The 54,933-nt window shown below is 72.4% G+C and carries 54 protein-coding genes (2 of these 54 only partly in view); 25 read left to right on the forward strand and 29 right to left on the reverse strand.

The genetic code is table 11. From position 1 onward, the window contains the following. Both AC54T1_RS01845 and AC54T1_RS01850 read left to right on the forward strand, forming a co-directional pair. Positions 1 to 259 carry the 3' portion of a hypothetical protein gene (locus AC54T1_RS01845; RefSeq protein WP_496910816.1) on the forward strand. 170 nt of this gene lie to the left of the window's left edge, so the window shows 259 of its 429 coding nt (coding positions 171–429); its start codon lies off the left edge, out of view; its stop codon occupies positions 257 to 259. Further along, a complete protein-coding gene (locus AC54T1_RS01850; protein WP_496910817.1) occupies positions 256 to 567 on the forward strand; it encodes a transcriptional regulator in 312 nt (103 codons plus the stop codon). Before AC54T1_RS01845 ends, AC54T1_RS01850 begins: the two co-directional genes overlap by 4 nt. 21 nt (positions 568 to 588) lie before the next feature. Here AC54T1_RS01850 and AC54T1_RS01855 read toward each other — a convergent pair whose 3' ends face one another. Both AC54T1_RS01855 and AC54T1_RS01860 read right to left on the reverse strand, forming a co-directional pair. Continuing rightward, a complete protein-coding gene (locus AC54T1_RS01855; RefSeq protein WP_496910818.1) occupies positions 589 to 1,131 on the reverse strand; it encodes a TetR/AcrR family transcriptional regulator in 543 nt (180 codons plus the stop codon). 72 nt (positions 1,132 to 1,203) lie between these two features. Further along, complete coding sequence (locus AC54T1_RS01860; protein WP_496910819.1) at positions 1,204 to 3,132, reverse strand: oxidoreductase; 1,929 nt, start codon at positions 3,130 to 3,132, stop codon at positions 1,204 to 1,206. 223 nt (positions 3,133 to 3,355) lie between these two features. Between AC54T1_RS01860 and AC54T1_RS01865 the strand changes: the two genes are divergently transcribed. Together AC54T1_RS01865 and AC54T1_RS01870 are read left to right on the forward strand one after the other, a co-directional pair. Further along, entirely contained in the window at positions 3,356 to 4,579 is a 1,224-nt protein-coding gene (locus tag AC54T1_RS01865) for a pyridoxal-phosphate-dependent aminotransferase family protein (RefSeq protein ID WP_496911253.1), read from the forward strand. Next, complete coding sequence (locus tag AC54T1_RS01870) at positions 4,576 to 5,931, forward strand: allantoate amidohydrolase (RefSeq protein ID WP_496910820.1); 1,356 nt, start codon at positions 4,576 to 4,578, stop codon at positions 5,929 to 5,931. The genes AC54T1_RS01865 and AC54T1_RS01870 overlap by 4 nt, the downstream gene beginning before the upstream one ends. Here AC54T1_RS01870 and AC54T1_RS01875 read toward each other — a convergent pair. Beyond that, entirely contained in the window at positions 5,829 to 6,455 is a 627-nt protein-coding gene (locus tag AC54T1_RS01875; protein WP_496910821.1) for a nucleotidyltransferase family protein, read from the reverse strand. The genes AC54T1_RS01870 and AC54T1_RS01875 overlap by 103 nt on opposite strands. A gap of 29 nt (positions 6,456 to 6,484) precedes the next feature. Here AC54T1_RS01875 and AC54T1_RS01880 point away from each other — a divergent pair, with 29 nt between their 5' ends. The 3 genes from AC54T1_RS01880 to AC54T1_RS01890 all read left to right on the forward strand — a co-directional run bounded on the left by AC54T1_RS01880 (position 6,485) and on the right by AC54T1_RS01890 (position 8,109). Continuing rightward, positions 6,485 to 7,051, forward strand: coding sequence for a 2-oxo-4-hydroxy-4-carboxy-5-ureidoimidazoline decarboxylase (locus AC54T1_RS01880; protein ID WP_496910822.1), 567 nt, complete (start codon positions 6,485 to 6,487; stop codon positions 7,049 to 7,051). Then, positions 7,048 to 7,416, forward strand: coding sequence for a hydroxyisourate hydrolase (gene uraH, locus AC54T1_RS01885; protein ID WP_496910823.1), 369 nt, complete (start codon positions 7,048 to 7,050; stop codon positions 7,414 to 7,416). The genes AC54T1_RS01880 and uraH overlap by 4 nt, the downstream gene beginning before the upstream one ends. A 123-nt stretch (positions 7,417 to 7,539) precedes the next feature. Next, positions 7,540 to 8,109 (forward strand): ATP-binding protein, encoded by a 570-nt coding sequence (locus AC54T1_RS01890; RefSeq protein WP_496910824.1) that lies wholly within the window; start codon positions 7,540 to 7,542, stop codon positions 8,107 to 8,109. A gap of 24 nt (positions 8,110 to 8,133) precedes the next feature. Here AC54T1_RS01890 and AC54T1_RS01895 read toward each other — a convergent pair whose 3' ends face one another. From AC54T1_RS01895 to AC54T1_RS01915, 5 genes are read right to left on the reverse strand one after another with little or no spacing between them, the layout of a single operon-like run. Continuing rightward, positions 8,134 to 8,868 carry an ABC transporter ATP-binding protein gene (locus tag AC54T1_RS01895; RefSeq protein WP_496910825.1) on the reverse strand — a complete coding sequence of 245 codons (735 nt, stop codon included), beginning with the start codon at positions 8,866 to 8,868 and terminating at the stop codon, positions 8,134 to 8,136. After that, positions 8,865 to 9,740 carry an ABC transporter permease gene (locus tag AC54T1_RS01900; RefSeq protein ID WP_496910826.1) on the reverse strand — a complete coding sequence of 292 codons (876 nt, stop codon included), beginning with the start codon at positions 9,738 to 9,740 and terminating at the stop codon, positions 8,865 to 8,867. Before AC54T1_RS01900 ends, AC54T1_RS01895 begins: the two co-directional genes overlap by 4 nt. Continuing rightward, positions 9,737 to 10,807, reverse strand: a complete 1,071-nt coding sequence (locus tag AC54T1_RS01905; protein WP_496910827.1) for an ABC transporter substrate-binding protein — start codon at positions 10,805 to 10,807, stop codon at positions 9,737 to 9,739. Before AC54T1_RS01905 ends, AC54T1_RS01900 begins: the two co-directional genes overlap by 4 nt. Next, positions 10,804 to 11,205: a 4Fe-4S dicluster domain-containing protein gene (locus AC54T1_RS01910; protein ID WP_496910828.1), complete on the reverse strand. Its 402-nt coding sequence runs from the start codon at positions 11,203 to 11,205 to the stop codon at positions 10,804 to 10,806. Before AC54T1_RS01910 ends, AC54T1_RS01905 begins: the two co-directional genes overlap by 4 nt. Continuing rightward, positions 11,202 to 13,016: an FAD-dependent oxidoreductase gene (locus tag AC54T1_RS01915; protein WP_496910829.1), complete on the reverse strand. Its 1,815-nt coding sequence runs from the start codon at positions 13,014 to 13,016 to the stop codon at positions 11,202 to 11,204. Before AC54T1_RS01915 ends, AC54T1_RS01910 begins: the two co-directional genes overlap by 4 nt. A gap of 452 nt (positions 13,017 to 13,468) precedes the next feature. On the opposite strand from AC54T1_RS01915, the gene AC54T1_RS01920 reads away from it, so the two are divergent. The 4 genes from AC54T1_RS01920 (at position 13,469) to AC54T1_RS01935 (ending at position 18,012) form a co-directional block, all read left to right on the forward strand. Next, complete coding sequence (locus tag AC54T1_RS01920; RefSeq protein WP_496910830.1) at positions 13,469 to 14,878, forward strand: sensor histidine kinase; 1,410 nt, start codon at positions 13,469 to 13,471, stop codon at positions 14,876 to 14,878. Further along, a complete protein-coding gene (locus AC54T1_RS01925) occupies positions 14,875 to 15,657 on the forward strand; it encodes a response regulator (protein WP_496910831.1) in 783 nt (260 codons plus the stop codon). Before AC54T1_RS01920 ends, AC54T1_RS01925 begins: the two co-directional genes overlap by 4 nt. A gap of 208 nt (positions 15,658 to 15,865) precedes the next feature. Beyond that, positions 15,866 to 16,762 (forward strand): ABC transporter ATP-binding protein, encoded by an 897-nt coding sequence (locus AC54T1_RS01930; RefSeq protein WP_496910832.1) that lies wholly within the window; start codon positions 15,866 to 15,868, stop codon positions 16,760 to 16,762. Continuing rightward, positions 16,759 to 18,012, forward strand: a complete 1,254-nt coding sequence (locus tag AC54T1_RS01935) for an ABC transporter permease (RefSeq protein ID WP_496910833.1) — start codon at positions 16,759 to 16,761, stop codon at positions 18,010 to 18,012. The genes AC54T1_RS01930 and AC54T1_RS01935 overlap by 4 nt, the downstream gene beginning before the upstream one ends. An 85-nt stretch (positions 18,013 to 18,097) precedes the next feature. On the opposite strand, the gene AC54T1_RS01940 is transcribed toward AC54T1_RS01935, so the two are convergent. The 3 genes from AC54T1_RS01940 to allB are packed head-to-tail and all read right to left on the reverse strand — an operon-like array spanning position 18,098 to position 21,067. Next, positions 18,098 to 18,631 (reverse strand): nucleoside deaminase, encoded by a 534-nt coding sequence (locus AC54T1_RS01940; protein ID WP_496910834.1) that lies wholly within the window; start codon positions 18,629 to 18,631, stop codon positions 18,098 to 18,100. Beyond that, entirely contained in the window at positions 18,628 to 19,545 is a 918-nt protein-coding gene (pucL, locus tag AC54T1_RS01945; RefSeq protein WP_496910835.1) for a factor-independent urate hydroxylase, read from the reverse strand. The genes AC54T1_RS01940 and pucL overlap by 4 nt, the downstream gene beginning before the upstream one ends. A 58-nt stretch (positions 19,546 to 19,603) precedes the next feature. After that, a complete protein-coding gene (gene allB / locus AC54T1_RS01950) occupies positions 19,604 to 21,067 on the reverse strand; it encodes an allantoinase AllB (RefSeq protein ID WP_496910836.1) in 1,464 nt (487 codons plus the stop codon). Between the two features lie 99 nt (positions 21,068 to 21,166). Here allB and AC54T1_RS01955 point away from each other — a divergent pair, with 99 nt between their 5' ends. Continuing rightward, positions 21,167 to 22,225, forward strand: a complete 1,059-nt coding sequence (locus tag AC54T1_RS01955) for an XdhC family protein (RefSeq protein ID WP_496910837.1) — start codon at positions 21,167 to 21,169, stop codon at positions 22,223 to 22,225. 36 nt (positions 22,226 to 22,261) lie between these two features. Here AC54T1_RS01955 and AC54T1_RS01960 read toward each other — a convergent pair whose 3' ends face one another. Next, entirely contained in the window at positions 22,262 to 22,852 is a 591-nt protein-coding gene (locus AC54T1_RS01960) for a GNAT family N-acetyltransferase (RefSeq protein WP_496910838.1), read from the reverse strand. A gap of 113 nt (positions 22,853 to 22,965) precedes the next feature. On the opposite strand from AC54T1_RS01960, the gene AC54T1_RS01965 reads away from it, so the two are divergent. Then, on the forward strand, positions 22,966 to 23,703 hold the full coding sequence (locus AC54T1_RS01965; RefSeq protein ID WP_496910839.1) for a GH25 family lysozyme: 738 nt from the start codon (positions 22,966 to 22,968) through the stop codon (positions 23,701 to 23,703). A gap of 57 nt (positions 23,704 to 23,760) precedes the next feature. On the opposite strand, the gene AC54T1_RS01970 is transcribed toward AC54T1_RS01965, so the two are convergent. Further along, positions 23,761 to 24,042 (reverse strand): DUF4287 domain-containing protein, encoded by a 282-nt coding sequence (locus AC54T1_RS01970; RefSeq protein ID WP_496910840.1) that lies wholly within the window; start codon positions 24,040 to 24,042, stop codon positions 23,761 to 23,763. 98 nt (positions 24,043 to 24,140) lie between these two features. On the opposite strand from AC54T1_RS01970, the gene AC54T1_RS01975 reads away from it, so the two are divergent. Both AC54T1_RS01975 and AC54T1_RS01980 read left to right on the forward strand, forming a co-directional pair. Further along, positions 24,141 to 24,668, forward strand: coding sequence for a GNAT family N-acetyltransferase (locus AC54T1_RS01975; RefSeq protein WP_496910841.1), 528 nt, complete (start codon positions 24,141 to 24,143; stop codon positions 24,666 to 24,668). Next, a complete protein-coding gene (locus AC54T1_RS01980) occupies positions 24,665 to 25,294 on the forward strand; it encodes a hypothetical protein (protein WP_496910842.1) in 630 nt (209 codons plus the stop codon). The genes AC54T1_RS01975 and AC54T1_RS01980 overlap by 4 nt, the downstream gene beginning before the upstream one ends. Here the strand turns inward: AC54T1_RS01980 and AC54T1_RS01985 are convergent. Continuing rightward, a complete protein-coding gene (locus AC54T1_RS01985) occupies positions 25,267 to 25,782 on the reverse strand; it encodes an SRPBCC domain-containing protein (RefSeq protein WP_496910843.1) in 516 nt (171 codons plus the stop codon). The genes AC54T1_RS01980 and AC54T1_RS01985 overlap by 28 nt on opposite strands. 84 nt (positions 25,783 to 25,866) lie before the next feature. Here AC54T1_RS01985 and AC54T1_RS01990 point away from each other — a divergent pair, with 84 nt between their 5' ends. Together AC54T1_RS01990 and AC54T1_RS01995 are read left to right on the forward strand one after the other, a co-directional pair. Further along, positions 25,867 to 27,102 (forward strand): MFS transporter, encoded by a 1,236-nt coding sequence (locus tag AC54T1_RS01990; RefSeq protein WP_496910844.1) that lies wholly within the window; start codon positions 25,867 to 25,869, stop codon positions 27,100 to 27,102. After that, entirely contained in the window at positions 27,099 to 27,962 is an 864-nt protein-coding gene (locus AC54T1_RS01995) for a PHP domain-containing protein (RefSeq protein WP_496910845.1), read from the forward strand. Before AC54T1_RS01990 ends, AC54T1_RS01995 begins: the two co-directional genes overlap by 4 nt. A 61-nt stretch (positions 27,963 to 28,023) precedes the next feature. Here AC54T1_RS01995 and AC54T1_RS02000 read toward each other — a convergent pair whose 3' ends face one another. The 3 genes from AC54T1_RS02000 to AC54T1_RS02010 are packed head-to-tail and all read right to left on the reverse strand — an operon-like array spanning position 28,024 to position 30,074. After that, complete coding sequence (locus tag AC54T1_RS02000; protein WP_496910846.1) at positions 28,024 to 28,614, reverse strand: hypothetical protein; 591 nt, start codon at positions 28,612 to 28,614, stop codon at positions 28,024 to 28,026. 45 nt (positions 28,615 to 28,659) lie between these two features. Further along, the gene (locus tag AC54T1_RS02005) at positions 28,660 to 29,205 is read right to left on the reverse strand and encodes a GNAT family N-acetyltransferase (protein ID WP_496910847.1); all 546 of its coding nucleotides are present in this window, start codon (positions 29,203 to 29,205) and stop codon (positions 28,660 to 28,662) included. After that, on the reverse strand, positions 29,202 to 30,074 hold the full coding sequence (locus AC54T1_RS02010; protein ID WP_496910848.1) for a dihydrodipicolinate synthase family protein: 873 nt from the start codon (positions 30,072 to 30,074) through the stop codon (positions 29,202 to 29,204). Before AC54T1_RS02010 ends, AC54T1_RS02005 begins: the two co-directional genes overlap by 4 nt. Before the next feature lie 104 nt (positions 30,075 to 30,178). On the opposite strand from AC54T1_RS02010, the gene AC54T1_RS02015 reads away from it, so the two are divergent. Continuing rightward, positions 30,179 to 31,207 carry a serine/threonine protein phosphatase gene (locus tag AC54T1_RS02015; protein ID WP_496910849.1) on the forward strand — a complete coding sequence of 343 codons (1,029 nt, stop codon included), beginning with the start codon at positions 30,179 to 30,181 and terminating at the stop codon, positions 31,205 to 31,207. On the opposite strand, the gene AC54T1_RS02020 is transcribed toward AC54T1_RS02015, so the two are convergent. The 4 genes from AC54T1_RS02020 to AC54T1_RS02035 form a co-directional block, all read right to left on the reverse strand. Continuing rightward, on the reverse strand, positions 31,182 to 33,695 hold the full coding sequence (locus tag AC54T1_RS02020) for an MMPL family transporter (RefSeq protein ID WP_496910850.1): 2,514 nt from the start codon (positions 33,693 to 33,695) through the stop codon (positions 31,182 to 31,184). The two genes, AC54T1_RS02015 and AC54T1_RS02020, sit on opposite strands and share 26 nt — an antisense overlap. A 63-nt stretch (positions 33,696 to 33,758) precedes the next feature. Next, entirely contained in the window at positions 33,759 to 34,418 is a 660-nt protein-coding gene (locus tag AC54T1_RS02025) for a TetR/AcrR family transcriptional regulator (protein ID WP_496910851.1), read from the reverse strand. An 86-nt stretch (positions 34,419 to 34,504) separates the two neighbouring features. After that, positions 34,505 to 35,590, reverse strand: a complete 1,086-nt coding sequence (locus AC54T1_RS02030) for a Gfo/Idh/MocA family protein (RefSeq protein WP_484343676.1) — start codon at positions 35,588 to 35,590, stop codon at positions 34,505 to 34,507. Beyond that, positions 35,587 to 36,786, reverse strand: coding sequence for a Gfo/Idh/MocA family protein (locus tag AC54T1_RS02035; RefSeq protein WP_484343677.1), 1,200 nt, complete (start codon positions 36,784 to 36,786; stop codon positions 35,587 to 35,589). Before AC54T1_RS02035 ends, AC54T1_RS02030 begins: the two co-directional genes overlap by 4 nt. A gap of 112 nt (positions 36,787 to 36,898) precedes the next feature. On the opposite strand from AC54T1_RS02035, the gene AC54T1_RS02040 reads away from it, so the two are divergent. The 3 genes from AC54T1_RS02040 (at position 36,899) to AC54T1_RS02050 (ending at position 39,502) form a co-directional block, all read left to right on the forward strand. After that, on the forward strand, positions 36,899 to 37,936 hold the full coding sequence (locus tag AC54T1_RS02040) for a LacI family DNA-binding transcriptional regulator (protein WP_496910852.1): 1,038 nt from the start codon (positions 36,899 to 36,901) through the stop codon (positions 37,934 to 37,936). Then, entirely contained in the window at positions 37,933 to 38,709 is a 777-nt protein-coding gene (locus AC54T1_RS02045; RefSeq protein WP_484343679.1) for a carbon-nitrogen hydrolase family protein, read from the forward strand. Before AC54T1_RS02040 ends, AC54T1_RS02045 begins: the two co-directional genes overlap by 4 nt. Positions 38,710 to 38,860: 151 nt before the next feature. Continuing rightward, positions 38,861 to 39,502, forward strand: a complete 642-nt coding sequence (locus AC54T1_RS02050) for a hypothetical protein (protein ID WP_496910853.1) — start codon at positions 38,861 to 38,863, stop codon at positions 39,500 to 39,502. A gap of 4 nt (positions 39,503 to 39,506) precedes the next feature. On the opposite strand, the gene AC54T1_RS02055 is transcribed toward AC54T1_RS02050, so the two are convergent. From AC54T1_RS02055 to AC54T1_RS02065, 3 genes are all read right to left on the reverse strand, one after another. Continuing rightward, on the reverse strand, positions 39,507 to 42,137 hold the full coding sequence (locus AC54T1_RS02055; RefSeq protein ID WP_496910854.1) for a molybdopterin-dependent oxidoreductase: 2,631 nt from the start codon (positions 42,135 to 42,137) through the stop codon (positions 39,507 to 39,509). Further along, positions 42,134 to 42,976: an FAD binding domain-containing protein gene (locus AC54T1_RS02060; protein ID WP_484343682.1), complete on the reverse strand. Its 843-nt coding sequence runs from the start codon at positions 42,974 to 42,976 to the stop codon at positions 42,134 to 42,136. The genes AC54T1_RS02055 and AC54T1_RS02060 overlap by 4 nt, the downstream gene beginning before the upstream one ends. Before the next feature lie 183 nt (positions 42,977 to 43,159). Beyond that, on the reverse strand, positions 43,160 to 44,635 hold the full coding sequence (locus tag AC54T1_RS02065) for a diguanylate cyclase domain-containing protein (protein WP_496910855.1): 1,476 nt from the start codon (positions 44,633 to 44,635) through the stop codon (positions 43,160 to 43,162). 173 nt (positions 44,636 to 44,808) lie between these two features. Here AC54T1_RS02065 and AC54T1_RS02070 point away from each other — a divergent pair, with 173 nt between their 5' ends. After that, positions 44,809 to 45,858 carry a GmrSD restriction endonuclease domain-containing protein gene (locus tag AC54T1_RS02070; protein ID WP_496910856.1) on the forward strand — a complete coding sequence of 350 codons (1,050 nt, stop codon included), beginning with the start codon at positions 44,809 to 44,811 and terminating at the stop codon, positions 45,856 to 45,858. Positions 45,859 to 45,956: 98 nt separating this feature from the next. After that, positions 45,957 to 47,159 carry an MFS transporter gene (locus AC54T1_RS02075; protein WP_496910857.1) on the forward strand — a complete coding sequence of 401 codons (1,203 nt, stop codon included), beginning with the start codon at positions 45,957 to 45,959 and terminating at the stop codon, positions 47,157 to 47,159. 87 nt (positions 47,160 to 47,246) lie between these two features. On the opposite strand, the gene AC54T1_RS02080 is transcribed toward AC54T1_RS02075, so the two are convergent. Continuing rightward, positions 47,247 to 47,849 carry a TetR/AcrR family transcriptional regulator gene (locus AC54T1_RS02080; protein WP_496910858.1) on the reverse strand — a complete coding sequence of 201 codons (603 nt, stop codon included), beginning with the start codon at positions 47,847 to 47,849 and terminating at the stop codon, positions 47,247 to 47,249. 101 nt (positions 47,850 to 47,950) lie between these two features. Here AC54T1_RS02080 and AC54T1_RS02085 point away from each other — a divergent pair, with 101 nt between their 5' ends. Next, positions 47,951 to 48,748: an SDR family NAD(P)-dependent oxidoreductase gene (locus tag AC54T1_RS02085; protein WP_496910859.1), complete on the forward strand. Its 798-nt coding sequence runs from the start codon at positions 47,951 to 47,953 to the stop codon at positions 48,746 to 48,748. A 132-nt stretch (positions 48,749 to 48,880) separates the two neighbouring features. Here AC54T1_RS02085 and AC54T1_RS02090 read toward each other — a convergent pair whose 3' ends face one another. The 4 genes from AC54T1_RS02090 to AC54T1_RS02105 all read right to left on the reverse strand — a co-directional run bounded on the left by AC54T1_RS02090 (position 48,881) and on the right by AC54T1_RS02105 (position 54,343). Continuing rightward, complete coding sequence (locus AC54T1_RS02090; protein WP_496910860.1) at positions 48,881 to 50,920, reverse strand: beta-galactosidase; 2,040 nt, start codon at positions 50,918 to 50,920, stop codon at positions 48,881 to 48,883. A gap of 129 nt (positions 50,921 to 51,049) precedes the next feature. After that, positions 51,050 to 52,381: an ABC transporter substrate-binding protein gene (locus AC54T1_RS02095; RefSeq protein ID WP_496910861.1), complete on the reverse strand. Its 1,332-nt coding sequence runs from the start codon at positions 52,379 to 52,381 to the stop codon at positions 51,050 to 51,052. 88 nt (positions 52,382 to 52,469) lie between these two features. Continuing rightward, positions 52,470 to 53,420, reverse strand: a complete 951-nt coding sequence (locus AC54T1_RS02100) for a carbohydrate ABC transporter permease (RefSeq protein ID WP_496910862.1) — start codon at positions 53,418 to 53,420, stop codon at positions 52,470 to 52,472. 2 nt (positions 53,421 to 53,422) lie between these two features. Beyond that, entirely contained in the window at positions 53,423 to 54,343 is a 921-nt protein-coding gene (locus tag AC54T1_RS02105) for a carbohydrate ABC transporter permease (RefSeq protein ID WP_484344237.1), read from the reverse strand. Positions 54,344 to 54,559: 216 nt separating this feature from the next. On the opposite strand from AC54T1_RS02105, the gene AC54T1_RS02110 reads away from it, so the two are divergent. Next, positions 54,560 to 54,933, forward strand: partial view of a LacI family DNA-binding transcriptional regulator gene (locus tag AC54T1_RS02110; RefSeq protein WP_496910863.1) — the start only. It continues 712 nt past the right edge of the window; only the first 374 of its 1,086 coding nucleotides appear in the window; it begins with the start codon at positions 54,560 to 54,562; its stop codon lies beyond the right edge, outside the window.

Consider the following 54,933-nt stretch of genomic DNA (forward strand, 5'->3'; position numbering starts at 1 on the left):
GCCGTCCGTCATGGTCGCTGTCGTGATCACCGTCCTCGTCGCGAACCTCGCGGCCGGACGGAGCAACGGGGCGCCCTTCGCGCTCCCCACGAGCCGCGGCTTCCTCGCAGCGGTCGCCCTGTCAGCGCTGTTCCTCGCACTCGCGATCATCACCGAGAGCTTCACCGACAACGCACTCCCGGTCATCGCCCTCGCGGTCGCGGCGACGGCGAGCTACGCGGTCGGATCCGTCGTCCACTACCGGAGCACCCAGCGATGACCGCAGCCCTCGACCCGGTCATCCACCCCATGCACCGCCTGCAGATCTGCGCGATGCTCGACGCCGCCACGACCCTCGAGACGTCGGTGGTCAAGGACCAGCTCGGCCTCAGCGCCTCCGCACTGAGCAAGCAGGTCGCCGCGCTCATCGACGCCGGGTACGTCCGCCAGAGCCGTTCCGGGACCGACTCGCGGCGGGTCTGGCTCTCCCTGACGAAGGCTGGGAGCGCCGCATACCGGGGGCATGTCGCGGCGCTGCAGGCGATCGTCGCGCAGTCTGCGAACGCACCGTCGCGGGACGCGGAATGACCACGGTCCGACGGACGCCGGTCACGGCAGCAGCCGGCGGCCCACCTCGAGGATGGCGGCCCGCAGGTCCTCGTCGCTCAGTCCCGCGAGCGCCGGGTTCGTGGCTGGCGCGACGATCCCGCTGAGGAAGAACCCGACCGCCGTGAGCGTCTCGGCGTCCTGGGCACCGGCCGCGAGGAGCCCGTTGAGGCGCCCGAAGACCCGTGCCCAGTCCGGGTCGGACACGGACAGCGCACCCATCGGCACCTCGCGGAGCATGACGGCGTAGAGCCGGCGGTTGTGCACCGCGTGGTCGGCGAGCTGCTCGACGGCGAAGCGTCGGGCCTGCACGGCGTCGGGAAGCGTCGACGCCGTCTCGACGAGCTCCGCGACGGCGTCGACCGCTGGGGCGAGGACCGCGCGGGTGATCATCGCCTTCGACTTGTAGTGGTGGTAGACGGCGGCCTTGGTCACGCCGAGGGCGTCCGCGATCATCTGCAGCGACGTGCCGGAGATCCCGTGGACCGCGAAAAGGTCGAGGGCCGCGTCACGGACGAGGTCCGGGCGCGCATCACCGCGGGGCATCGGTCCTCCTGGTGGCTCGGTCGGTGCCGAGACTACGTGAGGACCCATACCCCGCGGTGACGGGGCGCGTCATCAGATCGCGGCTCCCGCGAGGTATCCGGCGTGGATGGCCTCGGCGACCTTGGCGGGCTTCACGCAGTCCCCGATCTCGTGGACCTCGACACCCGTGCCGGCGAGCGCCTCGGGGAGGCTGCGGTTCGGCCGCACGCCGAAGGCGAGGACGGCGGTGTCGGCGGGCAGGGTCGTCGTGCCGTCGGGTCCGTCGACGACGACGGCATCGGGCCGCAGCTCGACGACGGTGTGGCTGGTGAGCACCCGGACGTTGTTCTCCGCGAGCTGGCGCAGGAGCGCCACCCGGTTGTGGACGACCATGTCGACGGCGATCGCCGGGGCCATCTCGACGACCGTGACGTCGTGCCCCTCGAGGGCCAGCTCGAGGGCGTAGTCGGCGCCGGAGAGCCCGCCGCCGCACACGACGACGCGGTGGCCGACGGGCGCTCCGAGGTGCGCGTCGAGCACGTGCACGGCCCCGGAGGTGTCGATCCCGGCGATCGGCGGGGTGAGCGCGGTGGAGCCGGTGGCGACGACGACGGCGTCGGCCTGCGTGAGGGCCGGGTCGTCGGGCGTGATCGTGTGCGACAGGTGCAGGGATACGCCGGCGCGCTGGAGCTCGCCCTCCCACCACGTGATCATGCGGTGCAGCTCGCGCTTGAAGTCGGGTGTCGCGGCCGGGGCGAGCACCCCGCCGAGGCTGTCGGAGCTCTCGTAGAGGTGCACGTCGTGGCCGCGCAGGGCCGCCACGCGCGCGGCCTCCATCCCGCCCGGTCCGCCGCCCACGACGGTGACCCGGCGGGTGCTCGCGGCGGGCGTGATCGAGCGTGTTCCCTCGTGCCCGGCCTCCGGGTTGACGGCACACTCGACGCCTTTGCCGATGACGACGTTGCCGATGCAGAGCTGGTTGCAGCGGACGCAGGGTCGGATGGTGTCTGCCGCCCCGGCGAGCACCTTCGCGGGGAGGTCCGGGTCGGCGATGATCATGCGCCCGAACCCGATGAAGTCCGCGACGCCGTCCCGGACCGCCTGCTCGCCGAGGTCGGCCGTGAGGCTGCCGGAGACGGCGACGGGGATGCGCAGGACGGGCTTCACGGCTGCGGCGTCGGGCAGGTAGACGCCATCGCCGAGGTAGTAGGGCGGGAACGACCAGTCGATGGCCTCGTAGGAGCCCGCGTCGACCATGAGGACGTCGAGCCCGGCGTCCTGCAGCAGGACGGCGAGCTCGCGCGCCTCGTCGGGCTCGCGGCCCCCGGGGAACTGGTGGCGCACGGTGATGCGCATCGAGAGCGGGAAGGTCGCGCCTGCTTCTTCACGGACGATGCGGATCATGTCGGTCGCGAAGGTCGCGCGGCCGGCGACGTCGCCGCCGAAGCGGTCGGTACGCCGGTTCCACACCGCGGAGAGGAACTGGTCGGTGAGGTAGCCGGTATGGCCGTGGATGTCGATGGCGTCGAAGCCGATGTCGACCGCCCGGCGGACGGCGACGCGGAAGTGCTCGAGGATGTCCTCGACCTGGCCGGTGGACAGCTCCCGGCACCGCACGCTGGGGTCGGCGAGGGTGGTGTTGTCCGACGCGGACCACGACGGCCCGCCGTCGGGTGCGACGGGGATGACGCGGCCGAACCCGGGCGTGAGGTTGGCCGCGATGAGAGCGCCCTCGCGGTGCACGGCCGCCACGGCAGCGGCGAGCGGCTCGACGTGGCGGTCGTCGGAGAGGCTGATGACCGACCCGGTGTCGATGTCGTACGTCGACTGGACGGGCATCGACTCGGTGATGAGGAGTCCGGCCCCGCCGCGCGCGCGGGCGACGAGGTAGTCGAGGCCGGCCTCGGAGATCGTCCCGTCCTTGTGCGCCGTGTGGGTGCCCATCGGGGGCATGAACATGCGGTTCGGCAGCGTGAGGGAGCCCCACTGGGCGGGTTCCGACAGACGGGGGTGGGCGATCATGGCGTTCTCCTATGAACTTGTCGATCGGCTAGTTACGAGATCAGTATCCCGAAACGCGCCGCGCCTCATCCGGGCACAAGGTCCCGCTCCCGCGTAACCGGGGAGAAACACGCCCTTGCGACGATGGCCAGCCCGACCGCACGCTTGCCCGACACCGCATGACCCCGACCGATCACCGAGGTGCCTCGTGCCCGACCAGATCAACCCGCCGCCGCGCCTTCTCATGGGTCCAGGGCCGATCAACGCCGACCCGCGCGTCCTGCGCGCGATGTCCGCGCAGCTCGTCGGCCAGTACGACCCAGCGATGACGGCGACCATGACCGAGACGCAGGAGCTCTACCGCACGGTCTTCGCCACGAGCAACGACGCCACGCTCCTCGTCGACGGCACGTCCCGGGCAGGCATCGAGGCGGCGATCGTGTCGCTCGTCGAGCCGGGCGACCGGGTCCTCGTGCCGGTGTTCGGACGGTTCGGGCACCTCCTCGTCGAGATCGCGGAGCGGGCGGGCGCCGAGGTGCACACCATCGAGACGGAGTGGGGCAGCGTCTTCACGCCGGAACAGATCGAGGCCGCGATCGTCGCGACCCGCCCGACCCTCCTCGCCGTCGTGCACGGGGACACCTCCACCACCCTCGCCCAGCCGCTCGAGGACCTCGGGGAGATCTGCCGGCGCCACGACGCGCTGCTCTACACCGACGCGACCGCGAGCCTCGGTGGCAACCCGTTCCGCACCGACGCGTGGGGGCTCGACGCCGTCACGGCGGGACTGCAGAAGTGCCTCGGCGGGCCGTCGGGCAGCGCACCCCTGACCCTCTCGCCCCGAGCCGTCGCGGTCGTCGACGGCCGCCGCAGCATCGAGGCCGGCATCCGGGAGGCGGGTGAGACCACCGGCGCCCACCGCATCCGGTCCAACTACCTCGACCTCGCGATGATCCTCGACTACTGGGGGCCACGCCGCCTCAACCACCACACCGAGGCCACGACCATGCTCTACGGAGCCAGGGAGTGCGCGCGTCTGCTCGTCGACGAAGGCCTCGACGCCGCCGTCGAGCGCCACCGGCTGCACGGCGGTGCGATGGCCGCCGGGCTGCAGGGACTGGGCCTCGAGCTCTTCGGCGACCAGCGGTTCCGCATGCACAACGTCGTCGCCGTCGAGATCCCCGACGGCGTCGACGGTGACGCCGTGCGCGGGGAGCTGCTGCAGGACTACGGCATCGAGATCGGCACCTCCTTCGGCCCCCTGCACGGTCGCGTGTGGCGGGTGGGCACCATGGGCTACAACGCCCGGCGCGACGCGGTCCTCACGACGCTCGCGGCGCTCGAGCAGGTGCTCCGCCGCGCCGGGCACCGCCTCACCGCCGGTGGTGGGGTCGGCGCGGCGCTCGAGCAGTACGAGGACGCGACCATGCCTGCGGCCCCGCTCGCGCCCCTCGGGGCGCCATCATGACCGCCGCCGTCGGCGCCACCCCCCCGAGCCTGCACGACGCCGAGGCGATCCTCGCCCGCTGCGACGCCCTCGCCGCGATCTCCGCGGACGCCGACCGCCTCGAACGCGTGCACCTCAGCCCGGAGCACACCGCCGCGAGCGCGCTCGTCGCGCAGTGGATGCACGACGCCGGCATGGCCACGTGGCAGGACCCGGCTGCGAACCGCTGGGGCCGCCTCGAAGGCCGCGTCCCCGGCCTGCCGGCCCTCGTCCTGGGCTCCCACATCGACACGGTGCCCGACGCCGGCCGGTACGACGGGATGCTCGGCGTCCTGCTCGCCATCGAGGTCGCCGCCCGGACGGCCACGACGCGGCGGGACCTGCCGTTCGCGCTCGAGGTCGTCGCGTTCAGCGACGAGGAGGGCACCCGGTTCGGCAACGCCCTGTCCGGGTCGCGCGCCGTCGCCGGCACGTGGGACCCGTCGTGGTGGTCGCTCGCGGACCGTGACGGGGTGACGCTCACCGATGCCTTCGAGGCGTTCGGTCTCGACCCCGCCCGGGTCGGCGACGCCGCACGAGACCCCGCCGGGATCGTCGGGTACGTCGAGGCGCACATCGAGCAGGGCCCGCACCTCGAGGACGCGGGCCGGGCGCTCGGCGTCGTCACCGCCATCGCGGGTGCGCGCCGCTTCTCGCTCGTCGTCACCGGCCACGCGGGGCACGCCGGCGGGACGCCCTACGACCGTCGACGCGACGCGCTCGTCGGGGCGTCCGAGCTCGTCGTGGCCATCGAGCGGATCGGCCGCGCGACAGGCACCATCGCGACCGTCGGGCGCCTGCAGGCGTTCCCGGGGGGCGTCAACGTCATCCCCGGCAGTGTCGAGATGAGCGTCGACCTGCGCGCCGAGCACGACGAGGACCGCGACGCCGCCTGGGACGAGATCGTCGCGACCGGGCGCGAGATCGAGGTGCGGCGCGGCCTGTACATCGAGGCGACGGAGATCTACCGGGCCGACGCCGCCCCGTGCGACCCGGCCCTGCAGCGAGCGGTCGCGGCGGGGGTCCGCGCGGCCGGCGACCCCGACCCGTTCGCCCTGTTCAGCCGCGCCGGGCACGACGCCATGGCGATGCACGCGATCACCCCCATGGCGATGCTCTTCCTGCGGTGCGCCGGGGGCGTCAGCCACCACCCGGAGGAGTCCGTCACCGCGCCCGACGTCGCCCTCGCTCTCGACGCGCTCGAGGCGACCGTCCTCGCCCACGCCGCGTCCTACCCGTCAACCCCTGTCCCGCCCCGGGCGGACCACGCCGCCGCTGTGTCGACGTCCTCCCCGCCACCCAGGTCCGTGCAGTCCACGACGACGGCCCGGTGACGCAGGTAGTCGCGCGCCCCGACGTCGCCGCGCAGGTGCTCCGCGAGCGCGGCCCAGTGGTCCCGGCCGATGGCGACGGGATGCCCGGGCGCACCGCCGTACCCCGCGCGCACGAGCGAACCCGGCCCGGCCCCGGCGGCGACCCGCACCACGGCGGCGGGCGCCAGGTCAGGCAGGTCGACAAGCGTGACGACCACCGCGACCGCGTCCGGCGCCACCTCCGCCAGGGCGTCGAGACCCGCACGCAGCGACTCCCCGATCCCGTCGGCCCACCGTTCCGCCACGACGGGCACGCAGCCCGCGGGCAGCAACGCCGCGGCCCTCGGGGCATCGGCGCCGAGCACGACGACGACCGGGCCGCAGCCCGCCGACGTGAGCACCCCGACAGCACGGGTCAGCCACGGGGTGCCGTCGTGGTCACGCAGGAGCGCCTTGGGGCCACCCATCCGCGCGCCGCGACCCGCAGCCAGGACGAGGCCCGCGACCGTGCCGCTCGTCCGCCCGGTCACCGCCTCGCCCGTCATGATCACCGTTCTACCGCAAGGATGGTCCGATGACCCCCGACCCCCGCACCGCCCCCGCCGTCGTCACGCCGCGCAGCGGTCCGGCCGAGGTCCGGGCCGCGCTGGCGCCCGCGCTGCACGTGCAGCGGTGGCTCGACGACGTCTGCGCGCAGGCGCCCTTCCCGTCGTCCGTGCACCTGCTCGACGCGGCCGTCGCAGCCGCCGACCCGCTGAGCGAGGCGGAGATCGACGAGGCCCTCGCCGACCACCCCCGCATCGGGGAGGCGCACACCGGGTCCGGTGCGGCCGCACACTTCTCCCGGGCCGAGCAGGCCGCCGCGGACCCAGCAGTACCGGGCGAGGCCGCAGCAGGGCAGGACGCCGACCCGTCGGCGGACGAAGAGGCCGCGAGCCTCGCGACGGGCAACGCGGCCTACGAGGAGCGGTTCGGACGGGTGTTCCTCGTCCGGGCGGCCGGGCGCAGCCGCGCCGAGATCCTCGGTGAGCTCCACCGCCGCCTGCAGCTCGACGACGCCGTGGAGCTCCGCGAGGTCGCGGAGCAGCTGCGCGAGATCGCACTGCTGCGGATCGGCCAGCTGTGGCAGGAGGCACCGTGAGCGGCACGCCCGCCGGTGCACCGGCGCCCAGCCTCGTCACCACGCACGTGCTCGACGCCGCGCTCGGGCACCCCGCGCGGGGGGTGCGCGTCCGGCTCGAGCGGTCCACGCCCGAGGGACTGTGGGACCTCGTCGCGGACGGCGTCACGGACGTCGACGGGAGGGTCGGGTCCCTCGGTCCGGCGGAGCTCGGAGCGGGGACCTACCGCGTGGTGTTCGACACCGGCCGGTACTTCGCGGACACCTCCCAGGAGGGGTTCTACCCCGAGGTGAGCGTGAGCTTCTTCCTCCGTGACCCCGGTGCGCACCACCACGTCCCTCTGCTGCTCAGCCCCTACGCCTTCTCGAGCTACCGGGGAAGCTGACCGTCCACCCTGCGGAAGCCGGGGACCTCCGGTGCTCAAAACTTGAAATACCGCAGGTATGCTGCCGATTGGCAGGGTGGACGTGCCGTCCCCATGCACCGACGAGGAGGCAGGATGAGGCCGATGCCGCAGCAGGGAGTCGCTGCGGACGAGCCCATGAGCGCCTCTGCGAGCACGGCGACGGCCACGGCCGACATCGCAGCACCAGTCGCACCCACCGTCGTCGTAGCCGCCCTCACCGCGATCACCGGTGTCGCGGCCGCCCCGGAGGTGACCGAGATTCCGCCGCTCTACCGTGACACGGACACCGCCGGCGCCACCCGCACCATGACCTTCACCGCGACGACCGACTCCGTCCGCCCGGCCCGTCACTGGGCGACCGAGGCCGCGGAGCACGCCGGGGCCGACGCGAGCACCATGACGACCCTCGCCCTCCTCGTCACCGAAGCCATCACCAACGCCGTCCTGCACGCCGTCCCGGGCGGCGAGATCGTCCTGAGCGTCACCCGCTTGAGCTCCGGGGTCCGCATCAGCACGCGCGACGAGAGCGACGAGGTGCCGATCCTCAAGTCGGTCCCCGCCACCGCGCTCGGTGGACGCGGTGTCATGCTCATCGACCGCCTCTCCAGCGCCTGGGGCGTGGAGCTGCACGACGAGGGCGGCAAGACGGTCTGGTTCGACGTCACCGCCTGAGCCGATGCACCGGTGCGCGACGGGTCATGCCGCCGAGCCGATCGCCTCCTCCACCCCGAGCTCGAGCAGCAGCTCCCGCCGGAAGTCCCCGAAGCCGGGCACCCCACGACGACGCGGCTTCTCGAACGGCACCGCGTGCACCGCCCCGACCCTGCCCTCCTGCAGCACCACGACGCGGTCGGCGAGCAGGATCGCCTCGTCGACGTCGTGCGTGACGAGCAGCACCGCGGGCTTGTGCTTGGCGCGCAGGTCCGCGACGAGCGCCTGCATCTTGATGCGCGTCAGCGCGTCGAGCGCCGCGAACGGCTCGTCGAGCAGCAACAGCTCCGGGGAGCGCACGAGCGCCCGGGCGAGCGCCACCCGCTGCGCCTCGCCGCCGGACAACGTCGTCGGCCACGCACGCTCCCGCCCACCGAGGCCCACCTCCGCGAGCGCCGCCGTGGCGGCCTCCCGCACTGCGCGGGTGCTGCGCTGACCGAGCGTGACGTTCGCCGCGACACGCTTCGCGGCGATGAGGCGCGGCTCTTGGAACACCACGGTCCGCGCCCTGGGGGTGAGGACGGTCCCCGAGTCCGCGGACTCCAGGCCGGCGAGGATCCGCAGGAACGTCGTCTTGCCGCTCCCGCTCGCCCCGAGCAGCGCGACGAACTCACCCGGCGCGAGGTCGAGGGAGAAGCCGTCGAGGATCGTCCGGTCCCCGAAGGACTTCGTCACGCCCTCGACGTGCACGGCGAGAGGGGTGGTGGGCTGGGTGGTCATGATCGTCTCCCGGTGTGCTTGTAGGGCAGCAGGACGCGCTCGAGGAGCCGCACGACGAGGTCCACGGCGAGACCCCACACGGCGTAGATGGCGATGCACAGCACGAGGATGTCGGTCTGGAAGTACTGCTGCGCGGAGGTCATGAGGAAGCCCAGGCCCTGTGGGGCGTTGGACTGCTCCGCGACGATGAGCGCGAGCAGGGACACGGACAACGACACCCGCAGGCCGACGAGGATCGACGGGATCGCCTCGGGCAGGATGACGTGCCGGACGAGCGCGAGCCCCCGCAGCCCGAACGTCGACGCGGCCTCGAGGACCTTGCGGTCGACGTTGCGCACCCCGGAGTGGGCGTTGAGGTACAGGGGGAACAGCGCCGCGGCCGCGATGATGATGATCTTCGGCCGTTCGTCGATGCCGAACCACAGGATGAGCAGGGGTGCGATCGCGAGGAACGGGATGGTGCGGAGCATCTGCAGGGTCGGGTCGAGGAGCTGGTCGCCGAGCCGGAACAGGCCCGCGACGATGCCGAGGGACAGCCCGAGGGTGCCACCGATGGCGAAGCCCACGGCGACGCGGCCGATCGAGACGCTCGCGTTGTCCCACAGGACCCCGTTGCCGGCGAGCGTCGTGAACGCCGTCCACACCGCCTGCGGTGACGGGAAGGTCTTCGGGTCGATCGCCCCCGACGCGGACCCGTTCCACCACAGGACGAGCAGGAGGGTGGGGACGGACGCGCGCAGCGCCACGGCGAGCGCCGGGACGTCCCGGCGGGTGCGGCGCACGGACGGCGACACGAGTCCCGCGGTGCGCCCGCCGGCCTGTGCGGCGGCGACCGGCTCGGACGTCACCGGTGGGACGGCCGTGGCAGTCACTGGACGGTCCAGTCGGCGACGTCGAAGCGCTCGGGGAGCGTCTTCTGGTCGACGAGGAAGTCGAGCGTCGACTCGATGACGGTGACCCCGTCGGGGTCGATCGGCTCCGTCCCGTACTGCCACAGCTCCGCGTCGGTGACGACCTCGACGGGGGAACCGGTGGCCTCGAACACCCACTGCGCGTACGCGTCGGTGTCCTCGAGGATCTTCTTGTGCCCGACGTCCGTCACGGCCCACACGGCCTCGGCGAGGTCGGCGTTCGCGTCGAGCGTCTCGCGGGACGTGAGGGTCACGGTCGTCGCCAGGAGGTCCGGGTCGTCCTCGCTGGCCTTGGTGAGGATCGGGAAGTCGTTCCCCGCGCGCCAGATCCCCGCCGTCGTCGCGGGCAGCGGTACGGCGTCGATGTCGCCGCGCTGCAGCGCGGGCAGCGCGTCGGCGAAGAGGAGGTTGACGAGCTCGACGTCGTCGAGCACCCCGTGGCGGTCGAGGACGGCACGTCCGTACTTGTCGAAGTTGGAACCGAACTGCAGGCCGACCTTCTTGCCCGCGAGCTCCTCGACGGTCGTCACGCCGCCGCTCTTCGTGAGGAACCAGATGTCCGACGTGGGCTTCGCGACGACGAGCGCCGGCACGTCGATCCCCGAGCCCTTCGCCTGCGTGGCGGGGGTGTCACCGATGAACCCGAGCTGGATGTCCCCGGTCTGCAGGGCCTGCACGACGGGCGGGCCGTTGTTGAAGCTCACGTACGAGTCGTAGGTGAAGCCGTGCTCGGCGAGGATCGGCTCCGCGATCCCCGTCTCGACGGCGTACCCGAACGCGTTGACGAGGACGGGTTCCTTGCCCGGCGTCCCGTTCCACGGGCCGCCCGTGACGAGCGGGGTGAGCTCCTGCTCGCCCGACGTCCCGCCCGTGGTGCCCGCGTCCGCGTCCGGCGAGCACGCGGCGGCGGTGAGCGCGAGGCCGCCCGCGACGAGGGCCGCGGCGAGACGGCGGACCACAGCGCGGCGGGGGGCGGCGGTGCGCCCGGTGCGCGGGGCGGGCTGGCGAGGTGCGGTGGTGCGGGTCATGGCGTGCTCCTGAAGAGGGTGTCGATCGTGCGGTGGTAGTCGACGGTGGACGGGGGGAGGTCTGCGGCCGCGTCGGGGGCCGCACCGGGGGTGGCGCTCTGCTCCTCGCCGCCGGTGGTGCGCCATCCGACGCGGTCCCGGTAGAGGCCCAGCTGCCCGGCCGCCAGGAGGGCGTCCTCGTCCCGGAACGGCGAGTCCTCGCGGACCGGGATGCGGGACGGGGCGACGAAGATCGCGTCCGCGGGGCAGTACGCCTCGCACTGGAAGCACGTCTGGCAGTCGGACTGTCGGGCGATGACGGGCACGCCGTCGGTCACGGCGTCGAAGACGTTCGTCGGGCAGATGCGCACGCAGATGTCGCACTCCGTGCACCGCGCGGCGTTGAGGATCTCGATCACGGTGTCCTGACCTCCGGTCGTGCGGCGCCGAGCAGCACCGCGGGCGTCGTCGGGGCCGTCGTCGGGGCGGCCCCCGCGAGTACCCGCGGGCGGCCGGTGACGGGCAGGTCGGGGTCGACCTCGACCCAGATGTCGTCGATCCCGCCCGTGAGCAGACGGTGCTGCTGCGCCGGGTCCTCCTGCGGGTGGTCGACGCGGGTGTGCATGCCCCGGCTCTCCGTGCGCCGCAGGGCGGTGTGCGTGGCCCACCGGGCCATCGCGAGCATCCCGGCGGCCTCCCGGGTCCGGATCTCCTGGGCGCCCCGGCCGGCGAGAGTGCTCCGCGCCCCCGCCCACCAGTCGTCCAGGGCGGCTGCGGAGGCACGCAGGCCGGCGTCCGACCGCAGGACCGACTTCTCGATCGGCAGCACCTCCGCCTGGGTGTGCGCGACGACGTCCCGCCAGGTCTCGTCCGCCGCGGGGGCCGCGGACTCCACGCCCACCCCGCCCGTGCGCTCGAGGGTCTCCGGCAGGTCCCGGGCGGGATGGTCAGCAGCGAACTCCGCCGCCGAGCGCCCCGACCACGTCCCGGACGCGATCGCCCACGCGAGGTTCGGGCCACCCGCACCGGTCGCCGCACCCGTGATGCGGTCCCGCGCCGCGACGTCCCCCGCCGCGTAGAGCCCCGGGACGCCGACGGTCCCGGTGCGGTCGAGCACGTGCAGCCCCCCGGTCCCTCGGACCGTGCCCTCGTTCACCCAGTCGATGGGGAACCGCTGCGTGAAGGGGTCGACGCCGAGCTTGTCCGTGACCATGAAGAAGTTGGGCATCGCGGCACGCATCTGAGGCCACAGGTCGGGCGTGAACTGCGTGAGCCGGGCGGTGATGGTGCCGCGGGTCGAGGCCCGCAGGAGCTCGGCGCGGCTCACGTGGAGGTTCTCGTACTCGATCGGTGCGCCCGTGTGGTCCCAGTACGACGCATGGATGAAGAACCCGTTCTTGTCCATGCTCGTGCCGAGCGGCACCATGCCGTAGAAGTTCGAGAACTCCATGCTCGACAGGTGCGCGCCGACCTCCACGCCCATGAGCTGGCCGTCACCCGTGTTGACGTCACCGCCCAGGGACCGGCTCTTCCACGTCGTCCCACCCGTGGCGAGGACCACCGCGCCCGCGGTCACCGTCCACGGACGCCCCACCTGACGCTGGTAGCCGCGCGCCCCGGACACGACTCCGGCCGCGTCGACGAGGAGCTCGAGGGCCGGGCTGTGGTCGAGGACCACAGCGCCCGAGCGCTTGACCTTGCCCCGCAGGAACCGCAGGTAGTCCGGGGACGGACCGTTGAAGGACCGCTCCCCCGGGCGCCCGCCGAGCACCGCCGGACGGGACGCGAGACGCGCGTTGCGCGCCCGCTGCCCCCGACGCTCCCACCCCCACGCGGGCAGCTCCGCGGTGCGGTGCCACGCGACGTCGAGCGCGGCGTCGGTCCACGTGCGGTCCGTGAGGAAACGGCCGGCGGCCTCCCTGCGCCCGATCTCCTCGTCACGCCGCTCCTCGTCCGGCGGGACGAGCCAGTGGCCCACCCCTGCCGTGGCCGCGACACCGCTCGACCCGCAGTACCCCTTGTCGACGAGCACGACGGAGGCCCCGCGCTCGGTGGCCGCGATCGCGGCCCACGTCGCGGCGGGGCCACCCCCCACGACGAGGACGTCGGCGACGAGCACGAGAGACTCGGCAGAGTCCGTCCGGAGGTCCGGTCGGGGCGCACGTAGCGGTGTGCGCCGTGGTGCGCGCTCGGGTGTGTGCTCCGGTGTGCGCGGGGATGCGGGTGGCATGGGAGGTCCTTCGAGGGCCGTGCGGAGGGTGGTGCGGCCGGCGGGTGCGCGGGTTCGCGGGTGCCCGAGAGGCTCGACGCGCGGTGGCTGCGCGGTGAGGTGCCCGGGGTGGGACGTCAGGGCGTACGCCGGGACATTCCGGGCCGGGCGGTGGCGCCGGGGCCGCTGAGGGCTGGGTGGGGTGCGAGGAGGAGCGGACGCTCAGCGCGCGCTCGGACACCCGGCCGGACACGGACACGAGGGCAGGGCGGCGCTCACCGTGGTGGCGCGGCGCGGTGCCGGCGTGGAGGTCATGGGGGAACCCTCACAGAGCACGGGTGACGAGGAAAGGCCCGTCTCGCGACGCGGTCGAGTGTTTCGCCACGTAAACGCCTCCTGCAGCGCGCACAGCACGTCGAACACCCTCTCGAGGAGGATCCGCACGGCCCGGGTCGCCGGGTACCGTGCACGTCATGTCCACGCACGATCCCACTCGCCCGCGGCTGCCCGAGCGCCTCAACGCCTGGCTCAACGACCCGACCGAGCCCCTGTGGGAACGCCCACCGCCCACCGCTCAGCAGAAGCGCGCCGACATCCTCGGGACCGGCCTGTTCCTCGCGGTCGGGCTCCTCATGCTCGTGCTGACGATGAGCGTCAGCACGAACGAGGACGCCGAGGCCCCCTGGCGGCAGGTGACCGCGATGGTCCTCATGATCGCGCCTCTGACCGTGCGCCGTGCGTACCCGCTCACAGCCCTCGTCGTCTCCAGCGGCCTGTTCCTCTGCCTCGCCTACCTCAGCCCGACGGCGTCGATCAGCATCGCGTTCCAGGCCGCGTACTTCGCGGCCCTGTACGCGGCCGTCGCCTGGGCACGCGACCGGCGCATGCTGTGGATCGCGATGGGCATGGTGCTGCTCACCATGACGCTCTGGGTGGTCCTCACCTTCACCATGGCCTCGGCCTACGAGACGCTGCTCGAGACCGACCACCCGCGCGACGGGCTCCTCCCGCCCCTCACCGCCGCGGTGCTCTACACCGCCGTCCTCAACCTCGCCTACTTCGGCGGGGCGATCGCCATGGGCCGCTCCTCCTGGCGCTCGGCGCTGCAGCGCGAGCGCCTCGCCGGGCAGGCCGCGCGCATCCGTGAGCAGGCCGGGGAGCTCGCACGACGGGCCGTCGTCGACGAACGCCTCCGCATCGCCCGGGAGCTGCACGACGTCGTCGCGCACCACGTGTCCGTCATCGGCGTGCAGGCGGGCGCCGCCCGCAAGGTCCTCACCCGCAACCCGGACGCGGCGTCCGAGGCCCTGCGCACCATCGAGGCGTCGAGCCGCAGCGCCGTCGGGGACATGCGGTCCCTCCTCGGGGTGCTGCGCAGCGAGACCGACACCGAGCGTGGCGACGGCACCGGCCACCGCGACGTCGTGGGACCCGACGGCTCCGTCAGCCGCGCGCCCGAGCCCGGCCTGCAGGACCTCGCCGGGCTCGTGTCCACGCACCGCACCGCCGGGCTCGACGTCGACCTCACGGTCGTCGAGGAGCAGCCCGGCGACCTCGCCGCCGTGCCCGCGCCCGTCGCCCTGTCCCTCTACCGCGTCGTCCAGGAGTCCGTCGCCAACGTCGCGCGGCACTCCACGGCGTCCAGCGCCCGCGTGACCGTCCGGACCGGCACCACCGCCGACGGGGCCCGCTGGGTCGAGGCCGAGATCGTCGACGACGGCCAGCCCCGCCGAGGGACGTCCGGGTCCGGGTACGGGCTGCGCGGCATCCGCGAGCGCGTCCAGCTGCACCACGGCGAGGCGGAGATCGGTCCCCGTGAGGCCACGGCCTCGGGGTGGCGGGTGCGGGTGCGCCTCCCCGAGCGCACGGAGGTGCTCGCATGAGCAGCCCCACCTCGGGTTCCCCCATCCGGGTGCTCCTCGTCGACGACCACGCCCTCGTGCGGTCCGGGTTCGCGATGGTGCTGTCCGTGGAGGACGACATCGTCGTCGTCGGGCAGGCCGCGAACGGGCGCGAGGCCCTCGACGTGCTCGCCGAGCACCCGGCCGACGTCGTGCTCATGGACGTCCAGATGCCCGTCATGGACGGCATCGCCGCGACGCAGGAGGTCGTCGCCCGTGGGCTGGCGAAGGTCGTCATCCTCACGACGTTCGACCGCGACGACTACCTGTTCGACGCCCTCGCGGCCGGGGCCAGCGGGTTCCTGCTGAAGAACGCCGACCCCGACGACCTCATCGATGCCGTGCGGGCCGTGGCCGAGGGCAACGCGCTGCTCTCGCCCGAGGTGACCCTCAAGGTCATCGCGCGCCTCGTCGACGGCACGACGCGGACGGACGCCCTCCCGGTGCCGCCGGTGCATGACGGCGTAGGCCACGCGGCACCCCCGACGGCGGTCGATCCCGGAACGGGCGCGACGCGCCCCGCCGCGCGGCCCAGGGAGCTGCAGGTGGCGATCGACTCCCTCACCCCCCGCGAGCGCGAGGTGCTCGGGCTGCTCGCAGAAGGGTTGTCGAACGCGGAGATCGCGACCCGGCTGTGGCTCGGTGAGTCGACGGTCAAGACGTACGTCTCCCACGTCCTGGCCAAGACCGGGTCCCGGGACCGGGTCCAGGCTGTCGTCCTCGCCCACCGTGCGGGCCTCGTCCCACCCCCAGCCACCTGACCCCCACCCGACGTGTCAGATCCAGGTGGCCGTATCCGGCCACCACGGTCTGACAACTCTGGAGGAGGTGGGGCTCCTCCTTGCGGGGGAGGTGGGGGCGGAGGGCGCCGCGAGGTGGTGGGCGGATCTCCGTCGCACGGGGGAACCGCTCGGGCGCCCCACTTCCTAGGGTTGAGGTATTCAGCCGTCCGCCCAGGGAAGGACCCACATGATCAGCCACCCACCCGCACTCGAGGTGCGGAACCTCACCCGCAGGTTCGGCGGCAAGACGGCCGTCGACGACGTCTCGTTCGTCGTCGAGCCGGGCCGCATGACCGGGTTCGTCGGTGCCAACGGTGCCGGCAAGACGACGACCATGCGGATGATCATGGGCGTCCTCACGCTGCACGGCGGCGAGGTCCTGTGGGGCGGGCGCCCGCTCACCGCAGCCGACCGCACGGGCTTCGGATACATGCCCGAGGAGCGCGGCCTCTACCCCAAGCAGGGCATCCTCGACCAGCTCACCTACCTCGGTCAGCTCCGCGGAATGACGCGCAAGGACGCGGCGTCCGAGGCCACGCGCATGCTCGAGCGGTTCGGGCTGGGCGGTCGGCTCAAGGACAAGCTCGAGGCCCTGTCCCTGGGCAACCAGCAACGCGTGCAGATCACCGCGTCGCTGCTGCACGGCCCCACGGCGCTCATCCTCGACGAGCCGTTCTCGGGTCTCGACCCGGTGGCCGTCGACTCCATGGTCGACCTCCTGCGCGACCGCCTGCGCGAGGGCGTCCCCGTCCTGTTCTCCAGCCACCAGCTCGACCTCGTCGACCGGCTGTGCGACTCGCTCGTCGTGCTGTCCGACGGGAAGGTCATGGCGGCCGGCAGCAGCGACGAGCTGCGCTCGCGCGGACCCCGCCGCTTCCGCATCACGACGGCCCCCGACGCCGGGTGGCTGCGTGAGGAGCCCGGCGTCCGCGTGGTCGACGTCGACGGTGCCCGAGCGGTCCTCGAGCTCGACGGCGACGCCACCCGCGACCGGGTCCTCGCCACCGCGGTCCAGCGCGGGCTGAGCGAGTTCACGCCCCTCGTCCCCACCCTGTCCGACATCTACCGGGAGGTCACCCGATGAGCGCCCCGACGACCAGCACGCTGTCCACCGCGCCCGGCGCTCCGGGCACCTCCGGCGGAGCCGGCACCAGCACGGCCGGCCCCGTGAAGAACCCCTGGCTCGTCGTCACGCTGCGCGAGATCACGGTCAAGCTCACCGACCGCAACTTCGTGCTCTCCACCCTCCTCACCCTCGCGATGATCGTCGCGTCGTTCGCCGTCAGCGCCTTCTTCGGCGGCCGGACGACCGACTACACGGTCGCGACGACGTCTGCGGAGAGCCAGGCGATCGTCGCCGCGAGCGCCGACGGCATCGCCGCCGACGACTCGGGCGACACCCTCACGGCGGAGGAGCTGCCCGACGAGGCCGCAGCCCGCGCAGCGGTCGAGGACGGCGACGTCGACGCCGCCCTCCTTCCCGCGGACGACGGGTGGATCCTGCTCGGCAAGGACGAGGTGAGCTCGACCCTGCGGGGGGCGATCACCGACGCGACCGCCGCCGTAGCGCTCGAGACGAACGCGGCTGCGGCAGGCACGAGCGTCGAGGAGCTCACGGCCGGGACGACCGTCACGACCGAGTTCCTCGAGGGCGACGACGACATGGCCGGCGTGAAGTACCTCGTCGGCGCGGTGTTCGCGTTCCTCTTCTACTTCTCGGCCATCGTCTTCGGCATGGCGATCGCCAACTCGGTGCTCGAGGAGAAGCAGAACCGCGTCGTGGAGATCCTCGCGACCGCCATCCCCATCCGTCAGCTGCTCTACGGCAAGGTCCTCGGCAACTCCCTGCTCGCGTTCGGTCAGATCGCGATCTACGCGATCGTCGCCCTCATCGCCATGAACATCACCGGGGCGGCGGACGACCTCGGGTGGATCGCGTCGGCCTCCGGCTGGTTCGTCGCGTTCTTCGTCGCCGGGTTCGCGGCCCTCGCGTCCATCTGGGCGGTGCTCGGGTCCCTCGCGAGCCGCAGCGAGGACCTGCAGTCGAACACGGGGCCCATCACGGGTGTGCTCGTCGGTGTGCTGCTCATCGGCTTCATCGCCGACGGCTTCTGGCTCGCGGTCGCGTCCTACGTGCCGGTCGTGTCCTCCGTCGCGATGCCGATCAGGCTCCTCGACGGCAACGTCCCGCTGTGGGAGCCGCTCGTCTCGCTCGTCATCACGGCGATCGCCGCGTACCTGCTCCTGCGCCTCGGTGAGCGCGTCTACCAGCGGGCCGTCATGCAGGGAGGAACGGCGCTCAAGTGGCGCCAGGCCCTCAAGCTCGAGGTCTGACCCCGAGGGTTGCCTGACGACGACGAACCCCGGCCGTGCTCCACGGCCGGGGTTCGTCGTCCCGCGTGGCTGTGCGAGCAGTGGCTCAGTAGTCGGTGCGGGTCGCCGATGCCAGCCAGGCGTCGAAGGGGGCCGCCGCCCGCGGGAGGACCATGCCCTCGACGGGGGCAGGCCACGTAGAGCGCTCCCTCGCGAACAGCTCGTAGAACTCGAGGTCGTCGAACCCGCCGCGGGCCGCGTCGTGCCGGTCCGCGGCGAAGACGACGCGGTCGAGCCGGGCCCACAGCGCCGCCGCGAGGCACATGGGGCACGGCTCGCAAGACGTGTAGAGGGTCGCGCCCGCGAGGGAGAACGTCCCCTCGGCCGTGCACGCGGAGCGGATGGCCGTGACCTCGGCGTGCGCGGTCGGGTCGTTGTCCCGCGTGACGTGGTTCTGTCCGAAGGCGACGAGCTGGCCGTCGCGGACGATCACGGCGCCGAACGGTCCGCCGCCCTCCTTGACGTTGCTCACCGCGAGCGAGAGCGTGTGGGCGAGCCACTGCTCGTCGGTGATCGGCGCCAGCTCGTCGGTGATCGGCGCCAGCTCGTCGGTGATCGGAGCCAGCTCCTCGGCGCTCATGCGAGCCCCGCCGAGGCGTCCCACGCGGTGCCCGCGTCGGGTGCGTCGTCGCGCGTGACGGTCGCCTGGATGAGACCGTACGGCCGGTCCGCCGCATAGAACACCTCACCGTGGTTCTCGACGCCGAAGGGCGTGAGGTCACTGAGGAAGTGGTGCTTGTTCGGGGCGGCGAGCCGGATCTCCGCGATCTCGGGGTACGCCTCGAGGACGGCCCGACCCATGTGCCACAGCGTCTGCTGGAGGGCGAGGGAGTGCACGGTCGCGAACTCCCGCACGAGGATCGTGCGGACCGCGGCGTACACGTGGTTCCAGTCGTCCCGCTCGACGGCGTCGCTCGCGAACCGCCAGCGGGCGACGAGCGACGTCGCCATGACACGGTCGGTCACCTCGGGGAGCGTCGTGTACTCGTCGGTGAGGAAGCCGTGGAACTCCGACCCCGTGGACTTGAGCACGACGAGGTCCTTGAGGCCCCCGATGACGTGGGCGCGCTGCGCGCCGTCGGGCAGCGTCTCGACCGTGACGGCCGCGGTGCGGACCTCGGTGCCGGAGCGCACCCACGTGTGGTCGTGCTCCGTGCCGTCGATGACGACGCGGTCCCACAGGTGCTGCTCGATCTCGATGCGGGCGCCCACGACGGGTGCGACGTCGTCGACGAAGTGCCGGGCGAGCGCGAGCCCGTACGTCTCGATCGACGCGATGCCGACGCTCTTGGCGTAGGCGAACGCCGTGTTCTTCTGCGAGTCCGTCGGGAGGACGTCCTTCTGGTCGCCCACGAGGTAGGCCGCCGAGAAGTCTCCCCGCAGGGCGGTCGTCACGGACAGGTCCGTGATCTCGTGTCGGGGGGTGTCGCGGGTGATCCGCACGACGCGGCTCTCCGCCTTGCCGTACTGGGTGTCTCCGAGGACGATCGTCATGCGCCGAGGCTGACAGGCCGGTGTGACCGGGGTGTCAGGAGGGTGTGACCCCTGTGTTTCAGGGCTGCGCGAGCTCGACGGCTGGGCGGTCGAGCAGACGTCCGGTCGGCAGCCGCGCCCCGTCCGCGCCAGCCCTGTCCGCGCCAGCCCCGTCCGCGGCGAACACCTGCTGGCCCCGCAGCCACGTCCCGTGCACGACGCCGTGCAGGTCCCGCGCGTCGTAGGCCGTCACCGGGTTGCGGTGCTCCAGCCGGGTCGCGTCGACGCGGAACGACGCGTCGGGGGCGAACGCGACGAGGTCGGCGTCCGCTCCGACGGCGATACGTCCCTTGCGGCCGGGGGTCGTCGGCGCGGTCGCCGCACCGCTGCCCAGCCCGACGAGGTCCGCCGTGGCCGACGACATCCACCGCACGACGTCGTCGAGCGCAAGCCCGCGGCGTCGGGCCTCGGTCCACACGGCCGGCAGGCCGAGCTGCAGCCCGGCGATCCCGCCCCAGGCGACCCCGAAGTCCCCGTGCCCGGGCTCGGCACCCCCGTACTTGAGGTCCACCGTGCTCGGGGAGTGGTCGCTGACGATGCAGTCGATCGTCCCGTCGACGAGGCCGGCCCACAGCAGGTCCCGGTTCGCGTCGTCGCGGATGGGTGGGCAGCACTTGAACTGGGTGCCGCCGTCGGGCACGTCCGCGGCGGCGAGCGTGAGGTAGTGCGGGCAGGTCTCCACCGTGAGGTGCAGGCCCTCTCCCTTCGCCGCGCGGATCTGCGGGAGCGCGTCGGCGGCGGACAGGTGGAGGATGTGCGCCCGGCCGCCGTAGCGGCGCAGGCCCTCGATGACGTCGCCGATGGCGGCGGTCTCCGCCGCCGGGGGCCGGGAGGCGACGAAGTGCGCGTAGACGCGCCCGTCGACGTCCGGAGCGGCCTCGTGGGCGTCGAGCACGCCGGGGTCCTCGGCGTGCACGATGAGCAGGGCGCCGTCCGGCCCCAGCCCGGCGAGCTCGGCCTGCGCGGCCCACAGCTGGTCACGGTCGAGGTGCTCGAACTCGTCGACGCCCGAGGGCGCGAGGAAGCACTTGAAGCCGAGCACCCCGGCGTCGTGCAGGGCGGCGAGGGAGCCGAGGTTCTGCGGGACGGCCCCGCCCCAGAACGCGACGTCGACGGCTACGCGGCCGTCCGCCGCGGCGCGCTTCACCGCGAGTGCAGCCGGGTCGGTCGTCGCGGGGACGGAGTTGAGCGGCATGTCGACGAACGTCGTCACTCCCCCGGCGGCCGCGGCGCGGGTCGCGGACGCGAACCCCTCCCACTCGGTGCGGCCGGGCTCGTTGACGTGGACGTGGGTGTCGACGACGCCGGGCAGCAGCACCTGGTCGTCCGGGAGCGTGACGTCCTGCGCGGCGTCGAGGACGGCGTCGTGGTCGGTGACGAGCGCGACGACGCCAGCGCGCACCGCGACCGCCGCCGGGCGCGGACCTGCGGGGGTGTGCACGGCGGTGCTGCGGATGACGAGGTCGAAACGTGGGGGATACACGGGCGTCCTAACGTGGGACCGCACCCGGTCGGTCGGCCGGGATGCCACGGTCTCAGGTGCGTGTAACGCCCCTGTGAACGGCGGACGACAGGGGGAATCGTGCTCGACATCGCTGCTGCGCTCCTGGGACTCGTCGCCGACGGCCGCCGCGTCGCGGTAGCCACGGTCGTCGCCGTGCACGGCAGCGCGCCGCGGCCCCCGGGGGCCTCGATGGCGGTCTCCGACGACGGCGCGGTGGTGGGCAGCGTGTCCGGCGGGTGCGTCGAGGGCGCGGTGTACGACCTCGCGCTCGACGTCCTCGCGACCGGGCGGGCGGTGCGGCAACGCTTCGGTATCAGCGACGAGGCCGCGATAGCGGTGGGCCTCACGTGCGGCGGCTCGATCGACGTCCTCGTCGCCCTGCTGCCCGACGACGACGCGACCCTCGGGCAGCTGCGCTCGGCCGCGCGGGGGCGGGGGGCGCGGGTCGCGGTCGTCGCGGGTGGGCCGGGGGACGACGCTGACCGCGTGGGGCGGGCGGTCCCTGCCGGCGCGATGGACGCCGACCGGCCCTGCGTGACCGGGCTCGTGCTCGTCGGGACGGGGCCGGGGACGATCGAGGTGTTCCACGAGGTGCTCCGGCCACCGGCGCGGATGGTGGTGTGCGGGGCCAACGACTTCGCCGTCGCGCTCACGGCGGCCGGGGCGCTCGTCGGGTACACCGTCACGGTGTGCGACGCCCGTCCCGTCTTCGCGCGGCCCGAGCGCTTCCCCGGCGCGGACGAGGTCGTCGTGGCCTGGCCGCACCGGTACCTCCAGGGCGAGCTCGCCGCCGGGCGGCTCGACGAGCGCAGCGTCGTGTGCGTCCTCGCGCACGACCCCAAGTTCGAGGTCCCCCTGCTCGTCGCGGCCCTGCGGATGCCGCTGGCCTACGTGGGCGCGATGGGCTCGCGGCGGACGCACGAGACCCGTGAGACGGCGCTGCGGGAGGCGGGCCTCACGCAGGACGAGCTCGCACGGCTGCACTCACCGATCGGGCTCGACCTCGGGGGGAGCACCCCGCAGGAGACGGCGGTGGCGATCCTCGCCGAGGTCCTGCTCGCCCGGACGGGCGGGTCAGGCCTCTCGCTGCGCGACGTCGGCGGGCCGGTCCACCGTGGGGCCACCCCGGCCCGGTGACCCTGCGGGGCCGGTGACGCGGTCGAGCGACGGGGATCAGAGCTGGGCTCTCCACTCGTCGGCGAGGAGCGCGTACCCGATGGCATCGATCCACCCCAGGTCACGGTGGAAGGAGTCACGCACGGCGTAGATCTCCCGGCGCATCCCCACCCGCTCGGCAAGTCGGCAGGAGGGCTCGTTCGCGGCGAACACGTCGGCGACCACCCGGTGGACACGCAGGTCGTCGAAGCAGAGCCGGAGGAGCTCCCGCACCGCCTCCGTCGCATACCCCTGCCCCCCGAGGTCCGGGTGCAGGGCCCACCCGATCACGGCCTGCTGCCCTCTGGCCTGGTCCGCCACCTCGCGCTGGGCCCAGGCGTCCACCACCCGGACCATGAGGTCCCCGATGATGTGCCCGTCGAGCTCGATGACGAGGAGATCACTCAGGCGGCTGCCGAGAAGGTCACGCCAGTCGGCCTGGTCCGCGGGGTGCCAGGCTCCCCACCGGCCGACGTCCTCCCGCTGGCGGTAGGCCCACATGGCGTCCTCGTCGGCCATGGTCACCCGGCGGAGCGTGAGACGTTCGGTGCGGAGCGGCCACGACACGTCGTCGAGCGGGGTGTGGGCATTCTGGTGGTTTTCGGTCACAGACCAGGATGGTACGTGGCGAGCTGCCGCTGCGGATCGGGTGGCGCGAGCGCGCGCCGCCCGACGATGAGACTGATGCCCAGGGATCACAGACCTGCGCGACGATGTCCGCTGTGACCGACTCCTCCCCCGCTGACCGGCCCGTCCCCCCGCCCACCCCACGGCGCTCTCGGCGCCGCTGGCTGATCGGCGGCGCCGCGCTACTGCTCGTCGCGGCCCTGCTCGCGGGCGGGGTCTACCTGTGGGCGCCCCACCACCGCCCGGCGCTGCGCGACGGCGAGGTGTTCGGCGTCGACGTGAGCCACCACCAGGGCACGATCGACTGGGACGCGGTCGCCGGGGACGACATCACCTTCGCCTACCTCAAGGCGAGCGAGGGCACGACGTTCCTCGACCGCCGGTTCGTCGAGAACTGGTCCGGAGCGGACGACGCCGGCATCGCTCGCGGCGCGTACCACTTCTTCACGCTGTGCGACCCGGGCGCTGAGCAGGCCGAGCACTTCCTGCGGACCGCTCCCCCAGAACCGGGTGCGCTGCCGCCCGCGGTGGACCTCGAGCTCGCCGGCAACTGCAGTGCCCGACCGCCCGCGGACGAGGTCGACGCCGAGCTCGACGCGTTCCTCGCCGTCGTCGAGGAGGCCTGGGGCACGGACACGCTGCTGTATGTGGGTGAGGACTGGGAGGGCGAGTACCCGGTGCTCGAGCGCTCCGACCGCCCGCGGTGGCTCGTGAGCTTCGTCGGCCGGCCGGACTACGCCTGGACGGTGTGGCAGCTGTCCTGGTGGGGCACTGTCGACGGGGTCGACGGGCGTGTCGACGTGGACGTCGCGCGACTGGACGACCTGCTGTGAGCATCCTCCGCTCGATCCGCAGGATCTAGGACGTGCACTCCCCCATCGAGCCGAGCACTACCGGGCCGCGATGCCGTCGAGCCGGAGCTCCGCCGTCTCGTCGCGGTGGCTGCCGGTCGAGCCGACGTGCTGCTCCGGCACCACGGGCCCGTTCTTCATGACTCCGTAGAGCGCCATCGCGTGACCGCGCCCGACGTCGTACGTGTCCGTGAGCCAGGTGACGAACTCGCCGGCCTTCGTCTCCGGCCCGTAGCCGCGGCTCGTCGCTTCGTCGAGGAGCTGCTGCGGTGTCCGTCCGGTCTTCTTCTCCATGGCATCGAGGTAGGCCTGGTAGGACATGTCGAGGCTCCCAGATCTGTCGGGCGATATGGGACTAACGTACCCCCGCGGTCGCTCTCGGTCACCGAAACGTCGGGTACGTCTGCGATCGTGGCCGGATGACGCAACCTCCCACGCTGCGCGAACTGGTCCCCGACGACGCTCCAACGCTCGGCCGGTGGCAGACCGACCCGACGTTCGCCGCCCACGCCGAGTGGCGCGCGAGCTCTGAGAGCGCTGCCCAGGAGTGGTGGAGCACCAGCATCGCCGACCCGGACGCGCTGCTTCGGCGCCTCGGAGTGGTCGAAGCGGGAGTACTCGTCGGCTTCGTCGACCTGCACGGCAGCGGCGCAGACGAGCGGGAGCTGGGGTACGTCATCGGCCCGTCCTCCCGGTGGGGCCGCGGGTTGGCGACCGCCGCGGCGAGAGCAGGCGTCGCCTACGGGTTCCAGCAGCTCGGCCTACGTCGCATCTGGGCCGAGGCCGTCGCGGCGAACCTCGCATCGATCCGGGTCCTGGAGAAGACTGGCCTTCACCCCATCGGCCGTGGCGAGGCTGCGACCTTCCTCGGTCAGGACTCCCACTACGAACGGTTCGAGCTCCTTCACCCGGACTGGAGCACTGCTCCGCGAGGGGATCACCCGTGAGATGGCAAGAACGCTTCCGTACGGTCGTCGCGATGTGGATCTTCGTCGGGCTGATCGGTGGCCCGTTCATGATCCTCATGGGCGTCGCCGCGTTCAGCGGGGTCGGGCCGTTCCAGGAACGCACCACCGTCAGCGCTGCCGCGCACTTCGCGCCGGGGCACGAGCTCAAGGTCAGCGGTAAGGACGGGGCCGGGCTTCGCCCGGGAGACTTCATGGTCCTCGCCCACCCGTCGAGCGTCGAACCGCTCACGGTCGCGTGCACGTGGAAGTCCCGCGTCTACACCACGGGCGAGCAGCGGTCCGGCACTCTCGAGCCCGTTGCGGTGGAAGGTACGGCGTCCGTGGTCGTCGATGCGGGCGACGGCCTGGAGTACCGGCCGGTGATGACGACGGCGCGCGGCTCAGGGTGGATGGAGCCCGAGTACCTCACCTGCACCGGGGAAGGTGTCCAGTCGTTCGCCGTCGCCGAGGACGACGGCATGTCCGACACGGTCCGGACGGCTGCGGGCGTCGGTGCGGTCCTCTTCGGGGTGCTCGTCACCGCCCTGGGCTTCGGCGCCCTCAAGCTGACGCGGCACTGGTCGCGGCAGAGGGCACCTCAGTCCGTGTCGTCACCCAGGGCCTGAGAGGTCTTCGGGGTGTACAGCTCGACCAGGTCGTCGTACCCGTCCCAGAAGTCCTCGATCAGCAGGCCGCGGCCGCTCAGGTGTGCGTGGAGGTACTCGAGGTGGCGGTGCCACCCAGCGGCATAGGACACCGGGTCCTCCAGCTCCTCGTGGTGCAGTGTCAACGTCGAGGTGGTGGCCGTCGCGTCGCTGAGGGCGAAGGTCACCCGGCTGGGGCGCTCCTCCGGGAAGTCCCACGTCAAGGTCAACAGCTGTCCCGGGCTCCACTGCTCCACAGCGTGCTCGGACCGGACCTCGTCGTCGTGCCACAAGGCGAACCGGGCGCTCTCGGTGAGGGAGTCGACGCTCAGGCGGCCGAGCCACTGGCTCGTCCGCGGACTCGAGGTCAGTGCGTCCCACGCCTCGTTCGAGGACGCTGGAAGCTCGACCCGCAGCCGCACGTCGGACGTAGCCGTCCCGGCGTGGCCGGTGATCGTCGGTGTCTGCATCCGGCCGATCGTGCCCGATCGGTACGCCTCCGACATGACGACCCGCCGCGCAGTGCTCAGTTCGGCCGCCTCTAGAGTGGGCGGGTGCTCCCCGGTCGCGGTCTTGGCGTGCTCGTGAGCGCGAACGCTCTGTCCAACGTCGCCGACGGCATCGCCTTCGTGTCGATGCCGCTCCTCGCGGCCTCCATGACGGACGACCCGCGGCTCGTTGCGGGACTCGCAACTCTGTACGCCGTCGTCCGCCTCCTGGTCGCCCTGCCGATCGGTGTCTGGGTCGACCGGGTCGACCGGCGCACCCTCCTCGTCACGGCCAACCTCCTGCGCGGTGGCGCCCTGCTGGGGCTCGCACTGACCATCCACGCGGGCGTCTCCTCGCTGGTCGTCCTGTACGCGGCCATGGCCGTGGTCGGGACGTTCGAGAGCATGGCCGACGACGCCGCGGTCGCCATCGTGCCGTCCCTCGTCGACCGCGAACGGCTCGACACCGCCAACGGGAGGATCGCGGCGACCCAGCTCATCGCCGACGAGTTCGCTGGCCCGCCGCTCGGCGGCCTGTTGTTCGCGCTCGCGGCGGCCGCGCCCGTGTTCGCGATGGGCGGGTTGTGGGCCGTCGCGGGCCTTGTCGCCCTCGCCCTGCCGATCCGGGGTTCGTCGCGACCACCCGTCAGGGCCGGGCGTCTCCCCTCGATCTCCACCGAGGCACGCGAGGGGATCGCCTGGCTGGCGCGGCACCGGGTCGTCGGCGCCCTGGCGCTCATCGGGGCGCTCGCGAGCGTCGGCTACATGCTGGCCTTCTCGATCCTCGTCCTGTTCGCACACGAGCGTCTCGGGCTCGACGGCACCGGCTACGGACTGCTTCTGGCGTTCTCCGCGCTCGGTGGGCTGCTGGGCTCGTTCCTCGCGCCACGGCTCCGGCAACGCCTCGGGTACCGGTGGACGATCGTGGGCAGTCTTGCCCTCGGGGCGGCGAGCCTCGGCGGGCTCGCGGTCACGACGGATCCGGTCGTCGCCGGCCTGCTCCTCGCGGCGTACATCCTGCACGCGGTCGTCTGGGGCATCTGCGCTGTCTCGCTGCGCCAGCGGCTCGTCCCGGACGACCTGCTGGGACGCGTCGGAGGTGCTGGCCGCGTGCTCGGGCTCCTGGGCCTTGCGGCGGGCTCAGCGCTGGGCGGGATCCTCGGCGCAGTCGACCTGATCCTGCCCGTGGCTGTCGGTGCCGCGGTGTTCGTGGCCTGCTGCCTCGTGGCTGCGCTCACGCTGCCCGGCGAGGAGCACGGCGAATCGGGCCTGCCCACAGGATCGAGCATCATGGTGCGATGACGTTGCCAGCCGACAGCCACGTGCACAGCGAGTGGTCCTGGGACACGGGCGGCCCCTCCTCCCCCGCGGTCGGGCGCATGCGCGCCACGTGCGCGCAGGCGGTGCGGATCGGGCTCGAGGCGATCTACTTCACGGAGCACCTCGACATTCCCGGGACGTGGCGCGCGGAACCGCAAGACCTGATGGCGCACCAGCAGGACCTCCTCACGAGTGCGGGCACCGTCGACTTCGCGCCGTTCGATGCCGCCGGGTACCTCGCCGCCGTCGACCGCATGCGCTACGAGTTCCCGGACCTTCGGGTCCACACCGGGCTCGAGCTCGGGCAGCCGCACCTCGTCGGCCGCCAGGCAGCGGAGCTCGTGGACCTCGATCTCATCGACAGGGTGCTCGGCTCCTTGCACACGCTCGACCTCGGCGACGGACCCGCCGAGCCCCACACCCTGTACCGCGAGCACGCTCCTGCCGACGTCATGGACGCTTACCTCGCGCAGATCCCGGTCATGGTCGCCAGCTCCGACGTGTTCGAGGTCGTCACGCACATCGACTACGCGGTGCGGACATGGCCCGCGAGCACGGCAGGGCCGTTCGACCCCCGCCTGTTCGAGGACGGCTTCCGGGCGGCGCTCCGGTCGATCGCCCAGGCCGGCCTGGCCCTCGAGATGAACACCCGGCGGCTCTGGCCGTGGGTCCCGGAGTGGTGGGCCGACGAGGGCGGTGCGGCCGTGAGCTTCGGCAGCGACGCCCACACACCGGACGCCGTCGCCGCACACTTCCCCGAAGCCACCGCGATGCTCGAGCACTTCGGCTTTCGACCCGGGAGCACGCCGGAAGAACTCTGGCGGCGGACGCACGCGATCTAGACCCGCGGCAGCGGGCTGAGCCCTTGTCGGATCTCCCTGGCGAGAATCAGCAGGGACCTCGTCACGGTGTCGTCGGGTACTCCCTCATGACAGCGTTGGGCGCCTCGCGCCCGTCGACGAGAACGCGGGCGGTGCTCAACGCATCAGCGTCGGGGACGTCGTCCCGGTCGATCACGACGACGACCCGGTACGGGTTGAAGTCCGCCAGGCACCCGTCACCGCCCTGCGTGTCCTCGACGGGGGTGATGTCGACGTCGCCGTCGTCCTGAGTCGTGACCTTGTCGACCCACGCCGGGCAGCTGCTCGACTCGCCGGAGGAGAACAGGGCCACCACCTGCTCCTCGAAGTCGACGTCCGCCAGGTCGCCGTAGACGCCCGGCGCGTGCGGCTCGCCCTCCTGCGCAGGGAGGTCGTCGCTGACGTTCTCCTCCCACAGCGTCCGGGCCGTCTCGCCGTCGTAGGCGACCTCGAGGATGAGAAACGGAGAAGAGTCTCCGAGCTCGTCGCGCCACCCGTCGACCTTGGCGAGCGTCCCGTCCGAGCCCCCGGCACCTGCCGAGCATCCGGAGACGACCAGCCCGACTCCGAGCAGCATGGTGCACCAGAGCGCACGTGGCTGGGTGCGGCTGCGGTCCACCTCGGCCAGTCCCATCGCGTCAACCTAGCGGTATCGACGCGGACGACGACAGGCCGCGGTTCATCGCGGCTCTGCTGAGGCGCTCACCTGTCGCAGATCGAGCTCCCAGAGCGTCTCACCATCGACCAGCTCCGGGGTGGGCACGAGCCCGAGCCGCCGCGCGACGCCCGCAGAAGCGTCGTGGTCGGGAAGGATGAAGGCTTGCACGACGACGACCTGCTGCTCCAGGAGCCAGTCGAGCATGGCTGTGGCCGCTTCCGTCGCAAGGCCTTGGTGCTGCGCGGAAGGCGCGACGAGCCACGCGATGTCTGCGGCGAGCGCGTCGTCGTCCTTGGTGAGCGTCGCCTGCACGTATCCGACGGCTTCACGCGTCGCCTCCGAGCGGACGATCCAGTTCAACCAACCGGCATCGCCAGTCGGTGACTGCCCGGCGGCCTGCATCTCGTAGCGGGTACGCAGGACGTCCTCCGTCGGGGGTTCGCCGCCGATGAAGGCGTAGAGCTCGGGCGCCGCAAGTGCCGCGACCATCTCTGTGACGTGCTCGGGACCCAACGGCTCCAGGACGAGGCGCGCAGTGCGGAGCTGGGTCGCGCGGGGCCACGTCATGCGATCGATCCGAGGACGTCCGCGAGCTCTCTCCGCTGTGCGCCGTCCAGGCCGAGCAGTGGCAGCGGCAGACTTCCGCTCTGGGCAAGACCGAGGTGCTCGGCGATCGCCGCGACGACGCGGAGGCTGCCGTGCTGCGCGAACATCGCCCAGACTGTCGCCAGCTCGTCAGACAGTCCCGCTGCTCGCGCCGCGTCGCCGGAGAGCGCCGCGCGGGCGATCGCGAGGGCCGGCGTCGGGAGGGTGCCGCCGATGACGGAGTACCAGACGTCGCATCCCGCGTTGAGTGCCGTGGCCGCGAAGGGGTCACCGGAGATCCCGATCGTCACGTCCTCTGGGAGAAGCTCACGGAGAGTGCTGATCCGCTCCACGGCGTCCCGAGGGTCGCTCGGCACGCCGGGGATCTTGATCGAGCGGACCCCTGGAAGCTCAGCGACGGAGCGGTAGAGGTCGTCGTCGAAGGCGAAGTGCGTCGTGCGCGGGTTGTCGTACGCGACGACAGGCAGCGACGTGGCAGCGGTGACGTCCTGGAAGAGCCGGTAGACGTCGTCGCGGGTCAGGGTCTGGTACGACACCGGAGCAACCAGCACGCCCGCCGCTCCGATCCCTTGAGCGTCCGCGGCCAGCGCCACGACGTCACGGGTGCGCAGCGCCCCCACGCCGACGATGACGGGCACCCCCGCGGAGTGCTCGAGGGCGAGGCGCGCGACCCGACGGCGCTCGTCGAGCGACAGGTACGCATACGCGCCCGTCGACCCCAGAACCGTGATCGAGTCGACATCCGCAGCAACGAGGCGGCGGACGAGCCCGACGAAGGCGTCTTCGTCAACCCGCTCGTCGCGCATGGGCGTCAGGGGGAATGCGCTCATTCCGGTGAACATGCGGGGACCTCTCGTCGTCGGCGAACACCCATGGTGCAGTGCGTCGTCGCGAACCGAAAGGGAATACCTCGCCCGCCAGGCAGACTGTCGTGATGCTCAGCGACCGACGCGCCCGTCATGACCTCGTGTCGGCTTCGCTCGCAGCGCGCGACGACGACGCACTCATGGCGCTCCTCGATGCCGCACCAGCCAGCACGGTAGGTGTGGGCGGCGGTGCCTCGGTGCTCGATGTCGATGGCGTCCCCGTGTTCGCCAAGCGGATCCCGATCACGGAGCGAGAGCTCGCGCACCCGAACAGCACCGCGAACCTCTACGACCTGCCGCTCGCCTGCCAGTACGGCATGCATCCCCTGGCGGGCCCGGGCTTCGGCGCCTGGCGTGAGCTGGCCGCCAACATCACCGTCACCGAGGGGGTCCTCGACGGGGACTGCGACTCCTTCGCCCTCCTGCACCACTGGCGGGTGCTCCCCGGCCGCCCACCCGTCGCGCCGGAGCAGCAGGACATCGAGGCGGTGGTCGCGCAGTTCGGCGGCGACCCGGCGGTGCGGACCCGCCTCGAGGAGCTCGCCCGGGGGGGCTCGAGCCTCGTGCTGTTCCTCGAGCACCTTCCTGATCGGCTGGGCACCTGGTTGAACGACCCGGTGGCCCGCGCCGAGACGTTCGAGCGGCAGCTCTTCGACGCCGTCACGTTCCTCCGGAGCCGCGAGCTCCTGCACGTGGACGGGCACTTCGGCAACATGCGGGCCGACGACGATCAGATCTACCTCGTCGACCTCGGGCTCGCGACATCGCCACGGTTCGAGCTGTCCGACGTCGAGCGCGACTTCGTCGCGTCCCACGCCGACCACGACACGGACTACGCAGCGATGCGACTGGTCAACTGGCTGGTCACCACGGTGTGCGGGGTGCCGATGCCGACCAGCGGTGGACCCGCCGAGCGCAACGCCTACGTGCGTCGGTGCGCCGGCGGCTCCATCCCGGAGGACGTGCCCCCGGTCGTCGCCGGGATCCTCGCCCGGCACGCCGGCGCCGCCGCCGAGATGAACGCCTTCTGTTGGCGCCTCGTCGACGGCGACACCGACGCGATGTACCGGCTTACGCCCGGGACGCCTCTGGCGTGACGTCGTCGACCGTCTCCCCTGCCGCGACGTGCGGGTGCTGACGGGTGAGCGCGGAACCCTCCACGTCGATGTTCGGCAGGATCCGGTCGAGCCAGCGCGGCAGCCACCACGCCTTGTCGCCGACGAGGTGCATGAGCGCGGGGATGATGAGCATGCGCACGAGGAACGCGTCGAGAAGCACCCCGAAGGCGAGCGCGAAGCCGATCGGCCGGATCATCGCGCTGTGCGAGAAGACGAACCCACCGAACACGGAGACCATGATGATCGCCGCCGCGGTGACCACCGAACGTCCCGCCCGCACGCCCTGAGCGATCGCGACCCGGGCCGGGGCACCGTGGACGTAGGCCTCACGCATGCCGGTCCCGAGGAACAGCATGTAGTCCATGGCGAGCCCGAAGAGGATCCCCACGAGGATCGTCGGCAGGAAGTTGAGGACGGGCCCCGGGGTGTCGACCCCGAAGACGGCGCTCAGCCAGCCCCACTGGTAGATCGCGACGACGCCACCGAGGGCCGCGAAGTAGGACAGGATGAATCCCCCCGTAGCGACGATGGGGACGAACACGGACCGGAAGACGAGCACGAGGATGATGAAGGAGAGCCCGACGACGACGAGCAGGTAGATCGGCAGAGCGTCCGCGAGCTTGTCGGAGATGTCGATGTTGCCGCTGGCGGTCCCCGCCACCCCGATGTCGTAGGTGCCGTCGAGCGGCGAGAGGTCGCGCAGCGTGTTGACGAGCACCTCGGTGGACTCCGTCGTGGGGCCCTCCTCGGGCACGACCTGGAACGCCACGAGCGTGCCGTCCTCCGAGATGCCGATCGGCGCGACGGCCACGACGTCGTCCTGGGTGAAGAGGGTGTCGGCGATCTGCACCTGGGCGGCGAGCGCGTCGGCCTCCGTGCCACCCGCGGGCAGGTCCGCCACGACGAGGAGAGTGCCGTTCTGGCCCTCGCCGAACTTCTCCGCGACGGTCTCGTACGCCTGGTACTGCGTCGAGTCGTGCGCCTCGGTCGAGCCGTCGGGCAGGTTGAGCCGGAGGTCGAGGGCAGGGAGCGCGATGAGGAGCAGCGCGGCGATGCCGATGAGCACGCGCGCGACCGCCCCGGGGGTCGACATGACCTTGGCTGCGGCGGCGGTGTTCGTCTCCGTCGTGGGCGTCCCGGCCGTTGCGCTGAGCGCAGCGCGCTCGCGGCGGCTGAGGATCCGCTCCCCGACGAGTCCGAGGAGCGCGGGGATGAACGTCACGGCGACGAGCACGGCGATCGCGACGCACAGGGCGCCCACGGTGCCCATGAGGCCCAGGAAGGGGATCCCGGAGACGTTGAGCGCGACGAGGGCGATGATGACGGTGAGCCCGGCGAAGGTGACGGCGTTGCCCGACGTGCCGTTCGCCAGCGCGATGGACTCGGGGACGCTGTAGCCCTGCTTGAGCTGCTGGCGGTGCCGGTTGACGATGAACAACGAGTAGTCGATGCCCACCGCGAGCCCGAGCATCACACCGAGGATGGGTGTCACGGAGGTCATCTCGACGACGCCCGACAGGGACATCGCACCGAGCGCGCCGATGCCCACGCCCACGAGGGCCGTGAGGATCGGCAGGCCGGCACCGACGAGGGTGCCGAGCATGACGATGAGGACGATGGCCGCCACGACGAGGCCGATGATCTCACCGGGGCCGAGCAGGCTCGGGACCCCACCGGCGAGCTCGGAGGAGAAGTTGGCCTCGACACCCGGGATCGGCTCGTCGAAGAGCGTGATGACGGAGTCGAGGACGTCGGCGGGGATGTCCAGCTGGGGTTCCGTGAAGGCGACGGTGACGACCGCGGCCGATCCGTCCGTCGAGACGGTCCGGATCTCTGCAGCCATCTCGAGCAGGGACGCTCCCTGCTCGAGCGTCGTGCTCTGCTCCTCCAGCGCGGCGCGCTGGCCCTCGAGCGTGGCGACGCTCTGGTCGAGGGTCGCCTGCTGGGCGTCGAGCTCAGCCGCGGCCTGGTCCGCGGTGCCGGAGGACTCCGCCGCCGCCCGAGCGGCGTCGAGCTGCTCCTGGGCGGTGACGAGCTCGGCTGCGCCGGTGTCGAGCTGGGTGCGGGCGGTGTCGAGCTCCTGCCGACCGGCCGTGATCTGCGCGGCCTGGTCGGCGCGCTGCGCCTCCGTCGCGAAGGGGTCGACCAGCGCGGTCACGCCCTCGAGCTCCGTGCCCTCGGCAACCCTCGCGGAGATCTCGTCGATCTGCTCCTGCGTGAAGGCTGACCCGTCCTCGGTCTGCAGGACGACCGTGCCCGTGCCGCCCGAGGCTTCGGGGAACTTGCTCTGCAGCTTCTCGGTGACCTTCTCGGTCGGGGTGCCGGGGATCGACATGGCCGTGGACAGGGTGCCCCCGGCGACGGCGAACGCGGCGCCTGCAGCGACGAGGATCGCGATCCACACGGTGATCACCAGTCGGGCGTGCCTGGACGCTGCGCGACCCAGACGATAGAGGAGTTCAGCCATGAGAGTCCTTCGAGGTGAGTCGTGGGAGGGCGGTCGGTCGTGGGCAGGAAGAGGGTGACGCGGTCACGCGGTGCGCTCGAAGCCCGCGCCGGACGAGAATCCGTCGCCGATGGCCGAGAGGAAGCGTTCCAGCAGCGCGGCGAAGACCCGCCGCGACTCGGCGTCGTCGACGCCGGCCGTGGTCTCGGCCCACCGCGCCGCCACCACGGGAAGCCCCGCGACGAGCGAGGCGACGAGGAGGTCGACGGCGAGGTCGTCGGCCTCGGGATGGCGGTCCTTGAGGTCCGCAGCCAGGCGTTTGCTCATCGACGCCATCGCACTGTTGAACAGCCCGGAGATCTGCCCCCGCACGCTCGAGTCGGGCATGAGCACCCGGGACAGGTAGCCCACCGGTGCGGTGAGGTCCATGGACCTCAAGGTCTGCGCCACGTCCTCGAAGACCGAGCCGGCTGGCCGGTCGGCGCTGTCCACCGAGCTGGCTGCGAGCGCTGCCATGGCTTCGTCGAACCGCTCCGAGCACACGGTGATGGCCACGTCGTTCAACGAGGAGAAGTGGTTGAAGATCGTGCGCCGTGACACGTCTGCGCGCTCGGCGAGCTCGTCGACGCTGAAGCCCCCGATGCCGCGCTCGTCCATGAGGGGCGCGGCGGCGTCGAGGATCGCCCGGCGGTGGCGGGCCTTGAGGGCGCCCCGGCGGTCGACGGGACGGTCAGCGGAGAGCACGTTCTTACACTACATGCATCGATGCACCGAGTGCATCGATGCGAGCGGAGACCCCGCCCACACCGAGGGCGAGGTCTCCGGGAACCTCAGCGCGGGAACGAGGACAGGTCCCGCGCCCCCATCTGCGCCGTGATGGCGAGCTCGATGGCCTTGAACGCGTGGTCCTGCGTCATGGCGTTCTCGGTCCGCTCGAGGCAGTCGAGGACGAGCTGCCCGAAGAACGGGTACCCGACCTTCCCGTACACGTTGTAGTGCTTCTCCTCCTGGCCGTTGGCGAGGAACAGGTGCGCGGGGCCGTCCTGGGTGCCGAGGTTCATGTACTTGCGCTGCTCGATGAACCCCTCGGTCCCGAGGATGAACGTCCGTCCGTCGCCCCACGTCTGCAGCCCGTCCGGGGTGAACCAGTCGCACCGCAGGTACCCGGTCGCGCCCGTGTTCGTCACGAGGTTGGCGTCCCCGAAGTCGTCGAGCTCCGGGTGGTCGGGGTTGGCGTAGTTGGCGATCTGGCTGTTGACCACCTCGGCGTCCGTCGCGCCGGTGTAGTGGAGGATCTGGTCGATGTTGTGGCTGCCGATGTCCGTGAGGATGCCGCCGTACTTGTCCTTCTCGAAGAACCAGTCGGGGCGGCTCCCGGCCCGCAGCCGGTGCGGGCCGAGCCCGATGACCTGGACGACCTTGCCGATGGCCCCCTGCTCGATGAGCTGCCCGGCGAACACGGCCGTCTCCACGTGGATGCGCTCGGAGTAGTACACGCCGTACTTCTTGCCGGTGCGCTGCACCGCCTCGCGGGCGGCGGCGAGCTGCTCGAGCGTCGTCAGCGGCGCCTTGTCGACGAAGTAGTCCTTGCCGGCCTCCATCACGCGGATGCCCTGCGCGCACCGTTCGCTCGTCACGGCGGCGCCGGCGACGAGCCGGACCTCGGGGTCGTCGAGCACCTCGTCCTCGGACCGTGCCACCCGCACGTCCGGGAACCGCTCGCGGAACTGCTCGACCTTCGCGGGGTCGGGGTCGTACACCCACTTGAGCGTCGCACCCGCCCCGATGAGCCCTTCGCACTGGCCGTAGATGTGGCCGTGGTCGAGGCCGATGGCGGCGATGACGAACTCGCCGGGCTCCACGACGGGGGCGGGCAGGGGCGCGGGGGCGTAGGTGCCGCCGTCGGACGCGGTCATCGGTTCTCCTCGGTGTCGGTGGTGCTGGACGGGCGCGTCGGGGCGTCGGTCCCGGGGATGGTGATCGGCCCGTCCTGGTCGCTCACCTGCCCGGTCTTCGCGTAGAAGCGCGGAGCGCGCTCCGGGAGCGTGCCCGGGTGGTAGTACGGGTCGTCGACGGACAGCGGCAGGTCGACCGTACGGCGCTCGATGCCCGCCTGGTAGATCGCGGTGATGAGCTCGATCGTCCGCCGTCCGTCATGCCCGTCGACGCTGGGCCGCCGCCCGGTCTCGATCGCGGTGAGGACGTCGTCGACCTGTCCCTCGTGGCCCGTGTGCGTGAGGGGTTCCTGCGCGGCCATCACCTCGTCGATCTTGCGCACGAGCTCGGCGTTCCCGCCCGGGACGGGGAAGCCGTTGGGTTGCGCGGTCTCGGCGACGACGTCGCCCGTGAGGCTGATGCTCGCGTCGCGTCCCTGGACGACGATCTGCTGGCGCTCTCCGTGGTGCACCACGGAGCTCGTGAGCGTCGCGAGGGCACGGTCGTACCCGAGGACGGCGACGGAGAGGTCCTCGACCTCCGCGTTCTCGTGCGCAGCGTTCGTCAGCACGGCCGTCACGGACTCCGGCGCCCCGAGGAGCCACAGGAGCATGTCGACGTGGTGCACGGCGTGGTTGAGCGTGCAGCCGCCGCCCTCCTGCTCCCAGGTTCCGCGCCACCACAGGTCGTAGTAGCCGAGCCCGCGCCACCACGCGGAGTCGACGGCGACGTGCGAGACCGGCCCGACGAGCCCCGACTCCACCACGGACCGCAGCTGCACGACGTCGTCCCGGAACCGGTTCTGCGCGACGGAGGAGAACACGGCACCGCCCTCCTCCTCGGCAGCGAGGATCGCGTCGCAGGCGGCCAGCGACGGGGCCATCGGCTTCTCGCACAGCACGTTGATCCCTGCCCGCAGGAGGTCGACGCTCACCGGGCCGTGCGTCGACGGCGGGGTGCAGACGCTCACGAGGTCGATGTCGCCCCGGGAGAGCAGCTCGGTGTGGGAGGTGTGCACGGTCGCGGCGTCGAGGCCGTGCGTCTGCCGGAACGCCTCGGCCTTGCCGGGGGCGGTGTCGCTGAGCGCGACGATGCGGCAGCGGTCAGGGAACGCTGCGTACGCACGCACGTGCGCTCCGGCGATGCTCCCGGTTCCGACGATGGCGACGTTGATCATCGAGCTTCTCTCCTCCGTGGGCGACGACGACCGGAGGTGCGGGCATCGCCAGTGATACGTATCACTAGGATGCTCAGCAGGCTCCTCGGATGTCAATCGCTAGGGTGGAGACATGTCGCAGAACGCCACGAGCCGGGACGTAGCACGCCACGCGGGGGTGGCGCAGTCCACCGTCTCGTACGTGCTCTCCGGCAAGGGCTCCATCTCCGCGGAGACCCGCGAGCGCGTGCTGCGCGCCGTCGACGAGCTCGGCTACCGCCCCAACCTCGCGGCGCGCTCGATGCGCACCCGCCGAACCGGTCGGCTCGCCGTCGTCATGGGCATGCGGCTGGTCGACCCCGTCCCGCTGCTCGCCGGCGCGGGCGCCGTCGCGGAGGCCGCGGGGTACGCCATGGAGGTGCACAGCGTCGACGGCACCGCCCGGGTGCGCACCGACCGGATGCTCGACCTCGCGCGGTCCGGCCAGTACGAGGGCATCCTCGCGCTCGGCCCCGTCCTCCCCACGAGCGCCGCGGACCTGCCCGACGACGTCCCCGTCGTCACGACCGACGACTTCGACGACGAGATGCGCAACGTCGGTGCGCTCGCCGACCCCTCGCCGGTCCAGACCTTCGTCGAGCACCTCGTCGCACTCGGCCACACCCGCTTCCTCCACGTCGCCGGGCCGCCGCACTTCACGTCCGCCGCGCGCCGCGCGGACGCCTACCGGGAGACCGTCGCCCGGCTGGGCGTCGAGTCCCTCGGCGTCGTCAGCAACAGCTGGTCCGGCGACGACGCCGTCGCCGCCGTCCGCGCACTGCCCGACGACGCGCCGCCGCTCGCCGTGATCGCCGCCAACGACCTCCTCGCCGTCGCCGTCCTGCGCGCCGCGACCGAGCGCGGCTGGTCCGTCCCGGGGGACGTGAGCATCACCGGCTGGGACAACTACGACGTCGGCCAGTACCTCACGCCGTCCCTCACCACCGTCGACGGCGACCGTGCCGAGGCCGGCCGGCGCGCGATGCAGCACCTCGTCGCCGCCCTCCGCGGCGACGTTCCGCCGCCCACCTCGAACCCGCTCACCCGCATCGTGTGGCGGGAGTCGACCGCGCCGCCCGGCGCACCGCGCCAGCCCGCACACGGCACGCACCCCCGGGAGGACCTCGCATGACACGCACGCTGCGCATCGGCATGGGACAGATGCTCGTCGAGCCCGGCGAGCGCGACGCGAACCTCGCCCGCGCCGTGACGATGATCGACGGCGCCGCGGCCGCCGGGTGCGACGTCGTCGTCCTGCCCGAGTGCCTCGACCTCGGCTGGACCCACGAGAGTGCCCGCGACCTCGCCGCGCCGATCCCGGGCCCCACGACGCAGGTGCTGTGCGACGCCGCCCGCGAGCGCGGCATCGTCGTCGCAGCGGGCATCACCGAGCGCGACGGCGTGCGGGTCTACAACGCCGCGGTGCTCGTCGACGCCACGGGAGAGATCCTGCGCAAGCACCGCAAGATCAACGAGCTCGACGTCGGGCTCGGTGTCTACACGGCGGGTGCGTCCCTCGCGGTGGCCGACACCGACCTCGGTCGCATCGGCCTGGACATCTGCGCGGACAACTCGCTGTCCTCCGTCGCGCTCGGGCACGCCCTCGGCCGGATGGGGGCGCAGATCCTCCTGTCGCCGTCCGCCTGGGCCGTGCCGCCGCAGCACGACAACGTGGCGACCCCCTACGGATCCGAGTGGGTGGAGCCGTACCGGGAGCTCGCCACAGCGCACCGGATGCCCGTGGTGGGCGTGAGCAACGTGGGGCCCGTCATCAGCGGCGACTGGGACGGGTGGCGCTGCATCGGGGCGTCGCTCGCCGTCGGTGCCACCGGGGAGATCCTCGCGCAGGGGCCCTACGGGATCGACGCGGAGGCGTTGCTCACCGTCGACGTGCCGATCGTCTGACCGCGGCGCCAGCGGGTTCCCTCCCCGGGGACCTCGTGGCCCCCGCCCACCGGGGGCGGGAACAGGCTCCCAGGCGTAGGTTCGTGCTCATCGACGGCCATGGGCCGCGCGCGCCAGGGGGCGCCGTCCGCCGACACGAGGAGACCCCGCCATGACCAGCTCGCACCCCGCCCACTCCGACGGCGAGCCCTACCGGGACCCCCGGCACGCCGACGACGCGACGCTCGCCCGGGACCGCCAGGCGGTCGTGCAGCGCGAGAAGGACGAGTACGGGGGCGTGAAGATCGGCTCCGCCTTCTTCGGGTGGCTCACCGCGACCGGCACCGCCGTGCTGCTCGTCGCGCTCGTCGCCGCCGGTGGGGCGGCGCTCGGCCTGGCCACGGACACGGACTTCGTCGACGTCGCCCAGTCGAGCGACGACGTCGCGACCGTCGGGATCGTCGGCGGGGCCATCCTGCTCGTCGTGCTGTTCCTCGCCTACTACTGCGGCGGGTACGTCGCCGGACGCATGGCGCGGTTCAACGGCCTCAAGCAGGGCGTCGCCGTCTGGCTCTGGGCGGTGGTCATCGCGATCCTCGTCGCCGCCCTCGGGGCGCTCGCCGGCAACGAGTACAACATCCTCGCGGAGGTCAACGCCTTCCCGCGGATCCCCGTCGACGAGGGGGACCTCACGACCGGCGGCATCATCGTCGCCGTCGGTGTCGCGATCACGAGCCTTCTCGGCGCACTGCTCGGCGGGCTCGCCGGGATGCGGTTCCACCGCAAGGTCGACCGCGCGGGGCTCGGCGCCTGACGCCTCAAGGCGCGAGGCCGGGTGCGGGCCCGCCCGCCGCGAGCTCGCGCCACACCCGCTCCCGGGACAACGGCAGGTTCCGCACCCGGACACCCGTGGCGTCGCGCACCGCGTTGGCCAGCGCTGCCGCCACGGGGTTGAACGGCGCCTCGCTCATCGACTTGGCGCCCAGCGGACCGATCTCGTCGTACGTGTCCGCGAGCAGCACCTCGGTGCGCGGCACGTCCGCGTACTGCGGCACGTGGTACTCCCGGAACGTCCGCGTGGTGACGCGCCCCGCGCCGTCCAGCCGCACCTCCTCGTAGAGGGCCGCACCGATCGCCTGTGCCACCCCGCCCTCGATCTGCCCGCGCAGCTGCTCGGGGTTGAGCACCACACCGGCGTCGGCGGACTGGACGCTCTGCAGGACCCGGACCTCCCCGGTCTCCCGGTTCACCGCGACCCGGAACCCGTGCACGTTGTAGGCCACCGAGCGCGGGGTCCCGTCGTGGTGCCCGCGGGCGACGAGCGGCACGTGCTCCGAGTCGACGTCCCGCATCATCGTCCGCAGCTGCAGGGCGGCGGCCACGACGGCCTTGCCGGCGACGACAGACCCCGTCGACCCGAACGCGCCCGTGTCATGGTCGACGACATCTGTGTCGGACTGTCGAACGCGCACCCGGTCCCCGGGCACGCCGAGGATCGTCGCGGCGAGCTGCCGGTGGACCGTCGTCGTGCCGTTGCCGAACTCCGCCGTGCCGACGCACACCTCGAACGTCCCGTCCTCGAGCCGCGCGACCGACGTGTCCGAGAAGTGCCCGCGGGGCGGGATCGTCGCGATCATCGCGAGCGCGAGCCCGGTACCCACCGACCACTGGCGGCCCCGCGGGACCGCCGCCCCGTTGCCGCGGGCGAGTGCGGCCTCGGTGAGGTCGAGGCACTGGTCGAGCCCGTAGCTGCCGTGCCGCAGGTCGCTCACCTCGTCGGGGTCCGTGACGATCATCGGCTCACCGGGCAGCACGACGTTGCGGCGACGGAGCTCGCCCGGGCTCAGGCCGAGCTCCCGAGCGAGGTCGTCCATCGCGGACTCCACCGCGAACACCACCTGCCCGAGCCCGTACCCGCGGAACGCCCCGGACGGCGGGTTGTTCGTGTAGACGACCTCGGCGTCGACCCTCGTGGCGGGGCAGCGGTAGACGGCGAGCGACTCGCTCAGCCCGTGGAACATCACGCCCCGGCTGTGGTTGCCGTAGGCCCCGGTGTCGCTGAGGAGGTCGACGGTCATCGCGGTGAGGCGGCCGTCCTCGTCGGCGCCGAGCCGGACGTCGACGGTCATGGGGTGCCGGACGGTCGCGACCGTGAACACGTCCTCGCGGGTGAGCTCGTACTGGACGGCCCGCCCCGTGCGCAGCACGGCGAGCGCGACGAGGTCCTCGGTGAGGATCTCCTGCTTGCCGCCGAAGCCCCCACCCACCCGGGCCGTGAACACCCGGACCCGTTCCCGCTCGAGCCCGAACACGTGGCACAGCTCGTCGCGCACGAGGAACGGCACCTGGGTGCTCGACCTGATGACCAGGCGCCCGGTCGCGTCGAGCCAGCCCCGGGCGGCGTGCGTCTCGAGGGCCGCGTGGGAGACGCGGTGGGACGTGAACGTGCCACCGACGGTGGTGTGCGCGGCCGCGAGTGCGGCGGCGGTGTCGCCCATCTCCTCGTGGAGGGTCGCGACGACGTTGCGGTGCGCCTCGTCCACCCGGTCCGCGTGGGTGCGGTCAGGGTGGACGAGGGGCGCGCCGGGGCGGCGGGCACGCTCGGGGTCGAAGACGGCAGGCAGCTCCTCGTACTCGACCCGGACGAGGTCCCGCGCACGCTGGGCGACGTCGAGCGAGTCGGCGACGACGGCCGCGACGCGCTGCCCGCGGAACCGGACGACCGTGTCGAGGACCCGGGTGTCGTCGGGGTCGTCGTAGCGGCTCTCGTGCCGGCCCGTGGAGAACAGCACGTCGGGGGCGTCCGCGGCGGTGAGCACCGCGTGCACGCCCGGCATCGCTTCGGCGGCGCTCGTGTCGACGGCCAGGACACGGGCATGGGCGTGCGGGCTGCCGAGCACGGCGAGGTGCAGCACGCCCTGCGTCGGCAGGTCGAGCGTGTACGGCTCGCGGCCGGTGACGACGCGCATCGCGGCGGGCGGCGGCGCGGACGTCCCGACGCCACCCGCCGCGCACCCCACGTTGCGCACACCCGCGATCGCGTCCGCGATCGACCGGTACCCGGTGCACCGGCAGAGGTTGCCCTTGAGCGCGTGCGGCAGGTCCGCGCGCTGCGCGTCGTCGAGCACGGACGCGGTGACGACCATCCCGGGGGTGCAGAAACCGCACTGGAAGCCGCCCGCGTCCGCGAACGCCTGCTGGACGGGGTGCGGGTGGTCGACGTCCCCGAGCCCGGCGACGGTCGTCACGGAACGGCCCTCCGCGCGGTGGGCGGGGTAGATGCACGAGTGCACGGCCTGCCCGTCGACGAGCACCGTGCACGCGCCGCAGTCCCCCGCGTCGCAGCCCTTCTTCACCTCGACGTGGTCGTGCTCGCGCAGCAGGGTCCGCAGGCACTGCCCCGGCGCGGGGTCGGTGTCCAGGACGACGCCGTTGACCTCGAGCTTCACCGGGCGCCGCCCGCGCCGGGGGCCGGGGGGCCGTCGTCCGCCAGCTCCTGACGGACCTCGTGCGCGAGGACGGTCGTGACGTGGCGCCGCCAGTCCGGGGCGCCGTGCACGTCGTCGTACCAGTGCTCGACGCCGGCGAGCGCCACCTCGAGCTGCTGCTCGGCGGGCGGGCCGGGGAACCGCAGGACGACGGGAGCCGGCGTGCTCGCCGTGATCGTCACCGTCGTCGCGCCGTCGACGTCGCGCCGACCCGTGACGACGGCGCCGGACCGGCCGAGCGGGGACAGGGCGATCTGGCGGAACGCGGTCCGTGCCGCGAGGGCGGCGCTGGGCACCTCGACGGACCGGAGCACCTCACCGGGTGCGAGCCCGGTCCGGGACGGGCCGGTGACGAGGTCCGCGACGGGCAGCGTGCGCGCCCCGCCGTCCGGGAGCCACACGACGGCGGTGGCGTCGAGCGTGACGGCGAGGGAGATCATGGCGCCGGCCGGCAGGGCGAGGCAGATGTTGCCGCCGACGGTCGCGGCGTTCCACACCTTCCACGACGCGAGCAGCGCGTCGCAGCACTGGCGGAACAGCGGGTGGGCGGTGCCAGCGACCTCCGGGGTGAGGGCGGCGAGCTCCGCGACCGTGCACGTCGCGGCGATGCTCAGGCCGTGGGCCGTCCGGGTGACCGCGGGCCAGCCGAGCGCGGTGAGATCGACGAGTCCGGTCGTCCCGCGGCCGTGCTGCGGCTCGGAGAACAACCACGTGCCTCCGCCGAGCAGCACCTCGCCGGGGCGCAGCGCGAGGTCGGCGCGGGCGTGCGCCACCCGCACCGTGTCGATCAACAGGTCCATGCGGCCTCCCGGTCCTCCTCACCAGGCAACCACCGGCGTGTGTCGGTCGTGTAACCACGAGGGGCCGCGCGCGTGACGCGTGCGCGCCGGGCCGGTGGTCCGTCGCGACCTCGTGCGCCGGGTGCGCCCGGCTGGTGCGGCTGTGCGGCTGGTGCGGCTGATGCGGCTGATGCGCCCGGTGGCTCAGGTGGTGGTGCTCGGCGTGGCTTGCACGTCGTCCGCGGCACCGACGACGGCGGCCTCCTCGACGGCGCACTTGCCCTGGTGCTTCACGCGGTACATGGCGAGGTCCGCGGCGCGCAGGAGCTCGGAGGGGTCGGTCATGGCGGGGTCGGCGACGGCGACCCCGATGCTCGCGCTGATCCGCACCTCCTGGCCGCTCACGGTCATGGGGCGGCGCACCTCGTCGAGGATCCGGTTCGCGACGTCGTGCGCGGAGCGGGCCGCGTGACCGACGAGCACGGCCGCGAACTCGTCACCGCTCATCCGGATCGCGGTGGCCTCGTCCCCCAGGGGGCTCAGGAGCGCGACGAGCCGCCGCGCGGTCTGCACGAGGACGTCGTCACCCGCCGCGTGCCCCAGGGTGTCGTTGACCGCCTTGAAGTCGTCGAGGTCGATGAACACGACCGCGAGGCCACGGCTCGTCCCGCGGGGCCGCGCGAGCTCGTCGTCGATCCGCTCCGACAGGACCACCCGGCCGGCGAGACCGGTGAGCGCGTCGTGGGTCGCCTGGTGCCGCAGGAGCCGCTCCGTCGCGGCGAGACGGCCGACGAGGCCCCGGTTCTCGGAGATGGTCGCGTGCTGGCGCACGACGAGGAGCACGACCATGACGACCGCGGCGGCGGCCGACTCCGGGCGGATGCCGTCGCCGAGGTGCTGGAGCGCGAGCGCGACGAGCGCCGGCAGCAGGAGGACGTACGGAGCATGGACGAGCGTGTGGTGGGTGCTCAGCACCTCGCGGCGCTCGGACGTGCCCTGGTACACGCAGACGCCGAGGACGAAGCAGGCCATCCCTGCCGCCCAGGCGGGCGTCCCACCCATCCCCCACGCGACGTCCGACACGGCGACGACGAGGAAGGCGGCGCAGCTCAGCGCGGGCATCGCGCGCCGCGAGGGGTGCATCTCCGTGAGGGCGACGCCGGCCACGACGACGGCGACCGCGACCGCGCCGAGCGGGAGCGCGACGGAGAACGCATGGCTGACCCCTCCGTGCTCCTCGTCCGCGACGGCATGGAGCACGAGGGGCCACGCGGCGACGAACGCAGACGCGGCCGCGAGCCCTCCGTCCGTGACGAGCCGGATCCGGGACCACGGGTCGGCACCGAGCGACGTCAGCCACCACACCGCGCCGCCGAGGACGACGAACCCGACCCGCCCGGCAGTCGCCAGGCCGTCGGGGAGGCCGGTGAGCCAGGCGAGGGGCGCGAGGGACCAGCACAGGGCCGCGGCCGTGAGGCACCGCCACCCGAGCTGACTGCGGCCCGGTCGCGCGCGGGTCGCGGCGACGAGCGTCGCGACGACGACCGCGAGCGCGAGCGCACCGTCCAGCGCGAGGCCCGTGGGCGTGGGTCCGAGCAGCAGTCGCAGACCCGCGACACCACCGAGCCAGGCGACGGCGGCGATCACGCGTGCGCGCGAGTCCAGCGAGGTCTGCGGCACCGCGCCTCCCGTTGCCCCTGGCGCTCCCGGTGCGGGTCGACGGGCCCGGTCGGGACCACGACATCTGCAGGAGCGAGTCCAGGGTACCGGCGAGGCCCGGCGGCCGACAGTGCACGAGGTGAGGCGACGTCGTACCGCGACCGACATCCCCGCTGGGCACCGATACTGGGTGCATGCTGTCGCCGCGCTCGTCCAGGTCCACCACCAGCACCTCTCCCGGGATCGACGCAGCGCAGTCCCGACGGTCCTGGCTCGGCCGGGCCGCTCGCCACAGGGCCGGGGCACTCGTCGGCGGCTCGCTCGTCGTCATGCTCGTCGGTGGCGCGTGCGCGGGGATGCCCACGGCCACGCCGCCGTCGCTCGACGAGCTCGCCGCGGACCTGCCCGCACCGGAGCTCGCGGCACCCGTCGACGCCGTCGTCGTCCCGGAGGCCGCCCCCCAGTCCGCGCTGGGCACGGCGAAGCTGCTCGAGGTCAAGGGCCGAGCACCGAAGACCGGCTACTCCCGGGACGCCTTCGGTCCCGCGTGGGCGGACGAGGACCGCAACGGCTGCGACACCCGCAACGACATCCTGGCCCGTGACCTCACCGCCGTGACGTTCGAAGCCGGGACGAACGACTGCGTCGTGCTCAGCGGTACCTTCGCCGACAGGTACAGCGGGACGACCATCGAGTTCCAGCGCGGCCAGGAGACGTCGTCCCTCGTGCAGATCGACCACGTCGTCGCCCTGTCCGACGCCTGGCAGAAGGGCGCCCAGGGCTGGGACGACGCGACGCGCAAGGCCTTCGCGAACGACCCCCTCAACCTTCTCGCGTCCTCCGGTCCGCTCAACTCGCAGAAGGGCGACGGGGACACCGCGACGTGGCTCCCGCCGAACAAGGAGTTCCGCTGCGAGTACGTCGCACGCCAGGTCGGGATCAAGTACACGTACGGGCTGTGGGTGACCGAGGCGGAGCAGGGCGCGATGCTCAGCGTGCTGTCCGCGTGCCCGGAGCAGGGACTGCCCGAGGGGGCCGCCGTGCCGGCGACGCCCGAGGCTCCGGCGCCGGAGCCGCAGGCCCCCGCTGCCACCGAGCCCGCACCCGTTCCGGCACCTGCCGACCTCCCCTACCCGAGCTGCGCAGCGGCCCGGGCTGCCGGAGCAGCACCCGTGCACCTGGGCGACCCCGGGTACGGCACGCACCTCGACGGCGACGGCGACGGGGTCGGCTGCGAGAACTAGGCCCGCGGGTCCCCACCGCGCCCGTCGCGGTCCTGGTCACGCGGCTATGATGGCCGGTCGGATCGATTCGATCAGCCCTCTCGCAGAACGGTGCTCCCGTGGCCCCGACCCCACCTGACGTCGTCGCGCCCGAAGCACAGCGTGCCCGCGTCGCCGTCGCGCTCGTCTTCTTCACCAACGGCGCCATCGTCGCCAACCTCATCCCGCGCTACCCCCAGGTCAAGGAGCACCTCGGGGTGTCGGACGGGCAGCTCGGGCTCGCCGTCGCCGCGTTCCCCCTCGGTGCACTCATCTCGGGTCTCGCGGCCGGGGCGCTCATCCGCCGGTTCCGGTCCTCGCGCGTCGCGATGGTGGGGACCATCATCATGGCGGCCGGGGTCCTCCTCGCCGGAGTGGCGCCGACCCTGGTGCTGTTCGCGGTCGGCCTGTTCCTCGCAGGTGCCCTCGACTCGATCGTCGACGTCTCGCAGAACTCCCACGGGCTGCGCGTACAACGGCTCTACGGCCGCTCGATCCTCAACGCCTTCCACGCCATCTGGAGCATCGGCGGTGTCGTCGGCGGGCTCATGGGCGGCATCGCGGCCGGGCTCGGCGTGCCGCTCGGTCTGCACCTCGCCGTGTCGGGCGCGATCTTCAGCGTCGTGAGCATCTACGGCTACCGCCTCATGCTCCCCGGGCCGGAGCCCGTCGAGCCCCCGCAGGCTCACGGCGCCACGCGCTCCGCCGGACGCACCACGGTCCAGATCGGCGCCCTCGCCGCGCTCGTCGCCATCGCGGCGGCGGGCGCGATCGTCGAGGACGCCGGGAACTCCTGGGCCGCGATCTACCTGTCGGAGTCCCTCGGTACCGGCGCGACGCTCGCCGCCCTCGGCTTCGTTGCGCTCGTCGGCGCGCAGTTCGTCGGCCGGATCTACGGCGACCGGCTCGTCGACAGGTTCGGGCAGGCCACCGTCGCGCGCGCGGGCGGGCTGCTCATCGCCGTCGGGCTCGGGACGGCGCTCGCCCTGCCGACCGTCCCGGGGACGATCCTCGGGTTCGCCGCCGCGGGCCTCGGGTCCGCGACGCTCGTGCCCGCAGCCATGGGTGCCGCGGACCGCCTGCCCGGGCTCGCGCCCGGCACCGGCATCACGATCGTCAGCTGGATGATGCGGTTCGGCTTCCTGCTCGCCCCACCGCTCGTCGGGCGCATCGCCGACGCGACGAGCCTGCGGACCGGCCTCGTCGTCGTCCCGCTGGCCGGTGTCGTCGTCGTCCTCGCCGCCGGCGTGCTCCGGGAGCGCCGCGCCGACGTCACAGGCTGACCCGGCGCGTCCGACCCGCCCGGGCGGGCGGGCGGAACGTGCGGGCTGCCCCACCCGGGAACGATCGACCGGAGGCAGCTCGATGACCTACCGGCCGGGAGCAGCCGCGGCCAGGACGTGGTGCGGGAGCTCGGCGACGACGGCGTCGAGGAACGTCCCCAACGATCCGGGCTCGGCATAGGCGGCGATCCAGCGCCGGTAGGACTCCCGCCAGATCGTCAGCACCAGCCCCGCGGCCAGGCTCGCCTCGTCGGGAGCAACGCCCTGCTCCTCCAGGAACCGTTGGACCTGCTGCTGCCAGCGCAGCTGCTGAGCGAGGTCACGGGCCCGCAGCACAGGGTTGTCGTCGAGGATCCGTTCTCGGGCGCACTTGACCTCGGGGTCCTTCTCGGCCGACCCAGCCAGGGCGCGCACCCCCTGCAGGAGCCGGGCCAGGGGCGGGACATCGGGGCCGGCGGCAGCGGCCGCCTCCACGACCTCGGCGAAGACGTCTTCGTCGGCGGCGAACATCGCCTCGTCCTTGTCGCGCACGTGGCGAAAGAAGGTGCGCGTGGACATGTCCGCGGCATCGGCGATGTCGGCGACCGTCGTCGCCTCATACCCACGCTCGACGAACAACCGCAGGGCGTGCTCGGCCAGTGAACGCCGAGTGGCGGCCTGGCGCCGTTCGCGAGGGGTGAGCTGCTGCACCACCCCATTGCAGCACATCACCTCCTTGACAAACACTGTCGCTCTGGCACATCGTGTCAATTAGGCACGACAAGACGATGCCTCGACCGACAGGAGCACTCATGGACATCACCGGTTCCACTGCACTGATCACCGGCGCCTCCGGCGGCATCGGTGCTGGCATCGCCCGGGCGCTGGCCGCCCGCGGCGCCGACGTCGTCCTCGCCGCACGCAGCGTGGACAAGCTCGAAGCCCTGGCGGCCGACATCCGCAGCCAGCACGGCCGCGACGTGCTCGTGCTCCCCGTCGACCTCTCCACTCCCGACGCCGGCGCCGGGGTGCAGGAGGCACTGGCGGGGCGCCACGTCGACATCCTCGTCAACAACGCCGGTTTCGGGCTCAGCGGCCGACTGGCCGAGACCGAAGACCCGTCCCGACTGAGCGCCATGATCACGCTGAACTGCACCACGCTGACCGACCTCACCGCCCGCTTCCTGCCCGCCATGGTCGAGCGACGCTCCGGAGCCGTGATCAACATCGCCAGCATGGCCGCGTACATGCCCGCACCCGGCTTCGCCGCCTACGCCGCATCCAAGGCGTTCGTCCTGTCCTTGACGCAGGCACTGTGGGCCGAGACCCGGGGCACCGGAGTCCGGGTCGCGGCGCTGTCCCCGTCAGTCACCGACACCGGCTTCTTCGACGTCGCCGGGGAGAACGCCGGCGCAGGGATGCGTCGGCGAAGCGTCGAGCAGGTGGTCGCCACCTTCTTCGACACCCTCGACGCTGACCGTCCCGTCGTCGTCGACGGCAGGTACAACGAAGTCCTTGCCGCCGCAGCACATCTCGTCCCGCGAGGACCGTTCCTGCGCGTGCTCGGTCCCCGCTTCGCCGACAGGGTCTCCCCGGCCTCCGTCACGTGAGCGACCACACCGCGAACCTCAGCGCCCACTCGCCGGTCTCGTCATCCCTGCGAGCTGCGGAGAGGCCGGCGGCGGCGGGGACGCGCGCCGGCCAGCCTGCGGCGACGGTCACGTCGCCGCAGGCTCCGTGCGTCAGGCCTTCGGGCGCCGCAGGACGGCCACGGCGCGGCCGGGCAGGATCAGGCCCTCGGACGCGTCGGGCCCGACGAGCACCTCGCCCTCGATGCCCGGCACCTCCAGCGCCTCGGCCGTCCGGTTGATGAGGAACCAGAACTCGTCCGTCCCCGACTCGCGCACCGCGAGCTCGACACGGCCACCCAGCGCGTCGGGGAGCTCGCTCACCACGCCGGCGCTGCCCAGCACCTCGGCGACCACGGGGGCGAGCCCCGCGGCACCGAGCCGCGTCGAGACGTAGGTCGCGGTCCCCGCGTCGACCCGGCGCCGCGTGACCGCCGGCCGCCCTGCCATCTCGCCGTCCTCGTACGTCGCGAGGACCTCGACGTCCGGGCCGACGACGTCGATCCGGTCCGTCCACATCGTGCCCACGCTGCCGTTGCTCAGCGTCACCGACTCGTCGTCGAGCAGCGGCCCGAACTCCTCGATGCGGATACCGAGCAGGTCACGCAGCGCGCCCGGGTACCCGCCCGTCCACACGTGGTCGTTCTCGTCGACGATCCCCGAGAAGTACGTGGTGACGAGGTGCCCGCCGCGCGCGACGAACGCCTCGAGCTCGGCGGTGAGCGCCGCCGGGACGACGTGCAGCACGGGTGCGACGAGGACGTCATAGTCCGCGGTCCGTCCGTGCACCGGCACGATGTCCGCCCGGACGCCGGCCGCGAGGAACGCCGAGTACCAGTCGAGCCCCTCGGCCCTGTAGCGCAGGCGGTTTGTCGGGTGGGAGTCGTGCTCGCTCGTCCACCAGGAGTCCCAGTCGAAGAGGATCCCGACGCGGGCCGGCTTCTGGTCCGACCCCACGATCGGAGCGAGCGCCTCGAGCGTGCGGCCGAGCTCGACGACGGACCGGAACAGCTCCGAGTCCGGGCCGGCGCTCGGCACCATCGCGGAGTGGTACTTCTCGGCGCCCGCGGCGGACTGGCGCCACTGGAAGAAGCAGACGGCGTCGGCGCCGTGGGCCACGTGCGTGAGGGAGTCCCTCAGCAGCTCCCCCGGCTTCTTCGCGACGTTCACCGGCTGCCAGTTCACGGCGCTCGTCGAGTGCTCCATGAGGAACCACGGCCGGCGGTCGGCGAGCTGGCCGGTGAGGCTCGCGGAGAACGACAGCTCGTCGAGCGCCTGCGGGCCGGGCAGGACGTAGTGGTCGTTGGACACGAAGTCGACCTCGGCCGCCCAGTCGGCGTAGTCCATGCCCTTGGTCCCGCCAATGACCATGAAGTTCGTCGTGATCGGGACATCAGGTGTGATCCCCCTGAGCAGGTCCCGCTCGGCGCGCAGGTAGTCCTTGAGCGCGTCCGAGGAGAACCGCTTGAAGTCGAGCTGCTGCGTCGGGTTGGGATGCCCGCCCGCGTACCGCGGCGGGAGGATCTGACCCCAGTCGCTGTACCGCTGCGACCAGAACGCCGTGCCCCACGCGTGGTTGAGCGCGTCGAGCGTGCCGTAGCGGGCCTCGAGCCACACCCGGAACGCCGCGGCGGCGTCATCCGAGAAGTCGTAGATGTTGTGGCAGCCGAGCTCGTTGGACACGTGCCACGCGACGAGCGCCGGGTGCTCTGCGTACCGCTCGGCCATCGCGCGCACGAGTCGCAGCGCGTGCTCGCGGAACACGGGCGACGTCGGGCGCCAGTGCTGGCGCGCGCCCGGCGACACGGTGCCGCCCGTCACGGTGACCGGCAAGATCTCGGGGTGCGCGGTGGTGAGCCACGGCGGCGGGGACGCGGTCGCCGTCGCGAGGTCCACCTCGATGCCGTTGCGGTGCAGCAGGTCCATGACGTCGTCGAGCCACGCGAAGTCCCACGTGTCCGCCGTCGGCTGGAGCTTCGCCCAGGAGAAGATCGCGAGGGATACGACGTTGACGCCGGCCTCACGCATGAGCCGCACGTCCTCGTCCCACACCTCCCGCGGCCACTGGTCCGGGTTGTAGTCGGCGCCGAAGCCGATCGCAGCCGTCGAACCGGCCGGTCGGCGAAGCCACCGGTGGGCGTGGGGGGAAGCCATGTGTCCTCCTCAGGACGATGTGTGTGAGGCGTCTGGTGGTGCGGCGACGGGGGTGGGCGTTGTGCGCATCCCACCCCCGTCGCGGATCTCGGTGCCGCCGAGCGCGCCCGGGACGTCGCTCGGCGAGGGTCACTCGTTGACGGTGAAGCCCTGCTCCGTCCCGTACTTCACGGTGGCGTCCTGCCACGCGCTCAGGCCGTCGACGAGCGTGGTGTCGGAGACGTACGCCTGACCGACGGTGTCGTTGAAGATGCTGTTCGCGTAGACCTGGAAGGGCAGGTAGCTCCAGCCCTCGACGACGTTCTCCGCGGACTCCGCGAAGATCTCGTTGGCCTTCTGCCCGCCGAAGTACTCGAACTCGGCGCCGAGGAACTCCTCGGACCCGATCTGCTCGGCCGTCGCGGGGAACGCACCGCCGTCGACGCGGGTCTGCACGCCGTCACCGGCGTTCGCGTACTCGAGGAACGCCCAGGCCAGCTCGGGGTTCTCGCCGTCCGTCGGGATCGACAGCGCGCTGCCGCCGTTCTCGGCGCTCGTCGCGGCACCCGCCTCCCACTGCGGGATCGGTGCGACCGCCCACTTGCCGGCACCGGCCTCGACGCCGGACTCGAAGTTGGCGGGCATCCACGCACCGGTGGTGAGGGTCGCGATGGATCCGTTGCCGAGGCCCTGGTACCACTCGTCGCTCCACGAGCTGATGGGCGCGAGGAGGTCCTCGTCGAGCAGCGTCTGCCACGTCTCGGCGAACTTCGTCGCGCCCTCGTCGGCGAGGTCGACGGTGACGTTCGTGCCGTCGACCTGGTACGGCTGGCCGCCGGCCTGCCAGATGAGGCTCGTCGCGAGACCGGCGTCACCGGTGTCGTTGGCGATGTAGATGTTCGGGTCGATGGCCTTGAACGCCCGGCCCGCCTCGACGAACTCGTCCCACGTGGTGGGGACCGCGATGCCGTGGGTGTCGAAGAGCTCCTTGTTGTAGAACATCGCCATCGGTCCGGAGTCCATCGGCAGACCGTAGATGCCCTCGCCCGCCTGGACGGAGGCCCAGGGTCCGGGGGTGAACGTGTCAGCCATGTCGGCCGCGCCCATGGAGCCGAGGTCGAGGATCGACTCGGCGAGCGCGAACTGCGGCACCGCGTAGTACTCGATCTGCGCGACGTCGGGCACCCCGGAGCCGGCGGCGATCGCGTTCTGCAGGGCGGTGTACTGGTCGTTGCCGGTGCCGGCGTTGACGAGCTCGACGTCGACGTTCGGGTACTCGGCCTCGAAGTCCTCGACGACCTGGTCGAGGGTGGGCTCCCAGGCCCACACGGTGAGCGTGCCGCCCTCCTCGAGCGCCGACTGCACGTCCTCGGGGGACGCCTCAGGGGCGTCGTCGCCGCCGGAGCCGCAGGCGGCCAGGGACAGCGCCATCGCGGCGATCGCGGTCCCGGTGATGAACCGGGAGCGTCGGGTGGTCCTCATGGTGTTCCTCTCACTTCATTGTCAGATTCGCTGGTGATGACGGCGATGGGGCGGGATGGAGAGCTGGGGGACGGACGCGCGGGCCGCCTCACTCCTTGACGCTGCCGGCCGCGAGGCCGGACTGCCAGTACCGCTGGAGCAGCAGGAACGCTGCGACGAGCGGGAGGATCGTCAGGAGGGAGCCGGTGATGACGAGGTGGAAGATGGCCTCGCCGCCGGCGGTCGCGGCCTGGGCGTTCCAGGCGTTGAGGCCGAGCGTCAGGGGGTACCAGTCGGGGTCCTTGAGCATGATGAGCGGCAGGAAGTAGTTGTTCCACGTCGCGACCATCGTGAACAGCAGGACGGTGACGATGCCGGGGCCCAGGAGCGGCAGGCTGATCGTGAGGAACGTCCGCAGCTCGTTGGCGCCGTCCATCCGCGCGGCCTCGAGCAGCTCGGTGGGGATGGCCTCGGCGGCGTACGTCCACATGAGGTACAGCCCGAACGGCGAGATGAGCGACGGGATGATCACGGCCCACGGGGTGTTCGTCAGGCCCATCTGGCTGAACATGAGGAAGGTGGGGACCGCGAGCGCGGTGCCCGGCACGGCGACGGCACCGATGACGGTCGCGAACACGCCCTTCTTTCCCGGGAAGTCGAACTTCGCCAGGGCGTACCCGCCGAAGACCGCGAGCGCGGTGGCGCCGCCGGCGCCCAGCACCACGTAGAGCACGGTGTTGCCGAGCCAGCGGACGAAGATCCCGTCGTCGTACTGGAGCGTCGTGACGATGTTGTCCCACAGGGCGAAGTCGCCGCTGAACCACAGGCCGAAGGAGTCGAACAGGCTGTTCTGCGTCTTGGTGGCGTTGATGACGAGCCACGCGAGGGGCACGAGGCTGTAGAGCAGGACGATGCCGGTGAGCACCGTGAGCAGCACGCTGCGGCGGGGCTTGTCCGCGCTGCGCCGGGATGCCGGCCGCTTGGCCGTGCGCATCATCGGGCGCGTGCTCGTGCGGGCGCCGGGGCTCGTGGGCGCCGGGGAGGGAGTGGTCGTGGTCATGCTCAGTCCGCCTTCCGCATGCCGCGCAGCTGGACGACGTAGGCGATGAGCATCGTGAGCAGGCCCATGATGATCGCGACGGTCGCGGAGTAGTTGTACTGCTGGCCGGAGAAGGACAGCGAGAACGCGTAGAGGTTGGGCGTGAAGTACGTCGTGATCGCGTTGGGGGCGAGGCTCTGCAGGATGCTCGGCTCGTTGAACAGCTGGAAGCTGCCGATGATCGAGAAGATCGTCGCGATGACGAGCGCGCCGCGGATGGCCGGGAGCTTGATGGCGGTGATGACCCGCAGCTGCCCGGCGCCGTCGATCTCCGCCGCCTCGTAGAGGGAGGTCGGGATGACCCGCAGGGCGGAGTAGAAGATCAGCATGTTGTAGCCGATGAACTCCCAGGTGACGATGTTGCCGATCGCCGCGAGAACGAGGTCCGGGGACAACGGGTTGGGGATGGACGTCCCGAGGGCGTCGTTGATGCTGCCGACGAGCCCGAACCGGGTGCCGTACATGAAGCCCCACATGAGGGTCGCGACGACGGCGGGGACGGCGTAGGGCAGGAAGATCGAGATGCGGAAGAAGCTCGTGCCGAACAGGCGCCCGCTGTCGAGCGCGAGGGCGACGAGCAGGGCGATGAACAGCATCACGGGCACCTGCACCGCGAGGAACGCGGAGACGCGGCCGAGCGCGGACCAGAACTGGTCGTCCTGGAGGGCCCGCGCGTAGTTGTCGAGCCCGACGAACGAGTTCCCGCCGACGAGCTGGTTGCGGAAGAGGCTGAGGTAGATCGAGTACGCGATCGGGGCCAGGAACACGAGGGTGAACACGGCCATGAACGGTCCGACGAACCCCCATCCGACCCAGGACCGACGCTTGGCCGGGCGCAGGGGCACGTCGGGTCGGGCTACGACCGGCTGTGACATCGTCGTCATCTCGGTTCCCTCGTCGCGGGGGCTGTTCGGCATCGAACGTTTGCGTAAACATCGAAGCACACACCTGGATGTTTACGCAAACAATCTCGCGTACGATCTCGATCGAGACCTGCCCGACGCGCCCACCGACAGGGCGCAGGGCGCCGCGCCGACCAGGGAGACGATGTCGTGGACCACACGGGCGACGCACCCGGCAGACGTGGCCGACGCGCGTCCATGGCGGACGTCGCACGCGCGGCGGGTGTCTCCGCCCAGACCGTCTCCCGGGTGTCCAACGGTGCCGACGGCGTCGGCGCCGACACGCGCCGGGCGGTGCTCGCCGCCATGGAGGCCCTCGGCTACCGCCCCAACAGCGCCGCCCGCGCACTCAAGAGCGGCGAGTTCCGCACCATCGGCGTCATCGTCTTCACGCTGTCCACGACGGGCAACATCCGCACCCTCGAGGCGATCGCGACGTCGGCCGCAGAGGCCGGGTACGCAATCACGCTCATCCCCGTCGCCGCGCCCACCCAGGAGGGCGTCCGGCGGGCGTTCACACGGCTGGGCGAGCTCGCGGTGGACGCGGTGATCGTCATCCTCGAGGTGCACCT

The sequence above is a fragment of the Sanguibacter sp. Z41_6 genome, from assembly GCF_059621145.1.

Excerpts from the sequence above, each read along its gene's own strand:
- AC54T1_RS02105 (WP_484344237.1), bottom strand. The coding sequence starts at position 54,343 with ATGACGACGATGTCACAGCCGGTCGTAGCCCGACCCGACGTGCCCCTG.
- AC54T1_RS01875 (WP_496910821.1), bottom strand. The coding sequence starts at position 6,455 with ATGACGGGCGAGGCGGTGACCGGGCGGACGAGCGGCACGGTCGCGGGC.
- AC54T1_RS01890 (WP_496910824.1), top strand. The coding sequence starts at position 7,540 with ATGCCGCAGCAGGGAGTCGCTGCGGACGAGCCCATGAGCGCCTCTGCG.
- AC54T1_RS01905 (WP_496910827.1), bottom strand. The coding sequence starts at position 10,807 with ATGACCCGCACCACCGCACCTCGCCAGCCCGCCCCGCGCACCGGGCGC.
- AC54T1_RS01920 (WP_496910830.1), top strand. The coding sequence starts at position 13,469 with ATGTCCACGCACGATCCCACTCGCCCGCGGCTGCCCGAGCGCCTCAAC.
- AC54T1_RS02095 (WP_496910861.1), bottom strand. The coding sequence starts at position 52,381 with ATGAGGACCACCCGACGCTCCCGGTTCATCACCGGGACCGCGATCGCC.
- AC54T1_RS01925 (WP_496910831.1), top strand. The coding sequence starts at position 14,875 with ATGAGCAGCCCCACCTCGGGTTCCCCCATCCGGGTGCTCCTCGTCGAC.
- AC54T1_RS01880 (WP_496910822.1), top strand. The coding sequence starts at position 6,485 with ATGACCCCCGACCCCCGCACCGCCCCCGCCGTCGTCACGCCGCGCAGC.
- AC54T1_RS01850 (WP_496910817.1), top strand. The coding sequence starts at position 256 with ATGACCGCAGCCCTCGACCCGGTCATCCACCCCATGCACCGCCTGCAG.
- AC54T1_RS02100 (WP_496910862.1), bottom strand. The coding sequence starts at position 53,420 with ATGACCACGACCACTCCCTCCCCGGCGCCCACGAGCCCCGGCGCCCGC.
- AC54T1_RS02005 (WP_496910847.1), bottom strand. The coding sequence starts at position 29,205 with ATGACGTGGCCCCGCGCGACCCAGCTCCGCACTGCGCGCCTCGTCCTG.
- AC54T1_RS02035 (WP_484343677.1), bottom strand. The coding sequence starts at position 36,786 with ATGATCAACGTCGCCATCGTCGGAACCGGGAGCATCGCCGGAGCGCAC.
- AC54T1_RS01895 (WP_496910825.1), bottom strand. The coding sequence starts at position 8,868 with ATGACCACCCAGCCCACCACCCCTCTCGCCGTGCACGTCGAGGGCGTG.
- AC54T1_RS02030 (WP_484343676.1), bottom strand. The coding sequence starts at position 35,590 with ATGACCGCGTCCGACGGCGGCACCTACGCCCCCGCGCCCCTGCCCGCC.
- AC54T1_RS02000 (WP_496910846.1), bottom strand. The coding sequence starts at position 28,614 with ATGGGACTGGCCGAGGTGGACCGCAGCCGCACCCAGCCACGTGCGCTC.
- AC54T1_RS01930 (WP_496910832.1), top strand. The coding sequence starts at position 15,866 with ATGATCAGCCACCCACCCGCACTCGAGGTGCGGAACCTCACCCGCAGG.
- AC54T1_RS02015 (WP_496910849.1), top strand. The coding sequence starts at position 30,179 with ATGCTCAGCGACCGACGCGCCCGTCATGACCTCGTGTCGGCTTCGCTC.
- AC54T1_RS02060 (WP_484343682.1), bottom strand. The coding sequence starts at position 42,976 with ATGGACCTGTTGATCGACACGGTGCGGGTGGCGCACGCCCGCGCCGAC.
- AC54T1_RS01970 (WP_496910840.1), bottom strand. The coding sequence starts at position 24,042 with ATGTCCTACCAGGCCTACCTCGATGCCATGGAGAAGAAGACCGGACGG.
- AC54T1_RS01860 (WP_496910819.1), bottom strand. The coding sequence starts at position 3,132 with ATGATCGCCCACCCCCGTCTGTCGGAACCCGCCCAGTGGGGCTCCCTC.
- AC54T1_RS01855 (WP_496910818.1), bottom strand. The coding sequence starts at position 1,131 with ATGCCCCGCGGTGATGCGCGCCCGGACCTCGTCCGTGACGCGGCCCTC.
- AC54T1_RS01995 (WP_496910845.1), top strand. The coding sequence starts at position 27,099 with ATGACGTTGCCAGCCGACAGCCACGTGCACAGCGAGTGGTCCTGGGAC.
- AC54T1_RS02020 (WP_496910850.1), bottom strand. The coding sequence starts at position 33,695 with ATGGCTGAACTCCTCTATCGTCTGGGTCGCGCAGCGTCCAGGCACGCC.
- AC54T1_RS02010 (WP_496910848.1), bottom strand. The coding sequence starts at position 30,074 with ATGAGCGCATTCCCCCTGACGCCCATGCGCGACGAGCGGGTTGACGAA.
- AC54T1_RS01975 (WP_496910841.1), top strand. The coding sequence starts at position 24,141 with ATGACGCAACCTCCCACGCTGCGCGAACTGGTCCCCGACGACGCTCCA.
- AC54T1_RS02040 (WP_496910852.1), top strand. The coding sequence starts at position 36,899 with ATGTCGCAGAACGCCACGAGCCGGGACGTAGCACGCCACGCGGGGGTG.
- AC54T1_RS01865 (WP_496911253.1), top strand. The coding sequence starts at position 3,356 with ATGGGTCCAGGGCCGATCAACGCCGACCCGCGCGTCCTGCGCGCGATG.
- AC54T1_RS02090 (WP_496910860.1), bottom strand. The coding sequence starts at position 50,920 with ATGGCTTCCCCCCACGCCCACCGGTGGCTTCGCCGACCGGCCGGTTCG.
- AC54T1_RS02085 (WP_496910859.1), top strand. The coding sequence starts at position 47,951 with ATGGACATCACCGGTTCCACTGCACTGATCACCGGCGCCTCCGGCGGC.
- AC54T1_RS01985 (WP_496910843.1), bottom strand. The coding sequence starts at position 25,782 with ATGCAGACACCGACGATCACCGGCCACGCCGGGACGGCTACGTCCGAC.
- AC54T1_RS01870 (WP_496910820.1), top strand. The coding sequence starts at position 4,576 with ATGACCGCCGCCGTCGGCGCCACCCCCCCGAGCCTGCACGACGCCGAG.
- AC54T1_RS02070 (WP_496910856.1), top strand. The coding sequence starts at position 44,809 with ATGCTGTCGCCGCGCTCGTCCAGGTCCACCACCAGCACCTCTCCCGGG.
- AC54T1_RS01935 (WP_496910833.1), top strand. The coding sequence starts at position 16,759 with ATGAGCGCCCCGACGACCAGCACGCTGTCCACCGCGCCCGGCGCTCCG.
- AC54T1_RS02045 (WP_484343679.1), top strand. The coding sequence starts at position 37,933 with ATGACACGCACGCTGCGCATCGGCATGGGACAGATGCTCGTCGAGCCC.
- AC54T1_RS01915 (WP_496910829.1), bottom strand. The coding sequence starts at position 13,016 with ATGCCACCCGCATCCCCGCGCACACCGGAGCACACACCCGAGCGCGCA.
- AC54T1_RS02050 (WP_496910853.1), top strand. The coding sequence starts at position 38,861 with ATGACCAGCTCGCACCCCGCCCACTCCGACGGCGAGCCCTACCGGGAC.
- AC54T1_RS01940 (WP_496910834.1), bottom strand. The coding sequence starts at position 18,631 with ATGAGCGCCGAGGAGCTGGCTCCGATCACCGACGAGCTGGCGCCGATC.
- pucL (WP_496910835.1), bottom strand. The coding sequence starts at position 19,545 with ATGACGATCGTCCTCGGAGACACCCAGTACGGCAAGGCGGAGAGCCGC.